53 protein-coding genes (2 of these 53 cut by a window edge) are annotated in these 56534 nt (G+C 61.4%); 27 read left to right on the forward strand and 26 right to left on the reverse strand.

Annotated elements, in window-relative coordinates; genetic code table 11:
- Positions 1-2430 carry the 5' portion of a DNA glycosylase AlkZ-like family protein gene (locus KGB20_RS02845; protein WP_154910615.1) on the reverse strand. It extends 1878 nt beyond the left edge of the window, so 2430 of the gene's 4308 nt are visible here — the first part of the coding sequence; it begins with the start codon at positions 2428-2430; its stop codon lies off the left edge, out of view.
- A gap of 355 nt (positions 2431-2785) precedes the next feature.
- Here KGB20_RS02845 and KGB20_RS02850 point away from each other — a divergent pair, with 355 nt between their 5' ends.
- The gene (locus KGB20_RS02850) at positions 2786-3670 is read left to right on the forward strand and encodes a sugar nucleotide-binding protein (protein ID WP_008053852.1); all 885 of its coding nucleotides are present in this window, start codon (positions 2786-2788) and stop codon (positions 3668-3670) included.
- A complete protein-coding gene (locus KGB20_RS02855) occupies positions 3663-4592 on the forward strand; it encodes an NAD-dependent epimerase/dehydratase family protein (RefSeq protein ID WP_154910616.1) in 930 nt (309 codons plus the stop codon). The genes KGB20_RS02850 and KGB20_RS02855 overlap by 8 nt, the downstream gene beginning before the upstream one ends.
- A 199-nt stretch (positions 4593-4791) precedes the next feature.
- Here KGB20_RS02855 and KGB20_RS02860 read toward each other — a convergent pair whose 3' ends face one another.
- From KGB20_RS02860 to KGB20_RS02880, 5 genes are all read right to left on the reverse strand, one after another.
- On the reverse strand, positions 4792-5490 hold the full coding sequence (locus tag KGB20_RS02860) for an OmpW/AlkL family protein (RefSeq protein WP_090451676.1): 699 nt from the start codon (positions 5488-5490) through the stop codon (positions 4792-4794).
- A gap of 221 nt (positions 5491-5711) precedes the next feature.
- Complete coding sequence (locus KGB20_RS02865; RefSeq protein WP_057713118.1) at positions 5712-6230, reverse strand: DUF3299 domain-containing protein; 519 nt, start codon at positions 6228-6230, stop codon at positions 5712-5714.
- Positions 6231-6241: 11 nt separating this feature from the next.
- Entirely contained in the window at positions 6242-7507 is a 1266-nt protein-coding gene (locus KGB20_RS02870; RefSeq protein WP_154910617.1) for an ABC transporter permease, read from the reverse strand.
- A 1-nt stretch (position 7508) separates the two neighbouring features.
- On the reverse strand, positions 7509-8219 hold the full coding sequence (locus KGB20_RS02875) for an ABC transporter ATP-binding protein (protein WP_057713120.1): 711 nt from the start codon (positions 8217-8219) through the stop codon (positions 7509-7511).
- Between the two features lie 135 nt (positions 8220-8354).
- Positions 8355-8945: a DUF2796 domain-containing protein gene (locus KGB20_RS02880; RefSeq protein WP_150813875.1), complete on the reverse strand. Its 591-nt coding sequence runs from the start codon at positions 8943-8945 to the stop codon at positions 8355-8357.
- Between the two features lie 135 nt (positions 8946-9080).
- Between KGB20_RS02880 and KGB20_RS02885 the strand changes: the two genes are divergently transcribed.
- Positions 9081-9422, forward strand: a complete 342-nt coding sequence (locus tag KGB20_RS02885; RefSeq protein ID WP_154862093.1) for a hypothetical protein — start codon at positions 9081-9083, stop codon at positions 9420-9422.
- A gap of 103 nt (positions 9423-9525) precedes the next feature.
- Here KGB20_RS02885 and trxA read toward each other — a convergent pair whose 3' ends face one another.
- The 3 genes from trxA to KGB20_RS02900 all read right to left on the reverse strand — a co-directional run bounded on the left by trxA (position 9526) and on the right by KGB20_RS02900 (position 11696).
- Entirely contained in the window at positions 9526-10398 is an 873-nt protein-coding gene (trxA, locus tag KGB20_RS02890) for a thioredoxin (protein ID WP_057713123.1), read from the reverse strand.
- A 183-nt stretch (positions 10399-10581) separates the two neighbouring features.
- Positions 10582-11235, reverse strand: coding sequence for a class I SAM-dependent methyltransferase (locus KGB20_RS02895; protein WP_057713124.1), 654 nt, complete (start codon positions 11233-11235; stop codon positions 10582-10584).
- The gene (locus KGB20_RS02900; protein ID WP_057713125.1) at positions 11232-11696 is read right to left on the reverse strand and encodes a YbaY family lipoprotein; all 465 of its coding nucleotides are present in this window, start codon (positions 11694-11696) and stop codon (positions 11232-11234) included. The genes KGB20_RS02895 and KGB20_RS02900 overlap by 4 nt, the downstream gene beginning before the upstream one ends.
- 127 nt (positions 11697-11823) lie before the next feature.
- Between KGB20_RS02900 and nrdR the strand changes: the two genes are divergently transcribed.
- The 12 genes from nrdR (at position 11824) to KGB20_RS02965 (ending at position 20867) form a co-directional block, all read left to right on the forward strand.
- On the forward strand, positions 11824-12288 hold the full coding sequence (gene nrdR, locus KGB20_RS02905; protein ID WP_003228656.1) for a transcriptional regulator NrdR: 465 nt from the start codon (positions 11824-11826) through the stop codon (positions 12286-12288).
- A complete protein-coding gene (ribD, locus tag KGB20_RS02910; protein WP_150813877.1) occupies positions 12285-13418 on the forward strand; it encodes a bifunctional diaminohydroxyphosphoribosylaminopyrimidine deaminase/5-amino-6-(5-phosphoribosylamino)uracil reductase RibD in 1134 nt (377 codons plus the stop codon). The genes nrdR and ribD overlap by 4 nt, the downstream gene beginning before the upstream one ends.
- Positions 13419-13465: 47 nt before the next feature.
- Positions 13466-14128: a riboflavin synthase gene (locus KGB20_RS02915; RefSeq protein WP_007906836.1), complete on the forward strand. Its 663-nt coding sequence runs from the start codon at positions 13466-13468 to the stop codon at positions 14126-14128.
- A 16-nt stretch (positions 14129-14144) separates the two neighbouring features.
- The gene (ribBA, locus tag KGB20_RS02920) at positions 14145-15236 is read left to right on the forward strand and encodes a bifunctional 3,4-dihydroxy-2-butanone-4-phosphate synthase/GTP cyclohydrolase II (RefSeq protein WP_007970163.1); all 1092 of its coding nucleotides are present in this window, start codon (positions 14145-14147) and stop codon (positions 15234-15236) included.
- 91 nt (positions 15237-15327) lie between these two features.
- Positions 15328-15804: a 6,7-dimethyl-8-ribityllumazine synthase gene (gene ribE, locus KGB20_RS02925; protein ID WP_003228649.1), complete on the forward strand. Its 477-nt coding sequence runs from the start codon at positions 15328-15330 to the stop codon at positions 15802-15804.
- Entirely contained in the window at positions 15801-16301 is a 501-nt protein-coding gene (gene nusB, locus KGB20_RS02930; protein WP_057713127.1) for a transcription antitermination factor NusB, read from the forward strand. The genes ribE and nusB overlap by 4 nt, the downstream gene beginning before the upstream one ends.
- 176 nt (positions 16302-16477) lie before the next feature.
- Positions 16478-17443 carry a thiamine-phosphate kinase gene (thiL, locus tag KGB20_RS02935; RefSeq protein ID WP_154910618.1) on the forward strand — a complete coding sequence of 322 codons (966 nt, stop codon included), beginning with the start codon at positions 16478-16480 and terminating at the stop codon, positions 17441-17443.
- The gene (locus tag KGB20_RS02940; protein ID WP_007970166.1) at positions 17440-17943 is read left to right on the forward strand and encodes a phosphatidylglycerophosphatase A; all 504 of its coding nucleotides are present in this window, start codon (positions 17440-17442) and stop codon (positions 17941-17943) included. The genes thiL and KGB20_RS02940 overlap by 4 nt, the downstream gene beginning before the upstream one ends.
- 53 nt (positions 17944-17996) lie before the next feature.
- Positions 17997-18737 (forward strand): substrate-binding periplasmic protein, encoded by a 741-nt coding sequence (locus KGB20_RS02945; RefSeq protein WP_154910619.1) that lies wholly within the window; start codon positions 17997-17999, stop codon positions 18735-18737.
- Positions 18738-18988: 251 nt separating this feature from the next.
- Entirely contained in the window at positions 18989-19606 is a 618-nt protein-coding gene (gene ribA, locus KGB20_RS02955; protein ID WP_008053837.1) for a GTP cyclohydrolase II, read from the forward strand.
- Complete coding sequence (locus KGB20_RS02960) at positions 19603-20022, forward strand: hypothetical protein (RefSeq protein WP_057713130.1); 420 nt, start codon at positions 19603-19605, stop codon at positions 20020-20022. Before ribA ends, KGB20_RS02960 begins: the two co-directional genes overlap by 4 nt.
- Positions 20022-20867, forward strand: coding sequence for a cobalamin-binding protein (locus KGB20_RS02965; protein ID WP_154910620.1), 846 nt, complete (start codon positions 20022-20024; stop codon positions 20865-20867). Before KGB20_RS02960 ends, KGB20_RS02965 begins: the two co-directional genes overlap by 1 nt.
- Before the next feature lie 95 nt (positions 20868-20962).
- On the opposite strand, the gene KGB20_RS02970 is transcribed toward KGB20_RS02965, so the two are convergent.
- From KGB20_RS02970 to KGB20_RS02990, 5 genes are all read right to left on the reverse strand, one after another.
- Positions 20963-22846: a TonB-dependent receptor domain-containing protein gene (locus KGB20_RS02970; protein WP_154910621.1), complete on the reverse strand. Its 1884-nt coding sequence runs from the start codon at positions 22844-22846 to the stop codon at positions 20963-20965.
- A gap of 152 nt (positions 22847-22998) precedes the next feature.
- Complete coding sequence (gene dxs, locus KGB20_RS02975; protein WP_154910622.1) at positions 22999-24900, reverse strand: 1-deoxy-D-xylulose-5-phosphate synthase; 1902 nt, start codon at positions 24898-24900, stop codon at positions 22999-23001.
- Positions 24901-24991: 91 nt separating this feature from the next.
- Complete coding sequence (gene ispA / locus KGB20_RS02980) at positions 24992-25879, reverse strand: (2E,6E)-farnesyl diphosphate synthase (RefSeq protein WP_154862102.1); 888 nt, start codon at positions 25877-25879, stop codon at positions 24992-24994.
- Positions 25876-26118, reverse strand: coding sequence for an exodeoxyribonuclease VII small subunit (locus tag KGB20_RS02985; protein WP_007970180.1), 243 nt, complete (start codon positions 26116-26118; stop codon positions 25876-25878). The genes ispA and KGB20_RS02985 overlap by 4 nt, the downstream gene beginning before the upstream one ends.
- Positions 26119-26208: 90 nt before the next feature.
- Entirely contained in the window at positions 26209-27360 is a 1152-nt protein-coding gene (locus KGB20_RS02990) for a Fic family protein (RefSeq protein ID WP_154910623.1), read from the reverse strand.
- A 278-nt stretch (positions 27361-27638) separates the two neighbouring features.
- Here KGB20_RS02990 and KGB20_RS02995 point away from each other — a divergent pair, with 278 nt between their 5' ends.
- From KGB20_RS02995 to KGB20_RS03020, 6 genes are read left to right on the forward strand one after another with little or no spacing between them, the layout of a single operon-like run.
- Positions 27639-28430: a YfaP family protein gene (locus KGB20_RS02995; RefSeq protein WP_154910624.1), complete on the forward strand. Its 792-nt coding sequence runs from the start codon at positions 27639-27641 to the stop codon at positions 28428-28430.
- A 39-nt stretch (positions 28431-28469) separates the two neighbouring features.
- Complete coding sequence (locus KGB20_RS03000) at positions 28470-30182, forward strand: DUF2138 domain-containing protein (RefSeq protein WP_154910625.1); 1713 nt, start codon at positions 28470-28472, stop codon at positions 30180-30182.
- Complete coding sequence (locus tag KGB20_RS03005) at positions 30179-30817, forward strand: DUF1175 domain-containing protein (protein ID WP_057713137.1); 639 nt, start codon at positions 30179-30181, stop codon at positions 30815-30817. Before KGB20_RS03000 ends, KGB20_RS03005 begins: the two co-directional genes overlap by 4 nt.
- Positions 30814-35373: an alpha-2-macroglobulin family protein gene (locus KGB20_RS03010; RefSeq protein WP_154910626.1), complete on the forward strand. Its 4560-nt coding sequence runs from the start codon at positions 30814-30816 to the stop codon at positions 35371-35373. Before KGB20_RS03005 ends, KGB20_RS03010 begins: the two co-directional genes overlap by 4 nt.
- A gap of 1 nt (position 35374) precedes the next feature.
- A complete protein-coding gene (locus KGB20_RS03015) occupies positions 35375-36994 on the forward strand; it encodes a DUF2300 domain-containing protein (protein WP_154910627.1) in 1620 nt (539 codons plus the stop codon).
- Positions 36995-36997: 3 nt separating this feature from the next.
- On the forward strand, positions 36998-37810 hold the full coding sequence (locus tag KGB20_RS03020) for a YfaP family protein (RefSeq protein WP_154910628.1): 813 nt from the start codon (positions 36998-37000) through the stop codon (positions 37808-37810).
- 336 nt (positions 37811-38146) lie between these two features.
- Here KGB20_RS03020 and KGB20_RS03025 read toward each other — a convergent pair whose 3' ends face one another.
- From KGB20_RS03025 to KGB20_RS03065, 9 genes are all read right to left on the reverse strand, one after another.
- Positions 38147-38893: a S24 family peptidase gene (locus KGB20_RS03025; RefSeq protein ID WP_057713140.1), complete on the reverse strand. Its 747-nt coding sequence runs from the start codon at positions 38891-38893 to the stop codon at positions 38147-38149.
- A gap of 229 nt (positions 38894-39122) precedes the next feature.
- Positions 39123-39650 carry an inorganic diphosphatase gene (ppa, locus tag KGB20_RS03030; protein ID WP_007990564.1) on the reverse strand — a complete coding sequence of 176 codons (528 nt, stop codon included), beginning with the start codon at positions 39648-39650 and terminating at the stop codon, positions 39123-39125.
- A 113-nt stretch (positions 39651-39763) separates the two neighbouring features.
- A complete protein-coding gene (locus KGB20_RS03035) occupies positions 39764-40576 on the reverse strand; it encodes a zinc-dependent peptidase (protein ID WP_057713141.1) in 813 nt (270 codons plus the stop codon).
- Positions 40577-40580: 4 nt separating this feature from the next.
- The gene (locus KGB20_RS03040) at positions 40581-41237 is read right to left on the reverse strand and encodes a DedA family protein (protein ID WP_102670761.1); all 657 of its coding nucleotides are present in this window, start codon (positions 41235-41237) and stop codon (positions 40581-40583) included.
- A gap of 270 nt (positions 41238-41507) precedes the next feature.
- Entirely contained in the window at positions 41508-41969 is a 462-nt protein-coding gene (locus KGB20_RS03045; protein ID WP_007990572.1) for a GNAT family N-acetyltransferase, read from the reverse strand.
- 114 nt (positions 41970-42083) lie between these two features.
- Positions 42084-42908, reverse strand: a complete 825-nt coding sequence (gene eutC, locus KGB20_RS03050) for an ethanolamine ammonia-lyase subunit EutC (RefSeq protein ID WP_154910629.1) — start codon at positions 42906-42908, stop codon at positions 42084-42086.
- Positions 42909-42916: 8 nt separating this feature from the next.
- Entirely contained in the window at positions 42917-44311 is a 1395-nt protein-coding gene (locus tag KGB20_RS03055) for an ethanolamine ammonia-lyase subunit EutB (RefSeq protein WP_154910630.1), read from the reverse strand.
- Between the two features lie 190 nt (positions 44312-44501).
- Positions 44502-45875: an ethanolamine permease gene (eat, locus tag KGB20_RS03060; protein ID WP_057713144.1), complete on the reverse strand. Its 1374-nt coding sequence runs from the start codon at positions 45873-45875 to the stop codon at positions 44502-44504.
- Between the two features lie 271 nt (positions 45876-46146).
- Positions 46147-47667, reverse strand: a complete 1521-nt coding sequence (locus tag KGB20_RS03065; RefSeq protein ID WP_034148108.1) for an aldehyde dehydrogenase family protein — start codon at positions 47665-47667, stop codon at positions 46147-46149.
- A 299-nt stretch (positions 47668-47966) separates the two neighbouring features.
- Between KGB20_RS03065 and KGB20_RS03070 the strand changes: the two genes are divergently transcribed.
- The 4 genes from KGB20_RS03070 (at position 47967) to KGB20_RS03085 (ending at position 52294) form a co-directional block, all read left to right on the forward strand.
- On the forward strand, positions 47967-49880 hold the full coding sequence (locus tag KGB20_RS03070) for a sigma-54-dependent Fis family transcriptional regulator (RefSeq protein ID WP_154910632.1): 1914 nt from the start codon (positions 47967-47969) through the stop codon (positions 49878-49880).
- Between the two features lie 158 nt (positions 49881-50038).
- Positions 50039-51388 carry a UDP-N-acetylmuramate:L-alanyl-gamma-D-glutamyl-meso-diaminopimelate ligase gene (gene mpl, locus KGB20_RS03075; protein WP_154910633.1) on the forward strand — a complete coding sequence of 450 codons (1350 nt, stop codon included), beginning with the start codon at positions 50039-50041 and terminating at the stop codon, positions 51386-51388.
- Positions 51385-52017, forward strand: coding sequence for a flavin prenyltransferase UbiX (gene ubiX / locus KGB20_RS03080; protein WP_057713147.1), 633 nt, complete (start codon positions 51385-51387; stop codon positions 52015-52017). The genes mpl and ubiX overlap by 4 nt, the downstream gene beginning before the upstream one ends.
- A complete protein-coding gene (locus KGB20_RS03085) occupies positions 52010-52294 on the forward strand; it encodes a YceK/YidQ family lipoprotein (protein WP_154910634.1) in 285 nt (94 codons plus the stop codon). The genes ubiX and KGB20_RS03085 overlap by 8 nt, the downstream gene beginning before the upstream one ends.
- 170 nt (positions 52295-52464) lie before the next feature.
- On the opposite strand, the gene KGB20_RS03090 is transcribed toward KGB20_RS03085, so the two are convergent.
- The 3 genes from KGB20_RS03090 to KGB20_RS03100 all read right to left on the reverse strand — a co-directional run bounded on the left by KGB20_RS03090 (position 52465) and on the right by KGB20_RS03100 (position 55423).
- Positions 52465-53106, reverse strand: coding sequence for an oxidoreductase (locus KGB20_RS03090; RefSeq protein WP_057713149.1), 642 nt, complete (start codon positions 53104-53106; stop codon positions 52465-52467).
- Positions 53107-53133: 27 nt separating this feature from the next.
- On the reverse strand, positions 53134-54852 hold the full coding sequence (locus KGB20_RS03095) for a C13 family peptidase (RefSeq protein ID WP_150813913.1): 1719 nt from the start codon (positions 54850-54852) through the stop codon (positions 53134-53136).
- A gap of 115 nt (positions 54853-54967) precedes the next feature.
- Entirely contained in the window at positions 54968-55423 is a 456-nt protein-coding gene (locus KGB20_RS03100; protein ID WP_046041672.1) for a MaoC family dehydratase, read from the reverse strand.
- Between the two features lie 193 nt (positions 55424-55616).
- On the opposite strand from KGB20_RS03100, the gene KGB20_RS03105 reads away from it, so the two are divergent.
- Together KGB20_RS03105 and KGB20_RS03110 are read left to right on the forward strand one after the other, a co-directional pair.
- On the forward strand, positions 55617-55979 hold the full coding sequence (locus KGB20_RS03105) for a CidA/LrgA family protein (protein WP_057713152.1): 363 nt from the start codon (positions 55617-55619) through the stop codon (positions 55977-55979).
- Positions 55976-56534 carry the 5' portion of an LrgB family protein gene (locus KGB20_RS03110; protein WP_057713153.1) on the forward strand. 158 nt of this gene lie beyond the right edge of the window, so only the first 559 of its 717 coding nucleotides appear in the window; the start codon lies at positions 55976-55978; its stop codon lies off the right edge, out of view. Before KGB20_RS03105 ends, KGB20_RS03110 begins: the two co-directional genes overlap by 4 nt.

Consider the following 56534-nt stretch of genomic DNA (forward strand, 5'->3'; position numbering starts at 1 on the left):
TTCGCTGTCCATGGCATCGTGCAGGCAGTCGTCGAGGGTTTGCTCTACCAGCGGATGGTCGGGAATCTCCCGTTCGCCGGCGAGGTTTTCCACGCAGGCGATCTGATCGGGAAACACGCTGGCGATCAGGTCTTCGCTTTTCATCCGCTGGATCTGCGGCGGGACTTTACGCCCGCCGCTGTAGCGCGGCAGCGCCAGGGCCACCCCGGCATTCCAGCGCCAGCGCACGCCGAACAGCGGCGCGTCGAGCACGGCCTGAATCAGCAGGTGCTCGGCGCTGTTGCTGTGCAGGTAGCGCCAGACATCGTCCAGTTCAAAACTGTGGCTGGTGGACAGCGACAGCACGATGGCGTCTTCGCTGGCGGCGGCCTGCAATTCGAAATTGAAGGTGCGACAGAAACGCTTGCGCAGGGCCAGGCCCCAGGCGCGGTTGATGCGGCTGCCGAACGGCGTGTGAATGACCAGTTGCGTGCCGCCGGACTCGTCGAAAAAGCGCTCCATCAGCAATGTGTCTTGGGATGGCAGGGCACCCAGCGTTTGCCGCGCACGGGCCAGGTAATCCACCAGTTGTTCGGCGCTGGCGATGTTCAAACCCAGAGTCTCGGTCAGCCAGTCGAGCGCTGGCTGCAAGTTACCTGGCGCAGCCCCCAGCAGGTCATCGAGTTGTGCCTGCAAGCGCGCCACCGCCGAGGACAATTCGGCACTGCGCCCCGGTGCTTCACCGAGCCAGAACGGAATGGTCGGCGGCTGGCCCTGGGCATCCTCGACCCGGACTTTGCCGGTTTCCACCCGCAGGATCCGATAGGACGTGTTGCCTAACTGGAAGATATCCCCGGCAATGCTTTCCACGGCGAAGTCTTCGTTGATGGTGCCGATGTTCAGCCCTTGAGGCTCCAGCAGCACGCTGTAGTCGGCGTTGTCCGGAATGGTCCCGCCACTGGTCACCGCCGTCAGTTTCGCGCCCCGGCGGCCGCGCAGGGTGCGGCTCACAGCGTCGCGATGCAGGTAGGCGCTACGGATGCCCTGACGACCGTTGTAACCCTCGGCGAGCATGTTCAGCAGCGCCTGATAGTGTTTGTCGTCGAGTCCGGCGTAGGGCGAGGCGCGGCGCAGCATCTCCAGTAGCGCTTGCTCCGGCCACTCCTGGCAACTGACCTCGGCGATGATCTGCTGCGCCAGCACGTCCAGCGGCGCTTGCGGGATCAGCAAGGTATCGAGTTCGCCCCGGCGCACGCAGTCGAGCAGCGCGGCGCATTCGATCAGGTCGTCCCGGGTGGTGGCGAACAAACGGCCCTTGGGCGTGCCGCCGACCTGGTGCCCGGAGCGGCCGACCCGTTGCAGAAACCCGGCAATCGAACGCGGCGAGGCGATCTGGCACACCAGGTCGACGTCGCCGATGTCGATCCCCAGTTCCAGCGACGCGGTGGCGATCAGCACTTGCAGGTCGCCGCGCTTGAGTCGCTGCTCGGCATCCAGGCGAAACTCCTTGGCCAGGCTGCCGTGGTGGGCGGCCACGGCATCCTTGCCCAGGCGCTCGCTCAGGTGCCGGCTCAGGCGTTCGGCCAGACGTCGGGTGTTGACGAAGATCAGCGTGGTCCGGTGTTCCCGGGCGAGGGCGGCGAGGCGGTCGTAGACCAACTCCCAGACATCGTTGGCCATCACGGCCGATAGCGGCACGGGCGGTACTTCGATGTCCAGGTCGCGGGGGCGGGCGTGGCCGATGTCGACGATCTCGCACGGGCGGTCGCGACCGACAAGGAAGCGCGAGACGGCTTCGATGGGCTTTTGCGTGGCCGACAGACCGATGCGCAGCAGTGGCTCCGGGCAGAGGGCTTGCAGGCGTTCAAGGCTCAGTGCCAGGTGGCTGCCGCGTTTGCTGGCAGCCATGGCGTGGATCTCGTCGACGATCACTGTTTGTGCGGTGCCGAGCATCTGCCGGCCAGAGTCGGAACCGAGCAGCACATACAGGGATTCCGGCGTGGTCACCAGAATGTGCGGCGCGGTCTTGCGCATTGCCGAACGATCTTTTTGCGGAGTATCGCCGGTGCGCACGGCCGTGGTGATCTGCAACTCGGGCAGGCCCATCATGCGCAATTGCTCGGTAATGCCGGCCAGCGGGTTTTGCAGGTTGATCTGGATGTCGTTGGACAGTGCCTTGAGGGGCGAGACGTAGACCACCAGGGTTGCGTCGGGCAAGCCTTCGGGGCTTTCCAGGCCGCGGTGCACCAGGTCATCGATGACGGCGAGAAAGGCGGTGAGGGTCTTGCCGGAACCGGTGGGCGCGGCGACCAGGGTTGAGCGACGCTGGCGGATCAACGGCCACGCCCGGGCCTGGGCGGCGGTGACCGCCGGGAACGTGTGGCTGAACCAGGCGCTGACGGCAGGGTGGAAGCCGCTCAGGGCACTGTCTGCGGGAATGGGCAGGTTCATGCAGCAAGTTATGCGGGTGGGTGGGCCAAGATGCAAGTACCGCTTGGGGATCTCTGTTGACTGACAGGACCCCATCGCGAGCAAGCTCGCTCCCACAGAGGGGCGGCTTACACAAAACCATTGTGGGAGCTAGCTTGCTCCCACAGGGGGGCGGTTTACACAAAACCATTGTGGGAGCGAGCTTGCTCGCGATGAGGCCAGTGACAGCACCACAAATCCCCCGGATCTACACTTTACGGGTGACGGTTGCGCACTAAACCCGCAAAATGCAACGATTCCGGCAATTATCAACGACATCGCCTGGGCGCGATGTCGATAAAGCCATCGTTTCAATCAGACTGGGCCTGCTGACTCTATGCGAATGCGCCTTATGTTACTGGGCGGCGGAAATGCCCTTGGGCAGGCGCTGATTCGCCTCGGTGCGGAGGAAGACATCGGTTTCCTCGCCCCCCGCCCGCCCGAAGACGGCTGGGATGCCGCGAGCCTGACACAACTGCTCGACGACACCCGTCCCGATGCATTGATCAACCTTGCCTACTACTTCGACTGGTTTCAGGCCGAGGCGGTGAGCGAATCGCGCCTGGCCGGCCAGGAGCGCGCGATCGAGCGTCTGGCGGAACTGTGCCAGCACCACAACATCGTCCTGCTGCAACCCTCCAGCTATCGCGTGTTCGACGGCTCCCGTGCCACCGCCTACAGCGAAAAAGACGAACCGGTGCCCCTGGGCCTGCGGGGTCAGGCGTTGTGGCGGATCGAGCAAAGCGTGCGCGCCACCTGCCCGCAACACGTGCTGCTGCGTTTCGGCTGGCTGCTGGACGACAGCCCGGACGGTGCCCTTGGCCGCTTCCTCGCCCGTGCCGAACAACCCGAAGAGCTGCTGATGGCCGACGACCGACGGGGCAATCCGACGCCGGTCGACGATGCCGCCCGTGTGATCATTTCAGTGCTCAAGCAACTCGATTGCGCGGCGCCGCTGTGGGGCACCTACCACTACGCCGGGCATGAGGCGACTACGCCGCTGGCGCTGGGGCAGGCGATTCTGACCGAAGCCCGCAGCCTGCATCCGCTGGCCATCGAAGCCCCGACCGCCCAGGCCCACGCCGCGCGTCCGGATGCCGCCGAAGAACCGCAACACGCGGTACTGGCCTGCAAAAAAATTCTGCACACCTTTGGAATCAAACCACGCGCCTGGCGTGCGGCGCTTCCCGGTCTACTGGACAGGTTCTATCGCCATGGCTGACAGCCCCGTTTTGATCACCGGTGGTGCCGGTTTCATTGGTTCACACCTGACTGACGCCCTGCTTGCCAGGGGCCATGCGGTGCGGATTCTCGATGACCTGTCCACCGGCAAGCACAGCAATCTGCCGCTGGACAATCCCAAGGTCGAACTGATCGTCGGCGACGTGGCCGATGCGGCTTTGGTTGCCCAGGCGATGGCCGGATGCAGCGCCGTGGCGCACCTGGCCGCCGTGGCTTCGGTGCAGGCCTCTGTGGACGATCCGGTGCGCACACACCAGAGCAACTTCATCGGCACGCTGAACGTCTGCGAAGCCATGCGCCAGACCGGGGTCAAACGCGTGCTGTTTGCCTCCAGTGCGGCGGTGTATGGCAACAATGGCGAAGGTGAGTCGATCGACGAAGACACGCCCAAGGCGCCGTTGACGCCTTATGCGGTGGACAAGCTGGCCAGCGAGCAATACTTCGACTTCTACCATCGCCAGCATGGGCTGGAACCGGTGATTTTCCGCTTCTTCAACATCTACGGCCCGCGCCAGGATCCGTCCTCGCCGTACTCCGGGGTGATCAGCATTTTCAGCGAGCGCGCGTTGAAGGGCTTGCCGATCACGGTGTTCGGCGATGGCGAGCAGACCCGGGATTTTGTCTACGTCGAAGACCTGGTCGACTTACTGGTGCAGGCCATCGAAATGCCCCAGGTCGAAGTCGGTGCGGTCAACGTTGGCTGGAACCAGGCGACGACCCTCAAGCAAATGCTCGAAGCGCTCGAAGCCGTGGTCGGCAATTTGCCACCGGTGAGCTACGGCCCGGCACGCTCCGGTGACATTCGTCATTCCCGGGCGAACAACCGGCGCCTGTTGGAACGCTTCACGACCTCGGAGCAGACACCGATGCGTGTGGGGCTGGCGCGGTTGCTGGGGCGATAGATCGCTTCCATGCGGACATGAAAAAGGCGCCTTTTTACAGGCGCCTTTTTCACGGCCGGAATTTACTTACAGCTTGTGTAATTCCTGTGGCGAGGGGGCTCGTCGGATCGCCGCATCGCCCCGTTCGACTGCGCAGCAGTCGCCGTCATTTTTAAGTCTGCTCACCACCAAGCCTCATTCACCACCACGTGAACGTTCTTTAGAACTTGTAACCCAGACCCACCATGTAGATGAACGGGTCTACATCGACGTCCACCCGTGCCCGGGTGCCTGGTGCGATCGAGTTGTTCTCGACGGTGGCGCGGGTATCGATGTCGATGTAGCGCACCTGGGCGTTGATCATGATGTTATCGGTCAGCATGTAGTCAGCACCGACCTGCCACGCCAGACCCCAGGAGTTTTCCGCCTTGAAGTTGCTGAAACCGGCGGACTGGGCCTGGCTGCCAACGTGTTCGTCGTAGATGTAGGTGTAGTTGATGCCGCCGCCGACGTACGGCTGGAAGGCCGACTTCGGATCCAGCGGGTAGTACACCAGGCTCAAGGTCGGTGGCAGGTGCTTGAGGGTGCCGAGTTTGCCGTTGGCCGCGCTCAGGGCCGTGCCCTTGAGTTTCACGTCATGCTCGAACGGTGTGGCCGCCAGCAGCTCGATACCCAGGTGGTTGGTGAGCATGTAGGCGAAGTTCAAGCCCAGTTGCGTGTCGCTGCTCATGGTCGCCTTGCCGCCCAGGTCGGCGCCCGCCAGCGGGCCTTGATCGACCTTGACGCTGGAGCTGTCGGCTTCCGGGTTGACGGTGATTGCACCGGCGCGAAGGAGGATGTCACCGGCTTCGAAGGCATTGGCGAGCGGGGCTGCGAGCGCAAGGGCAACCAGCGAAGCGCTGAGCATGGACTTGTTCATGGGGGCTCCAGAGGACGTTAAAAATTTTGATGTCCAATGGTAAGGCGGCTAACGATTTGGTCTTTTGATGTAGCTCAATGAAATTGGCAAGGACTGGAGTTTGTAGCGATTTCGAGGGCCCCTTCGCGAGCAAGCCCGCTCCCACAGGGGGGAACGCATTCCAGTGTGGGAGCGAGCTTGCTCGCGATGGCGGACTGACAGTCGACACAAAACGACCTGATTCACTCCGGCAGTTCATACAGATAAATCTTGTCCGCCTCCATCTGATACCCGGCATCCGCCAACTCGCTGGTGGACGCCTTGACCTGCAGCGCGCCTTCGATCCAGTAAGGCTGATACAGCTCGTCCAGCTTCACGCCGACTTCGCTCTTGACGTGCACGATCTGGTTCGACGGCGGTGGCGGCACATGGATGCAGGCGCCGAAATACGGCACCAGCAGAAACTCCGTGGTACGTCCTTCCTCGCTCACCTCCAGCGGCACGATGTAACCCGGCAGGCGAATATTCTGGCCGTCGAGGGTCTTGACCACCGGTGCGTTGGGCATGTCCTGCTTGGCTGCTGGCGCCGACTCTGCAGAGAGCGTGCTGCTCATCTGCGACAGATCATGCAACGGCGTCATGTTCGGCACTTCTTTCGGCGCGTCGGGCGGGATCATCTCCGACCAGGCCAGGTCTTTTGGCTGGGCCGCCCACAGGGGCAGGGCGACCAGCATCAACAGCGCAAGTACAGCGCGGGGCATTTTCAACGTCCTCATAAACGGATCGACAAGCCATCGGCCAGGGATTGGCGATAGGCGCGCCAGGCCGGCACGCAGCCCATCAACAACGCGGCGACCAGGATGCCACCGAGCAGCGTCCATTCATACTCGCTCGGCCAGGACAGCGGCAGGAACAGGCCGTAGTTGGCTTGCACATAACCTTGGGCCGCCGCGATGCACACATACAGCAACGCCACGCCGGCGATCACGCCCGACAGCGCCAGGGCAAAGGCTTCGAGTACCAACAGCGTCGCGATGTGCCAGGGGCGTGCGCCCACCGAGCGCAGGATCGCCATTTCCCGACGGCGCTCGTTGAGGCTGGTGAGAATCGCTGTGAGCATACCGATCAATCCGGTCAGCACCACAAACAGCGAGACCACGAACAAGGCTTTTTCCGCAGTGCCCATCAGACTCCACAGCTCTTGCAACGCCACGCCTGGCAGGATCGCCAGCATCGGCTCGCCACGGAATTCGTTGATTTCCCGTTGCAGGGCAAAGGTCGAAATCTTGTTGTTGAGGCCGAGCATGAACGCGGTGATCGCTTGCGGCGTGAGGTCCATGTTGCGCGCCTGATCAGCCGTGATGCGGCCCTCGCCCCGGGCCGGCACGCCGTTATGCCAGTCGATGTGAATCGCTTCCATGCCACCGAGGCTGATGTGCAGCGTGCGGTCCACCGGTGTGCCGGTGCGCTTTAGAATGCCGACCACAGTGAACGGTTTGTCGTCGTGCTTGACCAGGCTGATCGCCGCCACGCCGTGGGCCAGCACCAGTTTGTCACCGAGTTTGTAGTGCAGTGCATCGGCGACTTCGGCACCGAGCACCACTTCGAACGGGTCGGTTTCGAAGGCGCGGCCATCGCTCAGTTGCAGGTGTTGCTGGCGACCGTACTGGTAATGCTCGAAGTAGGCTTCGGTGGTGCCCATCACCCGGTAGCCGCGATGGGAGTCGCCGAGGGACATCGGGATCGCCCACTTCACTTTCGGGTTGTTGGCGAAGTGTTCGAAGCTGTCCCAGCGGATGTTGTTGGTGGCGTTGCCGATGCGGAACACCGAGTACAGCAGCAGGTTCACTGAGCCTGAGCGGGCGCCGACGATCAGGTCGGTGCCGCTTATTGTGCTGGCGAAACTGGCCTTGGCTTCGGTGCGCACGCGCTCCACTGCCAGCAACAGGCACACCGACAGGGCGATGGCGAACGCCGTGAGGATCGCGGTGAAACGACGGTTAGCCAGGCTGGCCATGGCTAGACGAAACAGATACATCTCAGACCTCGGACGGGGTAGCGGCGCGATTGAGTTCGGCCAGCGACAGGTTGTGGTCGAACAGCGGCGCCAGGCTCTGGTCGTGGCTGACGAACAACAGGCTCGAGCCGGCTTCGCGGCACTCGGCGAACAGCAGGCGAATGAAGTTCTCGCGGGCGTCGTAATCGAGGGCTGAGGTCGGTTCGTCGGCGATCACCAGTTCCGGTTGACCGATCAGTGCGCGGGCGGCGGCGACCCGTTGCTGCTGGCCGATGGACAACGAATCGGCGCGGCGACCGAGGATGTTTTCATCCTTCAAACCCAGATGGGCGAGCAGTGTGGCGGCGGCTTTGTCGACGCTGCCGTGACGTTGTTTCGCCCGTTCGGCGCGCAGTTTCGAGAAGTGGCAGGGCAGTTCGACGTTTTCACGCACCGACAGAAACGGCAGCAGGTTGAACTGCTGAAAGATGTAGCCGGTGTGATCGACGCGGAAGTGGTCGCGAGCGCCGGCCGAGAGTTGCGTCAGCTCCTGGCCGAGCAGGCGGATGCTGCCGCGATCAGGCTTTTGCACGCCGCCGAGCAGACCGAGCAGGGTGGTCTTGCCGCTGCCGCTGGGGCCTTTGAGGAACAGGGTTTCGCCGCGCTCCAGGCGAAACGCCGGGATGTCCAGCAGCGGCGGGTGACCGGGCCAGCTGAAGCCCAGGTCGGACAGTTCGATGAGTGCTTGAGTCATGTGAAACCGGTCAGGTTGGTGGTGAACCCTTGTAGGAGCGAGCCTGCTCGCGAAAAACCTGAGAGCACCGAGGTGAATCAGGTTGCCCGCGTTATCGTTGGCGTCCATCGCGAGCAAGCTCGCTCCTACAGTGGGTCAGAATTTCAGCGCGGCAGCCTTGGCCGTCACTTCAACGCCTTGCTGCCCGCTCGGGCCGATCAGTTGTACCTGAATTTTTTGGGTGGCCGGGAAGCGGGTGAAAATATTCGCCAGGTCCAGTGACTTCAGTGCCGCTGGCGTGGCGCAAGTGAACTGATAGTGAGCGTGGATTTCGCTGTGATCATGGTGATGTTCGTGGCCGTCTTCGTCCTTGGCGTCTTCATCGTGATCATCGTCGGCATCGGGCTTGTCACCGAACAATGGACTTTCCAGTTCCTGGTTTTCCACCACGCAACCAGCGGCTGTTGGAAGGTTGAACAGCGCCAGCGGTTTTTCGAGCTGAGCGCGGACAGCGGCGACTTTAGCCTTGTCGGCATCGCTGGTGGCGACGTGCTCGAAACCCACCAGGTTCATCGCCGGGCTTTCCAGTTCCAGCTCCAGGGTCTTGCCGTCCAGCGCCGCATTCAGGCGTCCCACGCCATGTTCGTGGGCACCCAGGCTGCCATGCTCGTGATCGTGTTCGTCGGCGGCATGGGCGACAGCCAGCGGCAACATGGCAAACGGCAGGGCGAGAAGCAGACGACGCATGACGAGTCTCCGAAAAGTAAAATGAATAAACTGTTATGTAATCTTATAACGTAATTGCGCAGAGTTTGACTGTCTGCTTGGCGTTGCACAAGTCCCATGGGAGCATGCCGGGAAGAAATGTGCGGGAGCAGACCTATGTTGCGAATTCGCGGAAGCATCGGCGACTGGCCGGTGGATTTGACCCTGGAGATGGACGACGCGGACTGGGCGCGACTAGGGGCGCAGTTGCAGGTGGAAAAAAACCCGGTCAGCGTGCCAGCGGCGAAACCGCTGAATCAGGATGATGCGCTGTGGCAGATCGCCAGGGATTTGCTGCGCAAGGCCGGGCAGCTCAGTGGCCCGGACCTGCTCGATCAACTGGAAGGACTGACTGGCAGCGCGGCGGCGGGCAAGCGTCTGTTGGTGCGCCTGCGCCACAGTTCGGATGTGAAGGTGGAAAGCGGCGGGGATACACCGCTGTATCGCTGGTTGGTGTAGGAGCGAGCTTGCTCGCGATGGGCGTCAACGATAACGCGGGAAACCTGATTCACCTCGGTGCTCTCAGGTTTTTCGCGAGCAAGCTCGCTCCTACAGGGTTGGCTTAGTACAGCGCGGCAAACAACTTGCGGCGGTACGTGCTGACCAACGGATGATCGTTGCCCAGCAATTCGAACACCTGCAACAAGGTCTTGTGCGGCAAGCCTTCGCTGTAGCTGCGGTTGCGGGTGAACAACTTCAGCAATGCATCCAGCGCGGCGTCGTACTGCTGACGGGCCAGTTGCTGGATCGCCAGTTGATAGACCGCCTCATCGTCCAGCGGGTCTTTCGCCAGTCGGGCCTTCAGGTCGGCGGCATCCGGCAAGTCCCTGGCCAGCCCGAGAAACTTGATCTGTGCCTTGGCGCCGGCCAGCGCGGCCTTGTGCTCATCGCTCTTGACCGCATCCAGCACGGTTTGCGCTTCGCCCAGTTCACCGCGCTCGGTCAGGCAGCGGGCGTACAGGATCAGTGCCTTGGCGTTGGTGTTGTCTTCACCCAGGATCACTTTGAGCTGCGCTTCGGCATCGGCAAAACGGCTGTCGTCGAACAGCGCCTGGGCCTGTTCGAACGGATCGGCGGCGGCCGGTGGCGGCATCTGCACATGGGGTTCGAGCAGGGCACGCACGGCCGACTCCGGCTGCGCACCGGCAAAGCCATCGACAGGCTGGCCGTCCTTGAACAGCACCACGGTCGGCAGGCTGCGGATACCGAAGCGGGCGACGATGTCTTGTTCGATGTCACAGTTGACCTTGGCCAGCAGCAACTCACCCTGATAGCTCTCGGCAATGCTCTGCAGCATCGGCATCAGCACTTTGCAGGGCGCGCACCATTCGGCCCAGAAATCCACCAGCACCGGCTTGTGGAAAGAGTTCTCGATCACCGACTGGTCGAAATCGGCAGTCGTGGCGTCGAAGATGTACGGCGTTTCCTGACTCATGGGGGATCTCGTAAAAGCGTGAATGGGGCAACTATACGACTTGGTGGGGGGCGGCCGGAAGCGGGGTGGCTGTGAGAGGTGCATTGCCTGGCCGGGCGCCTTCGCGAGCAAGCCCGCTCCCACAGTGGATTAATGAACGACATAGATCCAGTGTGGGAGCGGGCTTGCTCGCGAAGCTTTTAGCTAGCGCTGCGCGTGGTACAGGCTCACATGCCGAAACTCGTGGGGCTCGGCCAGATCCGGCAGGGTCATGGCTTCGAGCATTTCGATGCGCCGGTACAACGGATGACGGAAATCCCTGACGCGTGAATCCGCCACCAGCGCCTCTCGGCCGCGGCTGAGGAACTGGTCGAGCAGCGGCAGGTTGGCCCGGTCGTACAGCACATCCGCCACCAGGATCAGATCGAAGCGATCGGCCTCGGCGAAAAAGTCCGTCGAGTAATTGAGCTGTACGTTATTGAGCTCGGCATTGGCCCGACACGCGGCAATCGCCAGCGGGTCAAGGTCGCAGGCCAGTACTTCGAGCGCCCCGGCCTTCGCCGCCGCAATCCCCGCCACCCCGGAGCCGGCACCGAAATCCAGCACCCGCTTGCCTTCGACCCAATGGGGGTTTTCGGCCAGATAGCGGGCCACGGCCAGGCCGCTGGCCCAGCAGAAACTCCAGTACGGCGGTTCATGCAGGATGCGCCGGGTCTCTTCCGGGCTGAAGGCGCGGTCCATGTTGTCGCCGTCGATCAGCCACAACTTCAGGTCGGTCCCTGGTAACTCACAGGCGACCAATTGCGCATCACCGAGCAGTTCACCCAACGCCTTTTGCAGGTCGAACGGTGCACTCATGGGGCTTTGACGAATTGCAGTTGGCCCAGGGCCTGGGTGGTCGGCTGGGTAATCAGTTGCGACGGCAGGTGCAGGATCAACTGCCCGGACTGACTGGCGCGGCCTCGCAGTTCAACGCGGGCCCCGGCCGGAAAGGATTCCGGATTGAAGCGCAGGTGAAACGGCAGAACCTGGTTGTTGCCGATCAGGCTGGAGCTGGCGAGCAATTGTTGCGGGCGGTCCTTATCGTCGATCACCAGCAATGCCAGTTCGACTTCAGCGCCAGCTGGAACGCCTTGCAAGGTGCCGCTCAGTTCACGCTGATGGGCGGGCAGAGGGCCGAGTGCGGCGGCTTCCCGAGCTTTCTTCTGCGCTTGCTGCGGCACCGGGCCAGGCGTTGGCGGCTGGGGCTTGGGTGCATCGCTGCTGCAGGCCACCAGCAGGCTGAAAACACTGAGCAAAATGAGCGGACGTAACGACATTGGTGGCTCCATAACGCTGAATTCCATGGATCAAGTGATCATCCCGTCTGTATACCGCAAACCCTATGGCTTGTCTTGCCACGGGGATGCGCTACCATGGCCCTCCCTTTTTTTGTTGCCTGCCACCATGCACTGTCCCTTCTGCGGTGCCAACGACACCAAGGTCATCGACTCGCGTCTGGTCGCCGAGGGCGAACAGGTGCGCCGCCGGCGTGAATGCCTGGCCTGCGGCGAGCGTTTCACGACGTTCGAGACGGCTGAACTGGTGTTGCCGCGCCTGATCAAAACCGACGGCAGTCGCCAGCCGTTCGACGAAGAAAAACTCCGCGCCGGCATGCAGCGCGCGCTGGAAAAGCGCCCGGTGAGTGTCGAGCGCCTCGAGTCGTCGCTGGTGCACATCAAACACAAACTGCGCGCCACCGGCGAACGCGAGGTCAAATCCCTCGTGGTCGGCGAACTGGTGATGGCCGAGCTGCAGAAACTCGACGAAGTCGCCTACATCCGCTTCGCCTCGGTGTATCGCCGCTTCCAGGACCTCAACGAGTTCCGCGAAGAGATCGATCGCCTGGCCCGTGAACCGGTGAAAGAATGACCACTTGCGCCGAACAAGCCATCCTCGACGCCCATTTCATGGCCCGTGCCCTGGAACTGGCGCGCAAGGGGCATTACACGACGCACCCCAATCCGCGGGTCGGTTGCGTGATCGTGCAGGGCGGGCAGATTGTCGGCGAAGGCTGGCACGAGCGCGCCGGCGAGCCCCACGCTGAAGTCCACGCCCTGCGCGCGGCCGGTGAGCAGGCTCGTGGCGCCACCGCTTACGTGACACTTGAGCCTTGCAGCCATCACGGCCGTACACCGCCCTGTGCCGATGCACTGGTCAATGCCGGTGTGGCCCGCGTGGTCGCGGCAATGCAGGACCCGAACCCGGAAGTCGCCGGTCGCGGTCTTCAACGCCTGGCCCAAGCCGGTATCGCCACCGAAAGCGGCGTGCTGGAAGGCGAGGCGCGCAAGCTTAATCAAGGCTTTCTGAAACGCATGGAACACGGCTTGCCGTTCGTGCGGGTCAAGTTGGCCATGAGCCTCGACGGGCGAACCGCCATGGAAAGCGGCGAAAGCCAGTGGATCACCGGCCCGGCGGCGCGCTCGGCAGTGCAGCGTCTGCGCGCGCAAGCCAGTGTGGTACTGACCGGCGCCGATACGGTGCTGGCGGACAACGCACGGTTGACCGTGCGCGCCGATGAGTTGGGGCTGGATGCAGAGCAAACAGCCTTGGCCATGAGCCGTCCGCCGCTGCGGGTGTTGGTCGACGGCCGCCTGCGGGTGCCGCTGGATGCACCGTTCTTCAAGGCAGGCCCGGCGCTGGTCGCCACCTGCGTGGCGGTTGAAGAGCAATATGCCAACGGTCCGGAGTGCCTGATCGTGCCGGGCTACGACGGTCAGGTCGATCTGCGTCAGCTATTGGTTGAACTCGCAACCCGTGGCGTCAACGAAGTGCTGGTCGAGGCCGGCCCGCGCCTGGCAGGTGCCTTTGCCCAACTCGGTCTGGTGGACGAGTTCCAGATTTTCATTGCCGGCAAGTTCCTGGGTTCCTCGGCGCGGCCGCTGCTGGACTGGCCGCTCGTGCAAATGAAGGATGCGCCCGAGCTCAAAATCATCGAAATTCGTGCCGTTGGCGATGACTGGCGAGTCATTGCGATTCCTTCGCCAGCCGCGAGCGTATAATTTCTGGCCATCGCTATAGCGCTGGCTTTGTTCTCGAGGAGAACCTCATGTTTACCGGCATCATCGAATCCATCGGCAGTATTCGTGCATTGACCCCAAAGGGCGGTGATGTGCGGGTTCACGTCGAAACCGGCAAGCTCGACCTGAGCGACGTCAAATTGGGCGACAGCATCGCGGTCAACGGCGTGTGCCTGACTGCCGTTGAATTGCCGGGCAATGGCTTTGCGGCGGACGTCAGTCGCGAAACCCTCGACTGCACCGCCATGAACGACCTGAAAAGCGGCAGCCCGGTCAATCTGGAAAAAGCCCTGACTCCGACCACTCGCCTCGGCGGGCATCTGGTCAGCGGTCACGTCGACGGCGTGGGCGAAGTGGTTGCCCGTACCGAAAATGCGCGCGCCGTGGAGTTCCGCATCCGCGCGCCAAAGGACCTGGCCAAGTACATCGCCCATAAAGGCTCGATCACCGTCGACGGCACCAGCCTCACCGTGAACGCAGTCGATGGCGCCGAGTTCCTGTTGACCATCATTCCCCACACCCTGAGCGAAACCATCATGGCGTCGTACCAGCCAGGCCGCCGGGTGAACCTGGAAGTGGACTTGCTGGCCCGTTACCTGGAGCGTCTGCTGCTGGGCGACAAGGCCGCAGAGCCAACCTCCAGTAACATCACTGAAAGCTTTCTGGCCGCCAACGGCTACCTCAAATCCTGACCCAAGGGGGTGCCTTGTGGCGCTCAATAGCATCGAAGAACTGGTTGAAGACATCCGCCAAGGCAAGATGGTCATCCTCATGGATGACGAAGACCGCGAGAACGAAGGCGACCTGATCATGGCCGCCGAGTGCTGCAAGCCCGAGCACATCAACTTCATGGCCAAGCACGCCCGTGGCCTGATCTGCATGCCGATGAGCCGCGAGCGCTGCGAACTGCTCAAGCTGCCGTTGATGGCGCCGCGCAACGGGTCCGGTTTCGGCACCAAGTTCACCGTATCGATCGAAGCGGCCACCGGCGTGACCACCGGCATTTCCGCCGCCGACCGTGCGCGCACCGTGCAGGCCGCCGCCGCCCGTGATGCAAAGGCTGAAGACATCGTCAGCCCGGGCCACATCTTCCCGCTGATGGCCCAGGCCGGCGGCACCCTGGCCCGTGCCGGCCACACCGAAGCGGCGTGCGACCTGGCGCGCATGGCCGGTTTCGAGCCGAGCGGGGTGATCTGCGAAGTGATGAACGACGACGGCACCATGTCCCGTCGTGCCGAGCTGGAAGCCTTTGCCGCCGAACACGACATCAAGATCGGCACCATCGCCGACTTGATTCACTACCGGATGATCCACGAACGTACCGTTCAGCGGATTGCCGAGCAGCCACTGGACAGCGAACTGGGCCAATTCAACCTGGTGACCTATCGTGATTCCGTGGAAGGCGATGTGCACATGGCACTGACCTTGGGCAACGTGTGTGCCGAAGAGCCGACCCTGGTTCGCGTGCACAACATGGACCCGCTGCGTGACCTGCTGATGGTCAAGCAACCGGGCCGCTGGAGCCTGCGCGCCGCCATGTCCGCGGTTGCCGAGGCTGGTAGCGGCGTGGTGCTGTTGCTCGGTCACCCGCTCGATGGCGACGTGTTGCTGGCGCATATTCGCGAAACCGCCGATCACGCGGCCGTGAAAAAACCGACCACCTACAGCACTGTCGGTGCCGGTTCGCAGATCCTGCGCGACCTTGGCGTACGCAAAATGCGCCTGATGTCGGCACCGATGAAATTTAATGCGATATCCGGTTTCGATCTGGAAGTTGTAGAATACGTGCCCTCCGAATAATGACCGGTTGTTCCCGGCCTTGAATTCGCGGCAAATAAATCACTGAGGGGCGCGTAGAAGACGCGTCCCGGCTCTTTAAGAGATCTAACGAATGACCCTGAAGACCATCGAAGGTACCTTCATCGCCCCTAAAGGCCGCTACGCTCTGGTAGTGGGCCGTTTCAACAGCTTCGTCGTTGAAAGCCTGGTCAGCGGTGCAGTTGATGCCCTGGTTCGCCACGGCGTGAGCGAAAGCGACATCACCATCATCCGCGCACCTGGCGCCTTCGAAATTCCGCTGGTTGCGCAGAAAGTCGCCCAGAAAGGCGAGTTCGCGGCAATCATCGCCCTGGGCGCGGTCATTCGTGGCGGCACTCCGCACTTCGAATACGTGGCTGGCGAGTGCACCAAGGGCCTGGCCCAGGTGTCCATGGAGTTCGGCGTTCCGGTCGCTTTCGGCGTCCTGACCGTTGATTCCATCGAGCAAGCCATCGAACGTTCCGGCACCAAGGCCGGCAACAAAGGTGCTGAAGCTGCCCTGTCCGCTCTGGAAATGGTCAGCCTGCTGGCGCAGTTGGAGGCCAAGTGATTAGCGACGAAAGCGATCGTTTCAACCCGCGCGATCCAAAGCCTGCGGATGCCGGCAAGCCATCGAAAAGCGCCAAGCGCCGCGAAGCCCGTCAGCTCGCGACCCAGGCGCTGTACCAATGGCACATGGCCAAGCAGTCGCTGAACGAGATCGAAGCGCAGTTCCGGGTCGATAACGATTTCAGCGATGTCGACGGCGCGTACTTCCGCGAAATCCTGCACGGGGTTCCGCAGTTCAAGACCGAAATCGACACCGCGCTCACGCCATGCCTGGACTTGACCATCGAAGAGCTGGACCCGGTTGAACTGGCCGTTCTGCGCCTGTCGACCTGGGAACTGCTCAAGCGCGTCGACGTGCCGTACCGCGTTGTGATCAACGAGGGTATCGAACTGGCCAAGGTCTTCGGTTCCACCGACGGCCACAAGTTCGTCAACGGTGTGCTCGACAAGCTGGCCCCGCGCCTGCGTGAAGCTGAAGTGAAGGCGTTCAAGCGCTGATTGGCGTTTGGACAGTGTCCTGTCTCGCCGATACGTTCGTTTTTTAGCGAGTGGCTGGTGTTGCCAGACAAGGCGCCGCGACGAGTCATAGCGTGCTATGGCGAGGAGCGGCAACGCAGTATGGCGACACCAGACGCCGCTAAAAAATGAACAGTATTGGTGAGACAGGATACCTGATGGGCGAGTTTGAGCTGATCCGCAATTTCTTCGCCGCCGCGCCTTGTGCGCAGGGCGGCGAAGGCGTTGCCCTCGGGATTGGCGATGACTGCGCCTTGCTGGCTGTTCCCTCCGGGGAGCAGATGGCGATTTCTACCGATACGTTGGTGGCCGGCGTGCATTTCGCCGATCCCTGCGATCCGTTTCTGCTCGGTCAGCGCTCGCTGGCCGTGGCCGTCAGCGACCTGGCCGCCATGGGCGCCACCCCGATTGCCTTTACCCTTGCCCTGACCTTGCCGACGGTGACCGCCGATTGGCTGCAAGCCTATGCCCGTGGTTTGAACCAGATGGCGCAAAGCTGCGGCGTGGCGCTGGTGGGTGGTGACACGACCCGCGGGCCGCTGAGCCTGACCATGACCGTGTTCGGCCGCGTGCCGGCCGGTCAGGCGCTGACCCGCAGCGGTGCGCAACCGGGCGACCTGCTGTGTGTCGGCGGCAACCTGGGCAATGCCGCCGGTGCCTTGCCCTTGGTGCTCGGCCAGCGCACGGCCGAAGCGCGCATTGCCGAGCCGTTGCTGGCGCATTACTGGTCGCCGCAACCGCAGCTCGGTTTGGGGCAGGCGCTACGGGGCAAGGCGACTTCGGCGATGGATATCTCCGACGGCCTGCTCGCTGACTGCGGGCATATCGCGCTGGCGTCGAAGGTCGGTATCGAAGTCGAACGGGATCGTTTGCCACTGTCGCAGAGCCTGGTCGACTTTCTCGGCCAATCGGACGCACAGGTTGCGGCCCTGAGCGGCGGCGACGACTACGTCCTGGCCTTCACCTTACCGTCCGTCGAGTTGCCGCTATTGCTGGCCGATGGCTGGCCGATCCATGTGATTGGTCAAGTGGTGACGGGGCAGTGCGTGAAGCTGCTGGACGCCGATGGCAAAGACATCACCCCGCAAACCCGGGGTTATCAACATTTTCGGGAGTCACCGTGACAGATCATCCCAAACAGGTCCCGGCGGAATTCGTACCGCCGTCGGTCTGGCGTAATCCATGGCATTTCCTGGCGTTCGGCTTTGGCTCGGGCACCTTGCCAAAGGCGCCCGGCACTTGGGGGTCGTTGGTTGCGCTGCCCTTTATTCCGTTGTGGCAGATGCTGCCCGACTGGGGTTACTGGCTGATGCTGGGCATCACCATGCTGTTCGGCTTCTGGCTGTGCGGCAAAGTGGCCGACGATTTGCGGGTACACGACCATGAAGGCATCGTCTGGGATGAAATGGTCGGGATGTGGATCACCCTGTGGCTGGTGCCGGAAGGCTGGCAGTGGTTGCTGGCGGGTTTCCTGATGTTCCGCTTCTTCGACATTCTCAAGCCATGGCCGATTCGCTGGATTGACCGGCACGTACATGGCGGCGTCGGCATCATGCTCGATGATGTCCTGGCCGGGGTGTTCGCCTGGTTGGCGATGCAGGGACTGGTGTGGTTTTTCGCCTGACCGGGGATTTCCAGGCGTTGATCATGAGAGCTGTTTATCGGGGGAAGCGGGGGATGACTGTACGCGGATTGATGGTGATGGCGTTCGCGATGTTTTGCTCTTTTGTCCAGGCGGGAGGAGGGGGTGCTACGCCGCCGTCGGTGATTCATCTGGCCAGCGAAGAGTGGGAAGGCTACACCGCCGCTGACGGTCATGGACTGGGTTGGGACGTGCTACGACAAGTGTTCGAGCCGGCGGGCGTCAAGGTCGACATCCGCACCGAGCCCTACGTACGCTCGCTGGGCCTGGCCGAACGTGGCGAGGTCGATGCCTGCGTCGGTTCCTATCGTGACGATTCTGAGGGTGTGCTCTATCCCCATTGGAACTTCGACACCGATCACATCTATGCCCTGGGCCTGGCCAGCAGTCCGGTACCCACCCCGCAAACCCTGGGCAATTATCGACTGGCCTGGGTTCGTGGCTACGACTACCAGGATTACTTGCCAAATGTGCGCCACTTCGACGAAGTGCAGCGGCGTACCGGCATCGAGTCGATGCTGATTCACAATCGTGCCGACTTTTACATCGATGCCCTGACCGAAGTCGATGACGTCATCAAGCGCGCCAAGGATCCGTCCCAACTGCGGCGCACCCATATCGCCGAGTTGCCGCTGTACCTGTGCTTTGCCAAGACCCCGAAGGCACGCACGTTAATGGCCCTGTTCGACCAGCGCATGGAGCAATTGGTGAAAAGTGGTGAGCTGAAACCGATTTTTGAACGCTGGAAACAGCCTTATCCGTTTGATTCGAACTGACACGGTTCTTACGGCTGACGATGTACCCATTGTGGGAGCGGGCTTGCTCGCGAAAGCGGTGTGTCATGCAGCAATGATGTCGACTGACACGACGCCTTCGCGAGCAAGCCCGCTCCCACATTGATTGTGGTGCGGCGTATATCAAACATTTTGATAGTTATCGCCGATAATTCAGCCTAAGCGTCCTCCGGAACCTGCTGTTACAATGCCGGCTCTGCGAATCTTCAGACTTTTAGATCAGGAGCACACCGGTGCCTGTCGTTTTTGTCGCCGCTTCCAAGCTGCCAACGCCTTTTGCGCAATTCACCATGCATGGCTTTCTCGATGAAGCCACCGGCCGCGAGCACGTTGTGCTGAGCCTGGGTGAATTCGACGATGGTGCCCCGGTACTCGGCCGGCTGCACTCCGAATGCCTGACGGGCGATGCCCTGTTCAGCCAGCGTTGCGACTGCGGCTCGCAACTGGAGGCCGCCTTGCAGGCCATCGCCCGCGAAGGTCGTGGCGTATTGCTCTACCTGCGTCAGGAAGGCCGGGGCATTGGTCTGCTGAACAAGATCCGCGCCTATGAGCTGCAGGACGGTGGCGCCGACACCGTTGAAGCCAACGAGCGCCTGGGCTTTGCCGCCGACCAGCGTGACTACGCCATGTGCCTGCCGATGCTGGAGCACTTGGGCGTGAAGTCACTGCGCCTGATGACCAACAACCCGCGCAAGGTCAAAGCCTTGACCGACATGGGTATCGTGGTCGCCGAGCGCGTGCCGCTGCACACCGGCCACAACCCGCATAACCGACTCTACCTGGCGACCAAGGCCAGCAAGCTCGATCACATGATGGGCAATGAGCATCAGGGCGAGGTAGACCGGGCGTGACCCGCGGTCAGGTGCGGCGGCGACTGTCCGTCAACTGGTGGCAATACCTGGCACTGGCCTTGTTGCCGCTGTTTGTGATCAACGCGGTGTTCGGCCAGAGCGAAGCCATTCTGCCGGTGCTGGCGATGCCGTTGTTCATCGCCGGAGTTGCTTCGATGTTTGTCAGCCTGAAGTTTTTCGGCGCCTACAAACACGCACTGATCGCCACCCAGAAAGCCCTCGATACCCCTGAAGAACCTGCTGCCTGGATCAGTCTGGCGGCCAAGCGGCGCACGGCATTCCTGGCTGCCGGGCTGCCGGCCTGGATCGCTGCCCTGGCGGTGTTCGTCGGTCTCGAAGCCGTGCCGCTGATGCTGCTGGCACTGTCGACCGCCGTGTTGTTCTACCTCTACCGTATTCCGCGTCAACTCGGTTGATGCGCGCGCTTTGGCTGGCGGTGTTGCTGCTGGCCGCCAGTGGCTCGGCCGTCGCGGTCGAACGGGTTGTCAGCCTCGCACCGTCGCTCTCTGAAATCGTCGTTGAACTGGGCTCCGCCGACCTCCTGGTCGGTGTGCTGGACGCCGGTGAGCGACCTGCCGAACTCAAGGACCTGCCCTCCGTTGGCCGCTATGGCCAGCTGGATATGGAGCGCTTGCTCAGCCTCAAGCCCGATCTGGTGCTGCTATGGCCCGGTAGTGTCGGCCCGGCCCAACGTGACCAGCTCAAGCGCCTGAACATTCCCACCTACGTCGCAGAGCCCCATAGCCTGGACCAGCTCGCCGCGCAGATCGAGGCCATCGCTGCTGAGCTCGATCGGCCTGAACGCGGAATTTCATTGGCCAGCGATCTACGCCAGCGGCTGGATGAATTGCGCCAGCGCTATCGCCGGGACAAGCCGTTACGAGTGTTCTATCAGGTCTGGGATCGGCTGCTGTACACGGTTGGCGGCGAGCAGATCATCAGCGATGCGCTGGAGACCTGCGGTGCGCAAAACGTGTTTGCCGACCTGAAGCTGCCGGCACCGCAAGTCAGTGTGGAGGCGGTGTTGCAGCGTAATCCCGAGGTGATTCTGGCCAGCGATCAGGCGCAGCTTGATGCGTGGAAAGCCTGGCCGCAGGTGGCGGCGGTATCACAAGGACAATTGCGCCTGGTGACGGACAAGGGCCTGGAGCGGCCGAGTGGGCAGATGATCGAGGCAACGGCAAAGCTTTGTCATTTGATTGCGCCCTGTGGCGAGGGGGCTTGCCCCCGTTCGGGTGCGCAGCACCCGCAATCAGATTAATGCGATGTACCTGAGAAATAGGGGTATAGGATTTTGGGGCTGCTTCGCAGCCCAACGGGGGCAAGCCCCCTCGCCACAAATGATCGAGTCTGGCTTTAGATCTCTGGTGTCCACGTCACCCCAAACATCCACGCCCGACCTTCCTCGCGATACCCATACTGGCTACCTTGGTAGCTGTACAACGCCCGGCTGTAACCCTTGTCCAGCAAGTTGTCGACCTTCAGTTCCAGCTTGATTTCACGATTGAGCTCCCAGCTGCTGCGCAGTCCCAATAAGGCATAGCCGCCGAGGGGTTGTTGATTGTTCAAGTCGTCATAGCTGCTGCTGACCGCTTGCCAGCTGGCGCCGAGGCCCAGGCGATCGAACTGTCGGTCCAGGTCCAGGCTCAAGGTGCGCCGCGCACGACGGGCCAGGGTGTGGCCCGTATCACGGTCGCGTGGGTCGATGATCGCCACGCCAAGGTTGCTCTGCCAGCCGAACAGTTCCTGCTTCAGCGCTGCTTCGAAGCCGTTGATCCGTGCCGAGGCGACGTTTTCGGGGCGTGAGTTGCTGCCGAAAATAATCGCGTCTTCAAGGTCGGTGCGATACAGCGACGTCTCCAGGCGACTGCTCTCGGTCAATTGGCTGCGCCATTGCAGCTCATAGCTCTTGGATGTTTCGGGTTTCAAATCCGGGTTGCTGAAATCCGGGTAATACAGATCGTTGAACGTCGGCGCGCGGAAGCCTTCGCTATAGGTCAGCAGCACTTCGTTGTCCGGGGTCAGCGGCAGGGTGAAGGTGCCGCTCCAGGTGTTCTGGCTGCCGAACTGCTGGTTATCGTCGTGACGCAGACCCAACTCCGTAGAGAAACTGTCGGCCTGAAAGCGATGCTGGATAAACGCGGCGCGGTTCCAGCGGCTGTCTTCGTCGAACGCTGTGGTGCTGTTGATCCGGTCTTCGTACCAGTCGCCACCGAGCATCAGGCTGTTGCGCTCGTTAAGCGCCAGATCGTTCTGCCAGTTGACCGAGTCGCGGTAAGTATTGAAAACACTGCGCTCATCGCTGAGCTTGTCGAGAGTTGTCTCGCGGTTTTCGCTGTGACCGAGTTCGACGCGGGTTTTCCATACATCATTGATCTGTGCATCAATGTAGCTGCTGACGCTGCTCACATTGAAGTCGTTGTAGGGCTGCTGTTGATAGGACTTGTCCGTCACGTAATCGTAACGGCCGAACGGACTATCAAACTCGCTCTTGCCACGGTTATCCAGCACGTTGGCGCCGACTTCGATGTCTTCCGTCAGGGCGTGACTCAGGCTCAGGCTGAGGGATTTGTTGCGGTAGGCGTCGTGATCGCCATCACTGGGATACGACTCGTGGGTGCGATTGATCCCGGCGGTTTCGTCGAGGCTGGCGCCGAGGTTGAAGCGGGTTCGCTCATCACCACCGGACAGGCCAAGGCTGCGCTCCCAGGTCTGATTACTGCCAAAACCGGTGTGCATGCGCGGTTGCAGGCCTTGTTCACCGCCGCGGCGGGTGAAGATCTGGATCACCCCGCCAATCGCATCGCTGCCGTAAATCACCGAGCGGGAGCCGCGCAGCACCTCCACGCGCTCGACCTGTTCGATATTGATGTGTTGCAGGTTGCTGTCGCCGGAGGTCGAACTGCCGATGCGTTGGCCATCCACCAGCACCAGGCTCTGGGCCGACTGGGTGCCGCGGATGTAGACCCCCGGAATGCTGCCGCGCCCGCCGGACTGCGAGACTTGCACACCCGGTACCCGACGCAACAGGTCAGTGACGCTATCGGGTTGCAGGCGATCGATGTCGTCGCGGGTGAACACGGTGTTGGCGGCGCTGCTGTCATTGCGCGCTTCGACCTGGCGGTTGGCGCTGATCAACACGTCTGGCAGCTTAAGGGCCTGGTCGCGTTCGAAGGTGTCGGCAGAGGCGTTAGCGGTAGGCAGCAGAAGCAGGGGTAGGGCGAGGCGGGAGAACTTCATGGGTAGTCCGTTGGTGTTTCGTGGCGCACACAAATCAAATGTGGGAGGGGGCTTGCTCGCGAAGGCGGTGTGTCAGTCAACCTCTCAGTTGAATGATCCGACGCTTTCGCGAGCAAGCCCGCTCCCACAGGGTGTTGCATGTATCCAGGGATTTAGCTGTTCAGCAGTTGCAGGCGCTCGCGGATCGAAGCCTCGATCCCGGCTTCATCCAGCCCGCACTCAGCCAGCATTTGCGCAGGCTTGGCGTGTTCGACGTAAATGTCCGGCAAGCCCAGGTGCAGCATCGACTTGAGGATGTTTTCGCGGGCGAGGAATTCGCTGACCGCGCCACCGGCGCCGCCCATGATCGCGTTTTCTTCGACAGTGACCAGTAGTTCGTGGCTGCCAGCGATTTCGCGAACCAGCGCTTCATCCAGCGGCTTGACGAAACGCATGTCGACCACTGTTGCGTCCAGCGTCTCGGCGACTTTCAGGGCTTCGGCCAGTTGCACGCCGAACACCAGTAGGGCGACTTTGCTGCCCTGGCGGCGGACTACGCCCTTGCCGATCTCGATCGGTTCGAGGTCTTTCTCGATGGTCGCGTTCGGGCCGTTGCCGCGTGGGTAACGCACCGCTGCCGGGCCTTCGTACAGGTGGCCGGTGGTGAGCATCTTGCGCAGCTCGTTTTCATCGCTCGGGGTCATCACCAGCATGCCGGGGATGCAGCGCAGGAACGACAAATCGAAGCTGCCGGCGTGGGTTGGGCCGTCTTCGCCGACCAGGCCTGCGCGGTCGATGGCGAACAGCACGTCGAGGTTCTGCACAGCGACGTCATGCACCAACTGGTCGTAACCGCGTTGCAGGAAGGTCGAGTAGATGGCCACCACGGGTTTGGCGCCTTCGCAGGCCATGCCGGCCGCGAGAGTGACGGCGTGCTGCTCGGCAATGGCGACGTCGAAGTAGCGCAGCGGGAAGCGTTCGCTGAAAGCGACCAGGTCCGAGCCTTCCTTCATCGCCGGGGTAATCCCGACCAGACGCGGATCGGCCGCCGCCATGTCGCACAGCCACTCGCCGAACACACCGGAGTACTTGGGCCCGCTGCTGGCCTTTTTCGGCGCGGCGGCCGGGGCGTCCAGCGGTTCGAGTTTGGTGATGGCGTGGTAACCGATCGGGTCGACTTCCGCCGGGGCGAAGCCTTTGCCTTTCTTGGTGACGACGTGCAGGAACTGCGGGCCTTTCAGATCGCGCATGTTGCGCAGGGTAGCGATCAGGGTCGGCAGGTCGTGGCCATCGATGGGGCCGATGTAGTTCCAGCCCAGTTCTTCGAACAGCGTGCCGGGAACCAGCATGCCTTTGGCATATTCTTCGGTCCGACGGGCGATTTCCCAGGCACCGGGCAGGCGCGACAGCACTTTCTTGCTGCCTTCGCGCATGCTCGCGTAGGTGCGGCTGGAAAGGATCTTCGCCAGGTAGTTCGACAAGCCACCGACGTTGCGCGAGATCGACATGTCGTTGTCATTGAGGATCACCAGCATGTTGGCGTTCACTTCCGGCGCATGGTTCAGCGCCTCGAACGCCATGCCCGCGGTCAACGCGCCGTCGCCGATCACCGCGATCGCCTTGCGCTCGCTGTTTTGCAGGCGGGCGGCAATCGCCATGCCCAGCGCGGCACTGATCGAGGTGCTGGAGTGGCCGACGCCAAAGGTGTCGTACTCGCTCTCGGAACGACGCGGGAAGGCGGCGACGCCGTCTTTCTGGCGCAGGGTGCCCATGCGCTCGCGACGACCGGTGAGGATCTTGTGTGGATAAGCCTGATGACCTACGTCCCACACCAGCCGGTCGTCCGGGGTATCGAAGACGTAATGCAGCGCGATGGTCAGCTCGATCACGCCCAGGCCGGCACCGAAATGCCCACCGGTCTGGCCGACCGTGTAGAGCAATTCCAGGCGCAACTCATCGGCCAGGGTTTCCAGCTCGGCTTCGCCTAACCGGCGCAGGCCGTCCGGCGTGTTCGCGCGATCGAGCAGGGGCGTGGTCGGGCGCTTGCGGGGAATCTCATGAAACGTCGTGGGCATCAGGCGAATCGTTATAGGTATAAAAGATGCGGCAGTTTACCTGATGCATCGTCCCCTGCCCACGCGTTGGTCTTTTTTGACGGATTTGCCGTCAGCTGCGGCGATCGACGATATACCGGGCCAGATCACGCAACGGCTCGGCCGCCGCGTCAAACGGTCGCAGGGCGTGCAGGGCCTGGTCGCGCAGCTCCAGGGCATAGGCCTTGGCGGCGTCGAGGCCGAGCAGGGCGGGGTAGGTCGGTTTGTCCCGGGCAATGTCGGCGCCCTGGCGTTTGCCGAGGGTTTCGGTATCGCTTTCGACGTCGAGAATGTCGTCTTGCACCTGGAATGCCAGACCGATGGCCTGTGCATAAGTCTGCAGGGACTTGAGTTCGTCTTTCTCGGCACGGCCGCTGGCCAGGGCGCCGAGTTTGACGCTGGCCTCGATCAGCGCGCCGGTCTTGTGCCGGTGCATGTACTCCAGGGCTTTCTGGTCGAGCTTCAGACCGACCGAGCCGAGGTCGATGGCCTGACCGCCAACCATGCCCGCCGGGCCTGCCGCCAACGCCAGGGCACTGACCATTTGCAGGCGGATTTCGGCATCCGACGCGCTCAGGCGTGGATCGAGCAGGGCGCTGAAGGCCAGGCTCTGCAAGCCGTCGCCGGCGAGGATCGCGCAGGCTTCATCGAATTTCTTGTGGGTGGTTGGCTGGCCGCGGCGCAGATCGTCATCGTCCATCGCCGGCAAATCGTCATGCACCAGCGAGTAAGCGTGGATCAATTCCACCGCACAGGCCGCACCGTTGGCTTGCTCGGCCTTGCCGCCCAATGCTTCGCACGCGGCGTAGGCCAGCAGTGGACGCACGCGTTTGCCGCCATTCATAACGCTGTAGCGCATGGCTTCGTACAGCCGCGCCAGCTCGGGGCTCGGTGCGGTGAACAGGGTTTCCAGCGCTGTGTTGACGCGGGCCTGGCTGGAGGCCGAGTACGCTGCAATCATTCTGGCTGATCCGCGTCGAAGGGTTCCTCGGCCAACTCGCCATCACGCTCGAGCAGCACCTGAACCTTTTGCTCGGCCTGGGCCAGCGCCGCCTGGCAATCGCGTGTAAGACCGATGCCCTGCTCGAAAGCGGCCAGCGAGTCCTCCAGCGACAATTCGCCATTCTCCAGGCGCTCCACCAGCGTTTGCAGGTCGGCGAGGGATTGTTCGAAATCCAGTGCAGCTTTTTTGCGGGCCATGGCGGCGATTTCCGGTTGACGTTAAACCGGCGCGACACTAGCAGATAGGGGGTTTATGGGCAAATGAGCGAGGTGTTTGGTGCAAGGGTTTCAGCGCTCAGGAGGCGCCTGGTCGGGATATTTGATCTGGTAGCGAGTACTGCGCCCGCCACCCGGCAGGCGTTGCAGGCATTCCTTATCCAGCAGTTCGGCCAGATGCCGGGTCGCGGTCGCTTTGGAGACTTTCGCAACGGCTTGATACTGCGCCGCACTGATCCCGCCTTCGAATCCTCGTTCCCCTCCGTCCAGCAAACGATTCAGTACTTTGGTCTGCTCGGTCGACAGCTCGGACTCCCGGTGCGCCTGCCAGAAGCGCGCTTTGCCCAGCACGGATTCGATCCGTGCCATGGCCTGCTGCAGGCTGCGCAATAGAGTTTGCAGGAACCATTCGAGCCAAACCGTAATGTCCGTGTTGGATTTCTGGCAGGTTTCCAGCGCCCGGTAATAGCCAGAACGATCCTCGAGAATACTCGCCGACATGGCATAAAAACGGATCGCCTGAGCTTCGCCTTGAGCCAATGCAAGGTCGGTGATCGTCCTGGTCAGGCGACCGTTGCCGTCGTCAAACGGGTGGAGTGTGACAAACCAGAAGTGTGCGATGCCAGCTCGAAGCAAAGGGTCGAGCCCGGACAGATTTCGGCTGGTTTCAAACCATTCGAGGAAGGCATCGAGTTGGCGCTCAAGGCCCAAGCGAGGCGGTGCTTCGAAGTGCACCGTCGGTCTATCGAGACGACCGGAAACCACTTGCATTGGATCATCGCCGCGCAAAGCACCTACACGAATGCTTTGCGCGGCCAAGCCGATTTCCTGTTCTGGAAACAGCCACTCATGCCAATCCAGCAATCGTTCAAGTGTCAGCGGCTCGGCGAAATGCTGGGTAGCATCGAGTATTAATTGCGCGAGCCCTTCACTGCGCTTGCTGATGTTGTCGCCATCATTGAGCTCCAACCCCAATCGCCGCGCCAATGAAGAACGAACTGAACCGACATTCAGCTGTTCTCCTTCAATGGCCGATGAGGTGACGATGTTTTGCAACAGTGCATCCAGCTCACTTTGCGCGCTCAGCGAACTGCCCACGGAACTGGCCATGCCCATTAGCCGACCTTGTGCTTGAACGCACTCACGTAACATGGGCGCCAGTCGTTCGGCATTCCAGGTGAACCCCGGCCAATCAGGCTGCTGCCATATCCATTGAGGTGTCATGAACTTGATGCTCTAAGTAGGGGTGAGCCGATTAGATGGGCTATTCGGCTCACATAATGAGCCGAATATGGCGCGTATTCGGCTCACCGTCCACCCGTTACCGTGATTCCCGCCGCAATTTCGGTGCCATCCGATTGTTAAAAAACACCCGAATGGCTAACCTTCAAGCCCTATACGACCCGGTAGTCACGGGTCTTTCAGACGAAACGCAGTATCCACATCTGTAACGCGCTCAGGATCAGGCGCAAGGTTTCGTCATGCATGGCAGGAGGCGTCGCATGCGCTCATTTCTTTTGCTGCTGATCGGGTTGGCTATCGTGCCCGTGATTCTGGCTGCGCCGGATGCCGCGTTGTCGGAACCGGTGGGCGGCTGGCGTTACAACGGTCTGCTGGACCGTAGCGAAAACCCGCAAGTCGCCTATCCCGCGCCGCCGATCGACCGGGGTGTGCAGCGCAATCGCACGATGATCGAAGGCCAACTGAAGGCCCTGGGCACCCAGCGCGGGCCGCACACCTTGGCGGTCAACGGCAATCCGCTGAATCTCTATACCGACGAACAAGGGCGTTTCGCCCGACCCTATGCGTTTGGCGCCGGTTCCAACAGCGTCGAAGTGCGCAGCGCCGAAGGCCAGTCTCTCAAGCGTGTTCAATTCTATGAAGCCAACAACCTGCGCACCCCGGCGCGGATTCGCGTGGTGCTGGGTTGGGACGATCCGAAAGCCGAACTCGACCTGCATATTGTCACGCCTGATGGTCAGCATGCCTTCTGGGCGCATTCGGCCTTGACCAATGGCGGCGGCCTCGACCCCGACGGCGTCGATGGCCCGGGTCCGGAAATGTTCACCATGACCGCACCGCTGCGTGGCACCTATCTGGTTTACGTGAACTATTGGGGCAACTTCGGCAGCGGCGGCTATAACTTCGATGAGACCAGCAACCAGAACGAGGTGATTACCTCGCAGATCAACCTGGTGCTCAACGAAAACACCGTCGATGAAAAACGCGAGACGTTCATCGTGCCCCTGCGCGCAATCGGCGACCTGCTGCTGGTCAAGACTTTCAACTACTAAGCATCCCCGCTCCACGGATGAAATTCGGGTTTTGTGAACATGAGTGATAGCACTGTTACTCCGGCAGCTGGCGCACCCGCGGCCAAACCTCCCCTGCATTGGCCGACGCTGCTGATCGGGATATGCCTGGTCGTTGTCGTGGCCGGTGGGTTGGGGTGGTTCATGCACAAGCCCAAGGCCCCGGCCCCCGTGTTGGCCAGTGACATACTGGGCATGAGCCGCCCGGATGGCCTATTGGAAACCCACTCCCTGAGCCAGTTGCCCAAGGACTTGCTGGCGGTGCCGTTCCTCAAGGAAACCCTGACCGAAGATTTCGTCTTCTATTACGAAACCCATGCCGATCGCTTGGGCTTGATCGGCAGCTTGCGGCGGATCATCTACGAACACGACCTGAAACTGCAGGACACCTTGATCGAGCAGTTGTTCGATCAGCCTGCCGATGTAGCGTTGTGGCGCGGGGCGGATGGGCGGCTCAAGGATTTCCTGCTGGTGATGGATCGCGGCGGGCTGGCCAAGGTGCTGGAGCCGCTGGCCAAAGTGGCGCTGGGCGACTCGCAGCTGAGCAAGGTCGCTGACGTGAAGGTCGGTACCGACGACGTGGCGCTCTATCAACTCAACTACAACGCGAGCAAGGCGCTGCTGTTCGCGTCCCATGGCGACAAACTGGTGGTGTTGTCCAATCCGGCGAAACTCTACGATCCGCAAAGTGGCGCAACGGAAGAATCGGGCAGCGTGTCGACCACGGCCATTGCTGCGCTGCTCAATGGCGACAAACTGTTTCCCGAAGCCTTCGGCCTGGCACCTCGTGAGCCGCAAGTGAAACAACGCCTGTCGGTGAATGCCAGCGTGCTGGCCATGGGTTACCAGCGTTTCATCCCTACCTTCGCCGGCCTGCGTTTTGACATGGACGACAAGGGCTGGCACAGCTTCCTGGCCATGGATGAACTGGAGAATCAGCCAGACTTCGATTTCAAACCGATCTGGCAAGCCATGCCCATGGGCGCCAGCGCTTGCGTGGCGTTGCCGCTGGCGGCCGAACAACAGACACCGCTGCTGGTGAAGCTCGGTGCGCAGGAGAAGGTGGCCCAGGCATTGACCGAACACATGGCCGGCGCGGCAGGCCTGTGCTGGTATGCCGATTCGCGGTTGTACACGCCCTTGCTGGTGGCCAGTCTCAACGATGATGACAGCGGCAAACTCGATGGAGATCTGGGCAGCCTGTTTGGCTCGATGGTCGGTGCCTACGAGAGCAAAGTCGAAGACGGTGCCTTCCCGGTGATGGAGAAACAGGCAGGCCAGAGCCACCAGTGGCAACGCCAGGTCAGCTCCAGTTTCGGTCCCTATGCGGCCAAGGAGGCCGAAAACCCCGACGCGATCACCGGCAAGACGTTCATGAAAGTCAGCCTGGCGAGGCATGGCTCGACGTTGCTTTTCTCCCTCGACGACAAGCTGGTGGACAAGGCTCTCGGCACCCTCGACAAACGCTTCCCGCCGATGGCCGACGTGGTACCGAAAGACCTGCTGATGCCGGTCTATTTCGGCCCGGACTCCATGGCCCAACTGATGCAGCAGGAAACCCTCGACAGCCTGCCCCAGGATATGGAACCGGTGTTCTATAACGCCGCGCAAACCTGGCTGATCCCGAAACTGCGCAAGCTCGGCGGCTACGGCAAATACGCCCTGACCTTGCCCGAAGGCAGCGAGCCAGACGGCCACTGGCAGTGGCTGCCGCTGGAGTGGAAAGCCCTGTGACGGCATTGATCCGAAGTCTCGGCCTGCTGGCGTTGTTGCTGAGCGCGGGTGCCCGCGCTGTCGAGGCGCCGTCGCTCGACCCACAGCAATCCCAGGTGTTTCGTGCCTGGTTCGTGCGCATTGCCCAGGAGCAACTGAGCCAGGGCCCGAGCCCGCGCTGGTATCAACAAGACTGTGCCGGGCTGGTGCGCTTCGCCGCTAACGAAGCGCTGAAAGTCCATGACGACAAATGGCTGCGCAGCAATGGCCTGTCCAATCGTTACCTGCCGCCGGAACTGCAATTGAGCGACGCCCAGCGCGGTCTTGCCCAGCAATGGCAGCAGGGCGGCGGCAAGGTCGGGCCATACGTCAATGCGATCAAATTGATCCAGTTCAACAGCCATCTGGTCAGCCGCGATGTGTCTCAAGCGCGCCCTGGCGACCTGATGTTTTTCGACCAGGGCGACGACCAGCACCTGATGATCTGGATGGGCCGTTACATCGCCTATCACACCGGCACCAGCACACCCACCGACAACGGCATGCGTTCGGCAAGCCTGCAGCAACTCATGACATGGAAGGACACCCGATGGATACCCGACGCAGCCAACCCCAACTTCATCGGCGTCTATCGACTGAATTTTCTTTCCCAATGACCGGTGCCCGCATGCTGCGTTTTCTGTCTCTGCTGTTGGTATTGGTGCTGCCGTTCTCGGCGGTAAACGCCGAAGACTCGGTCCCGGCCAGCGGCTATGCGCCAGTGGCCGGCGAGAGTTTTTTCCTGCTGGCCGACAGCAGCTTTGCCAGCGATGAACAGGCGATGGTGCGCCTTGAAGCGCCGGGTCGCGACTATCGCCGGTTTCGCATGGAGCCCTACGGCGGCGCCGATATTCGGGTGTATCGCATCGACAAGCCGCTGGACTTCCTCAAGCGCCAGAAGAACCTGCATCGGGTGGTCAGCGATGGCCAGTTCAAGGGTGAAGGCCTGTCCAACACCCTCGCGTACCTGTGGGACAACTGGTATCGAAAATCCCGTCGGGTGATGCAGCGGGCGTTTTCCTACGAGTCGCGTAAACAAGTCACCGAGGAAGTGCCGGAACTGAAGATGGGCAACGCGATGGCCGCGCCAACGCCCTACGATGCGCAGCCGCAATTTGCATTGATACCGGGTTTGCCGGTGGTCAGCCAGTTCCGTTATCCGTTGTGGCAGGCCAAGCCGATCCAGCCACCTGCGGGGGTGAACCTGGCCGGTTCTTCCAGCGAGTTCGTCAGCGTCGCGCCGGGCAACGTGTACATCCCGTTGGGCAATCTCAAGCCGGGTCTTTATCTGGTGGAAGCGCTGATCGGCAAGTACCGCGCCACCACCATGGTGTTCGTCTCCAACACCGTGGCGGTGAGCAAGATCGCCGGTGACGAATTGCTGGTGTGGGCCGCGCGCAAACACGAAGGCAGTTCGGTGCCGAAGGTCAATGTGCTGTGGACCGATGGCCTGGGCGTAATGAGTAGCGGCGCCACCGATACCGATGGCTTGCTGCGCTTGAAACACGTCAGCCCTGAGCGTTCGTTCGTGATCGGCGAAGACGAAGAGGGCGGGGTGTTCGTCTCCGAGAATTTCTACTACGACAGCGAAATCTACGACACCAAACTCTATGCCTTCACCGACCGGCCGCTGTATCGACCGGGGGATTGGGTGTCGCTGAAAATCGTCGGGCGGGAGTTCAAGAACGCGCGGGACTCGGTGCAGCCAAGCGCGGCCGACGTCAATGTGACCGTGCTGGATGCGACCGGCACGGCGCTGCAATCCCTCGATCTGAAGCTCGATTCCAAGGCTGGCACCCAGGGCCGATTCCAGTTGCCCGATAACGCTGTGGCCGGTGGCTATGAACTGCGTTTCAACTACAAGGATCAGGCTTACAGCAGCGCCTTCCGCGTCGCTGAATACATCAAGCCGCACTTCGAGATTTCGCTCAATCTGGCCAAGCAGGATTACCGCACAGGCGAACCGGTCAAGGGCAGCCTGGTGCTGCTGTACCCGGATGGAAAACCGGTGGCCAATGCGAAACTGAGCCTGAGCCTGCGCGCCCAACAGCTGTCGATGGTCGACAACGAACTGCAATACCTCGGGCAATTTCCGGTTGAACTGACCAGCACCGAATTGACCACCGACGCCAAGGGCAGCGCGTCCCTCGACTTGCCGGCAGCGGACAAGCCCAGTCGCTACATGCTCACGGTATTTGCCAGCGACGGTGCGGCGTATCGGGTCAAGACCACCAAGGAAATCCTCATCGACCGTGGCGCGGCGAATTTCCGCTTGAGCGCGCCTCAACGCTTCAGCGCGGTGGGTGACAAGGTTGCCTTCAGCTATGCCCGCGAAGGTGAGCAGGCCGATGCCGTTACGCCAGGCAGCTATGGCTGGGTGCGTTTGGAGGACCAGAGCACCGGCGAAGGCAAGCTCGCGGCAACCGACAAAGGTTTCACCCTGGCCTTTGACCGGCCGGGCACCTACAACCTGACGCTCAAGGATGATCATGGCCGGGCGGTCGGCGCCACCGGCCATTCGGTGACCGGCGAAGGTGTCAAAGCTGTACCCGGCACCGTGGAAATCGTCCTCGACAAGCCCGAGTACATCGCCGGCGATGAAGCGCTGGCGCTGATCACTTTCCCCGAGCCATTGAGCGATGCGCTGTTATCTCTGGAACGCGACAAGGTCGAAGCCACTGCGCTACTTTCCAAGGGCGGCGACTGGCTGACGATGGAAAAACTCAGCGATACCCAATACCGCGCGCGCATCCCGGTGAAAGGCGGTTTCGCGCCGAACCTGACCTTCTCGGTGTTGTACACCAAGGGTGGCCAATACAGTTTCCAGAACGCCGGCATCAAGGTGGTAACGCCACAGATCGACGTGGCAATCGCCACCGACAAAGAAACCTACCTGCCGGGTGAAACCGTCTCGGTGGACCTGACCACCCGGTTCGCCGGCAAAGCGATCCCCGCGCACCTGACGGTCAGCGTGGTCGATGAAATGGTCTACGCCCTGCAACCGGAAGTCGCGCCGAGCATCGACCAGTTCTTCTATCACCCACGGCGCAACAACGTGCGCACCAGCGCCAGTTTGTCGTTCATCAGTTATGACGTCGCCTTGCCGGGCAGCCCCGGTGCACCGGGCAAGGCCAATCGCAGTGAGCGCGGCGTGAAAGTGCTGGAACGGCCGCGTCGCGAAGACGTTGACACGGCGGCGTGGCAACCTGAATTGCTGACCGATGCCAACGGCAAAACCCGCTTCACCTTCAAGATGCCCGACTCCCTGACCCGCTGGCGCATCACCGCCAGGGCCATCGCCGATGGCGGTCAGGTCGGGCAGAAGAAGCAGTTCGTACGCTCGGAAAAACCGCTGTACCTGAAGTGGAGCGGGCCGACCCGATTCCGCGCCGGTGACAAACCGGACCTCGGTGTGTTCGCCTTCAGTCAGGCCGAGAAACCGGTCAAGGCCGAACTGGTGACCCGTTACGCCGGCAACGAACAGCGCGTGCCTGTAACTCTGAACAGTGGCATCAACTACATCCCGTTGCCGACCTTTGAACTGGTCAATGGCGAGTGGAGCGCCGCACTGATGCAGGATGGCAAAACCGCTGATGCCCTGGCGGTGCGCCTGAGTGCGACCGGTGAAGGCTGGCAGGTGACTCAAACCCAGAGCCTTGATGTGAGTGAGGGCGATACGCCGCTGACGTTGCCGACAGACGCCAGTGATATCCGCCTGCGTCTGGACGACAGTCCGCAAGCGTTGTTCCGTTCTGCACTCGACGATCTGTTGAGCTACCCCTACGGTGGCGTCGAGCAGACCGCCAGCGGCCTGCTGCCATTGAGCATTGCCTACCCGACGCTGGCGGCGAATCCGCAGATCCGTGATCGCCTGCGTCTGATCATGCAAAACAGTCGCTTGCGTCTGGTACAAATGGCCGGCCCTTCGGCGAGCTTCACCTGGTGGGGCATGGATGGCGAGCCGGATGCATTCCTCACCGCCTACGCCTATTACGCCGACTGGCACGCCAGCCAGGTGCTGGAGCTGAGCCTGCCGCCGGAGCATTGGCAGCGGGTGCTGGAGGTCTACGCCAAACAGGCGAAGAACACGCCGTTGTTGCAGCGGGCGCTGATCCTGTCGTTCGCCAAACAGATGCAGTTGCCGGTCAACACCTTGCTCAGTGGCTTGATGGACGACCTGGCGAAAGCGGGCGAGGGCACCGCCGCGAACCTGATGGAGAACGGCGAAGACAGCCTCGTCATGAGCGATCCGGATTCAGCCTTGGGGCTGGCGGCTGCACGCGTGCTGACGGCATCGTTGGCCAGGCAAGCGAAGGTCGCTTTACCGGACGCGTTCAATCGGCAACTGGCCGACGCGCAGCAACGTCTGGCGGTCAGTTCCCAGCCGTTTGCCGAAGCGCTGAACCTGTCGCTGCAACCCTTCGATCAGGCTCACGCCCAGGCCTTGCTGCAACGTTTGCTGCCTCAGCAATCGACCCTGGAACGTGCGTTGGCATTGACCTGGCTGCAACGCAGCATCGAGCAGGCATCGCCCACCATTGCATTGGCGCCGGGTGAAGGCTGGAAGAAACAGTACGGGGTTTCTGGTGAGATGTACTGGACGTGGCAGGGGTCTGCGCCAGTGCCGACGGTATTGACGCTGACCGGCGCGCAAGAGCGTCCGCTACGCGCTGCATTGAGTTACCGTAGCCAACAGCCGGTGGTCGATCCGATGGCCGTGACCATCACCCGTCGCCTGTCGCGATTGGTGCCGGGGGATGCGGCTTTCACCTTCAAACTTGAAGCGGTCGGCAACGCGCCACTGTCCAGCGACAACCTCTATCTCGATGAGGTGATCGTCACCAGCCAAGCCGCCAGATCGTTGCGTTACGGGATGCTGGAAGTGCCGCTGCCACCGGGCGCCGATGTCGAGCGCACGACCTGGGGCATCAAACTCATGGGCATGGCCGGCACCGAGCCGACGTCGCTGGAGAAGGCGCGTTTCGAACCGGGGCAAATGGCTTACGCCATTCCGGTCGATGCCTTGAGTGGTGAATTGCGCCTGCGGCATTTGGTGCGTTTCTCGCAGAAAGGGCAGTTCAACTTGCCGCCGGTGCGTTTCACTCAGGTTTATGCGCCGCAGCATCAGGCGATGGAACAAAAGGCAGCCCTTGGCCAGGTCACGGTTCACTGACGTGCACAGGCGGCTGACAGCTTGGTTGTTGTGTTTGATCCCTGTGCTGGCAACGGCGCAGGACGAACCTTTGCGCCTGGCCTTCAAGGGCGATTTGTTGTCGCTGAGTCGAACGCAGGTGATCACCCGCGAGCCGTTGCCGCAGACGTTGCAGTCGCCACTGGGCAGTGTGTGGAAGTTGTTCGTCTACGCCTGGCTGGTGGACACCGGCGCGCGTGAGCCGGCTTATGAATGCCGGGGCCAGTCGAAGGAAGAGGTTTATTGCTGCACGGCGGGCGGCAGGATCGAGCGTGATCAGGCGTTGGTGAAGTCATGCGGTCTGTATTTCGAACCCGCACGGTTGGGCATCGGCGATGCCGACTGGCGAGCCTATTGGCAGACGCGGCAGGCGCCGCAATGGTTGCTGGATTTGCCTTCGTTGCAACCGGCTACCCGGGTTTCGGTGGCGGAACTGTTGAAGGTGCTGTCGGTACTGCCGGCACAGGAACAAGCCCGGCGTGTGTTGCTCGATGTGGTGCTCAACGCCGCCGATGGCCAGGTCGTCGGCGAACTGGGAAGCCGCCTGCGGGTGAAGACCTGGAGCTGGCTGGCGGATCAGGATGCAACATCGCGACAGGGCGGATTTGCCGGTTGGACGGCGGACGGTACACCGGTCTGGGCCGGCGGGCGTGGTACCAGTCAACGGGTTCTTCGAGATTACGCGCAGGCACTGTCTACGGTGATTCCTGTTGCATGGCCTGTGGATGCAGGGCAGTGCGTAGAGGTCGACCTGTTCTCTCGCTATCCACTTCGGCGCGTGCTGTCAGGGGGCACCGCAGTGACTTCCGGGGCATTGCAGGGTGACTACCGCGTCGAATTCGCCAACGGTAATGCGCTGGATATCCACAGCGACGGTGAACTGTTTCTGCTGAGCGACAAGCTCGTGGCTCGTCTGAATCGCGAAGAGTACGTTGCCCGTGTGCTCCAGCGCGAAGCCAGTACAGAACCGGTCGAAGCCGCCAAAGCCCTGGCCGTGGCCATCCGCACTTACCTGCTGCAAAACGCCACGCGCAGCGGTGACTGCCTGAGCATCGACGACAGCAGCAGTCGTCAGCGGGTCGCACCGCGTCCGGCGTCGTCCGAGTCTCGCGACATCGCCGCCTGGACCAGCGACCTGGTGCTGGCCGGCAGCACCATCACCTACCATTCCGATCAGCCTGGCCCGGACAAACTGTCCTGGCAGCAAGCCGTCGAACAGGCCCGTGCCGGCCAGCGCTACGACGCCATCCTGCTGCACGCCTACCCACGCGCCAGTCTCAGTCGCTGGGACAACCCGGTCGCGTCCTGCGAAGCGTTGCCCGCCGCACAAGAATGGCTGCAGAAACAACGGCGCGGCTGGCGCCAAAAACTTGAAAGCGAAACCGGCTACAACGAAGTCAGCACCTTCGCCGTATGCCGCCTGGCATTCGGCCGCCCCTATGTCGACCGCGAACGTCAGCGTATCTACGTGCGTGGCGCGCGGACACTGCAAGACCGCCTCGACCTGACCCACGAATACCTGCACCTGGCCTTCGAAGCACACCCCAATGGCCAGGATGAAACCTACATCGAAGGGCTCGCCCGCCACCTCTTGCTGGAATAGACCATGAAACTCCGTTATCCACAGGTCTTGCTGTTGCTCTGTTCGCTGGTGGCGTTGCCATCGGTGATGGCGGCTGACAGCGTCAAACTCGACACCCCCGCAGGCGGCTGGCGCACCGGCGCGCCTGAGGGCGAAGGGGAAAACTTCCGGCAGACCGTCAACTACCCGGCCTCATCGGTGAATACCCCGACAGGGCAGGCCAACACGGCTCGCATCAGCGGGCAGATCAAAGCTACAGCCAAGTCCACAGAGCCCGGCCGTCTGATCGTCAACGGGGTCAGCATGCCGCTGAAAATCGACCCGGCGGGGCGCTTCGATCGCCCGTTCTCATTCCCCAACGGCAGCAACAGCGTCGAGGTTCGCAGCCCTGATGGCCAACAACGTCAGCGCACGCAATTTCTCAACAGCAGCGGCGGCGCGACCCCGGCCAAATTGCGCGTTTTGCTGTCCTGGGACAGCGACGGCACCGACCTTGACCTGCACCTGATCACCCCCGACGGCGCGCACATCTGGTACGGTGACCGCGTCGTCCCCAACGGCGCAGCGCTCGACGTCGACGTCACCACCGGCTATGGCCCGGAAATCTTCGCCATGCCTGCGCCGATCAAGGGGCAATATCTGGTGTATGTGAACTACTTCGGTGGCGGCTACAGCAGTGATGAAGAGGGGCAGGAAGACGCGGTGCAAGCGCTGACCACGGCCCAGGTGACGGTGATTACCGAGGAGGGGACGCCGAGCGAGAAGTTGGAGACGTTCCTGGTGCCGATGCGCGCGGTGGGGGAGTTGACGTTGGTGAAGGCGTTCAGCTATCCGTGAGGGGGAAGTGACAGCGCTGCTGAGACAAATGCAGGTTCTGGGCAGTTAACTTTTTTCAGGCATTAAAAAGCCGGCTTGTGGCCGGCTTCTCGGGGACTGGCTTGGATCATTTTTGGTAAACCGCGCCAGCCTTCAAAACGTACACCCGGATCTTGCGTCCGGCTGTGGGACCTGGTGAGAAAGTCATCTGCCAGGCCAGTGCATCTGAGCCGCAGGGCGGGTCGATGCACAAATGTGGGGCGCAGCATACGCAGGTTTGACGGAAATTCCCAGCGGGAAGTGCCGGGCAGAGCCTTTGGCCACCGGGGTGGGTGGCCGATGGGCGTTCTGGAGCGCTTAAAGAAAGGGCACCGTCGGCCGTCGTTTGTTCAGGGTCGACCACCAGAACACCCAGCCCAGCACCCTGATGTTCTGCTCTTCGATCTGTGCGGCCCTGAAGATTTCATCCGGATATTCGGCGCGGTTGTGGCTGCGCAGTCGCAGGGAGTTGCCCGGGAGTCGGTGCAGGTACTTGATGCGCAGCATGCCGTCGTGTTCGATGGCGTAGATCTCGCCATCGACAATTTGGGTCAGGCCACGGTCAATCGCCAGGGTCGAACCGTCTTCAATTTTCTCACCCATGCTATTGCCGCTCATCAGGGTGCAGATGGCGTCGGCGTGGTTGATTTCCAGGGAGTCGAGATGGCTGCGGGGCAGGCGGATGGATTTCTCGGGGTCTTCTATGACATGGGTTTTGTTGGATCCCGGGGCGGTGACAGCTTCTTTGAGGAATGGCAGTTCGACGTCGACAGGCTCTATGACCGTGTAGACACCGCGGATGGTCTGGGCATCGAAGGTGTTGCCGGACTCGTCGAGCAGGCGCAGGTGTTGGGCGTCTTTCGAGCCTTCGCCGGTTTTCAGCCAGTCGCTGCTGACGGAGAGTTTTCTGGCGACTTCTTCCATGCAATGGGCAGGCACACCGCGGGTGTACCAGTTATGTACATTTTGCGGAGCCGTATCCAGGAATTCGGCAAATCCGGTGGTCGTGATGTTCGCTGCTTCGAGGAGCGCTTTGAAGCGTGGGCCGCTAGTGTTCTTTTTCATGAACGCGAGTCTACTGGCGGCTAACAAGGGTTTGAATAAACGCCTCGTTCAAATTTTGCGGGAAATTTACGACCGGATGTAAGACGCTCCAGGGGAATTTTAAACAAGCAAAAACCATGGGAAGGTGTGTTTAAACGTAGTGTTTGGTGTGCTTTTCAGGCACCCACAAAAAACCCCGGATCATCCGGGGTTTTTCTTGCCGCTTGCAGCTAAAAGCCTGCAGCCGGGCTTAGCCTTTGTAGGCAGCAACCGACTTGGTGATCGCTTCGCGGGCGGCGTCTGCGCCGGCCCAGCCTTCGATCTTCACCCATTTGCCTTTTTCGAGATCTTTGTAGTTCGCGAAGAAGTGCTCGATCTGCTGGATCAGCAGCGCTGGCAGGTCGGTGTATTCCTTCACGTCGACGTACAGCTGGGACAGCTTGTCGTGTGGGACTGCGATGACTTTGGCATCGCCGCCGCCGTCGTCGGTCATGTTCAGGATGCCGACCGGACGGGCGCGGATCACCGAACCTGGAGCAACCGGGTAAGGGGTTACGACCAGCACGTCGAGGGGATCACCGTCGTCAGCCAGGGTGTTCGGGATGTAACCGTAGTTGGCCGGGTAGAACATTGGGGTGGCCATGAAACGGTCAACGAACAGGCAATCGCTGTCTTTGTCGATTTCGTATTTGATCGGCGCGTGGTTGGCCGGGATCTCGATCGCGACGTAGATGTCGTTCGGCAGGTCTTTGCCAGCCGGAATCTTGCTGTAGCTCATTGGGCGTTGCCCCCGTTAGTTGACCAAAAACACTTGGCCGGATTGACCAAAAAGTGGCGGCGATTATAGGCATATTCCTGTGTCGACGCCATGGACCAGAAGTCGTATGGCGCTCACTGGTGTGCCTGATAGACAGGGTCATGCGCCTGAAGTTGCTTCAACCTCGCCAGCGGATCCTGGCGATAGAACAGCTTCAACTGCTGGTACACCTGTGGATAAGCCTCGTGCAGCAAATCCGGGGCGCTGAAGAAGTATTCGCTGGTGACGGCGAAGAACTCGGCAGGATTTTCGGCGGCATACGGATCGATGGCGGTTTCGGCATCGGGATTGCGTTCCAGTTGCCGGTCGAGGTCGTCGTAGGCCTCTTGCATGACGTTGGCCCAGTCGCTGACGCGCATGTCGGCATGCAGCGGTGGCAGGCCGTTGGCGACGCCGTTGAGCATGTCGAGCTTGTGCGCCAGTTCGTGGATCACCAGGTTGTAGCCTTCCCAGCCTCCACTGGCCATTACGCCGGGCCAGGCGAGGATGATCGGGCCTTGCTGCCAGGCTTCACCACTGTGCTCACCGTCCCATTCGTGTTCGACACCGCTGGCATCGCGATGGCGCTGGGGGCTGAGGAAGTCGTCTGGGTAGAGGATGATTTCGTGGAAGCCCTGATACCAGTTCAGGTCGCCGAGGTGCAGCAGCGGCAATTGCGCCTGTGCGGCGAGCAGTAGGCGTTGTTCCTGATGCAGTTCGACGCCGGGCAGGGCGCTCAGGTGCTTGTCTTCGAGGAACAGCACGCAGGCTTCGCGCAGCCATTGGTCTTCGGCGGCGCTGATGCCATCGAGAAAACTCAGGTGATGGCGCACCCGTTGCCACATGTCGTCGGCAATCGGGTGCTTTGCCAGGGTGCGCTGGCGACGCCAGGCGCTCAGGGACCACATCGTGTCAGCGCGATTCGGCTTTGGAGTTCGAACCGGCAAGGCGGTTACGCACCATGCCAATGATCATCGGCACCAGCGAGAGCAGGATGATGCCGACTACCAGTAGCGACAGGTTCTTCTTGATGAACGGCACGTTGCCGAAGAAGTAACCGAGCGTCACCAGGCCGCCGACCCATAGGATGGTGCCCAGCACACTGAAAGCAAAGAAGCGCGGATAAGGCATTTTCCCTACGCCGGCGACGAACGGTGCAAAAGTACGGATGATTGGCAGGAAACGCGCCAGGGTCACGGTTTTGCCGCCGTGCTTGTCATAGAAGTCGTGGGTTTGTTGCAGGTAGTCACGACGGAAGATCTTCGAGTCCGGATTGCTGAACAGCTTTTCACCTGCCGTTCGTCCGATGATGTAGTTGGTGCTGTCGCCCAGGATCGCCGCCAGCATCAGCAGGCCGGCGAGCAGTACCGGATCCATGCCGCCACCGGCCGCCACGGCGCCAGCGATGAACAGCAGGGAGTCGCCCGGCAGGAAGGGCATGACCACAAGGCCGGTTTCACAAAAGATCACCATGAACAGAATGGCGTAGATCCATGCCCCGTAGTTGGTTACAAGCATGTCGAGGTAGACGTCGAGATGCAGGACAATGTCGATCGGGTTGAAATCCATGGAAAGCACCTGTGGTGACGGTCCGACTCAGCAGACCTGTGCGGATGACTTCGCGTAAGACTACAGATAGGGGTAGTTTTTCTTACAAGCCGGGAATATCGGGATTATACGAGGCGAGTGGTGAAAATCGCGTCGAGATTGTAGCGGGGAATGTCATGACAGGGCTGATGTTTGATAACGAACAGGCGGGAGCGAGCCTGCTCACGATGCCGTTACTTCGTTGGACCATTGTAATCCAGTCGATGCCATCGCGAGCAGTATGCAGGTGATTCAGAGTTCGTCGCTGATCGGCAGCACGTAGTTCTTGAATTCGGTGTCTTCCTTGAATCCGATGGACTCGTAGGTTTTCTGCGCGACTTCGTTGTTGCTGCTGGTGGAAACACGCATGCGCACGGCATTGGTTTCCTTGGCCATTTTTTTTGCGGTGCGGATCAGGTTGTCGGCCACCAACTGGCGGCGGGCGTCCTCGGCGACATAAATATCGTTGAGGATCCATACACGCTTGAGCGAAAGCGAAGAGAAGCTCGGGTACAACTGGCAGAAACCCATCAGTTTGTTGCTGTCATCATCGGACAGCGCCAGGTAGATCACCGACTCCTTGCGACGCAGGCGTTTCTCGAGGAACGCCCGGGACGAGTCCGGATACGGCAGGGAACCATAAAACTCGCGATATTTGACGAACAAGGGGGTCAGCAGGTCCAGGTGTTCGAGGGTCGCTTGAATAATCCGCATGGTAGGTCTCGTCTTCAAGTGGCTGTCTTACGTCTCTGACGGCGATGGGAAACCCTTGGCGGCCGCGCAACGATCCTGCCTGAAACTGGTACGAATGTGCAATGCGCAAGCGATTCAGGCATTCGGCGGTCCGAGCAGGAAATTTCCTTTCATGTCGCCTCCCGTGTCCGAGTCCAGTGTCTGAACCTGCGCTTCGTCCTTCAGATTGACCCCTGACAACTGCCGCCGGCAGGCTTCGCGCATCAAATACAGCAAACGGTGTGCCGCCATGCCGTAGCTCAGGCCTTCGAGCCGGACATTGGAGATGCAATTACGGTAGGCATCGGTAAGGCCGATCTTGGGATTGTAGGTGAAATATAATCCCAGGCTGTCCGGGGAGCTGAGACCAGGGCGCTCGCCGATGAGGATCACGGTCATTTTTGCGCCAAGCAATTCACCGATCTCATCGGCGACGGCCACCCGGCCCTGTTCTACGAGTACGACTGGCGCAACAGTCCAGCTGTCGCCGTTCATTTGCTCTTCGAAGCGCGCCAGAAACGGCAGGGTATGGCGATGAACGGCCAATGCCGACAGGCCGTCGGCGACCACGATCACCAGGTCCACGCCTCCCGGATGAGCCGCCGCGTAATCACGCAGGGCCTGCGCCGAGGTATCACTGAGTTTTCGCCCCAGGTCGGGGCGTTGCAGGTACGTGTTGCGATCCGTCGCCGCACTGTGCAGCAAAAGGCACTCGCGATCACGTTCGGCCAATTGCGCGCTGAGGGAGGCATGGTCAAACGGCAAGTGCACCGCATCCCGCGCTTGAGCGTGGGCGTATTGGAAGTCCAGTTGTGCGCGGGTGGGAATGCTGGTGCCGGTGCGGCCCAGGGCAATTCGCGCCGGCGTCAGGCGTCGTAGCTCCAGCCAAGGGTTGTGTGGATCGAAGGGTAATTTATCCATGTCAATGCTCATCCCAGTTGCGCCAAGGCCTGCCGGAAGGCTGGCGGCAGGCTGTCGCCGAAGAGAACCCTGCCATCGGCTTGAGTGAAGATGCCCATTCTCGCCAGCCACTGTTCGAATTCCGGTGCGGGCTTCAACCCCAGGGTCTGCCGGGCGTAAAGCGCATCGTGGAACGAAGTGGTCTGGTAGTTGAGCATGATGTCGTCGGAGCCGGGGATGCCCATGATGAAGTTGATCCCGGCGACGCCCAGCAGGGTCAGCAGGGTGTCCATGTCGTCCTGGTCGGCTTCGGCGTGGTTGGTGTAGCAGATGTCGCAACCCATGGGCACACCGAGCAATTTGCCGCAGAAGTGGTCTTCGAGCCCGGCGCGGATGATCTGTTTGCCGTTGTACAGGTATTCCGGGCCGATGAAGCCGACGACGGTGTTCACCAGAAACGGTTTGAAATGCCGCGCCACGGCGTAGGCGCGGGTTTCGCAGGTTTGCTGATCGACGCCGTGATGGGCGTTGGCCGACAGGGCACTGCCCTGGCCGGTTTCGAAGTACATCAGGTTCTGGCCCAGCGTGCCGCGATTGAGGCTCAAACCTGCGTCGTAACCTTCCTGCAATATATTGAGGTTGATGCCGAAACTGGCGTTGGCCGCTTCGGTGCCGGCGATCGACTGGAACACCAGGTCCAATGGGACGCCGCGATTGATCGCTTCGATCGACGTGGTGACATGGGTCAGCACGCACGCCTGGGTCGGGATTTCGTAGCGCTGGATGATCGCGTCGAGCATTTCCAGCATGGCGCAAATCGAGGCGATGCTGTCGGTGGCCGGGTTGATGCCGATCATGGCATCGCCGTTGCCGTGCAGCAGGCCGTCGAGAATGCTTGCGGCGATACCGGCCGGTTCGTCGGTGGGGTGGTTCGGTTGCAGGCGCGTGGACAGTCGCCCACGCAGGCCGAGGGTGCCGCGGAATTTCGTGACCACACGGATTTTCTGCGCCACCAGCACCAGATCCTGCACGCGCATGATCTTCGACACGGCGGCAACCATTTCCGGGGTCAGGCCGGGGGCGAGGGCGCGCAGAACCTGCTCGTCGGCGGCATCGCTGAGCAGCCAATCGCGAAAGCCGCCGACGGTAAGGTGGCTGATGACCGCGAAGGCTTGTTTGTCGTGGGTGTCGATGATCAGGCGGGTGACTTCATCGGACTCATAGGGAATCAAAACATCTTGCAGGAAGTGGGATAGCGGAATGTCGGCCAAAGTCATCTGTGCCGCGACGCGCTCGCCGTCATTGAGGGCCGCGACGCCGGCCAGAAAATCCCCGGAGCGCGCCGGGCTGGCCTTGGCCATCACATCCTTGAGGCTGTCGAAGCGATAGGTCTGGGCGCCGACGGAATGGGCGAATGCGGCCATGGGGCGGAGTCCTCCAATAATTACTGCGATCTGCTTTTCCTGTGGGAGCGGGCTTGCTCGCGAATGCGGTGTGTCATTCAAAATAAATGTCGACTGACACGATGCCTTCGCGAGCAAGCCCGCTCCCACATGGGAACTGCGTGCACTTCAATATGGCCGGCACCGGGCAGTGAGCCCGGTGCCGGTGCATTCAGATACCTTCGAGCATAGCGTCTGCCGGTGCCTCGGAACGTTGCTTGGCAGTCAACTGGAAGTACAGGTACCCGGCAACCATAAAGCCGAGGAAAACCAGGCCGATCAAGGTGTTGAACCAGGCCATCGCCACCAGGCACACCACCGCCAGGAACAGCGCGATCCCCGGCACGATCGGATAGCCCGGCGCGCGGAAGGTGCGCTCCAGGTTCGGTTCGGTCTTACGCAGCTTGAACAGGCTCAGCATACTGATGATGTACATCACGATGGCGCCGAATACCGACATGGTGATCATCGCAGCCGTCAGGCTCATGCCTTGCAGGTTGACCAGACCGTCGCTGTAGATCGCCGCGATGCCTATCACGCCGCCGGCCAGAATCGCCCGATGTGGTGTCTGGAAGCGCGAGAGTTTGGCCAGTCCCTTGGGCAGGTAACCGGCGCGAGCCAGGGCGAAAAACTGCCGGGAATAGCCAAGAATGATCCCGTGGAAACTTGCCACCAGACCGAACAGACCGATCCATACCAGCATGTGCATCCAGGTCGAATTATCGCCGACCACGGCTTTCATCGCCTGGGGCAGCGGATCGTTGATGTTCGACAGTTGACGCCAGTCGCCGACGCCGCCGGCCATCACCATCACGCCGATGGCCAGGAACACCAGGGTCAGAATGCCGCTGACATAGGCTCTGGGGATCGTGCGTTTCGGGTCCTTGGCTTCCTCGGCGGCCATGGCCGCGCCTTCGATGGCGAGGAAGAACCAGATCGCAAAGGGGATCGCCGCAAAAATCCCGGGAATCGAGCCCATCGTGAACTCGTTCGAACCCGACCAGCCATTGAGCACGAAGTTGCTGAAGCTGAAGCCCGGGGCGACCACGCCCATGAATACCAGCAACTCAGCGACCGCCAGCACGGTGACCACCAACTCGAAGGTGGCCGCGATGCTGACACCGAGGATGTTCAGGCCCATGAACACGAAATAGGCGCCAACGGCGGCGATCTTCGGGTCCAGTTCCGGGTATTGCACGTTGAGGTAGGCGCCGATGGCCATGGCGATGGCCGGTGGCGCAAAGACGAACTCGATCAGGGTGGCGATGCCGGCGATCAACCCGCCTTTCTCACCAAAGGCCCGGCGGCTGTAGGCAAACGGCCCGCCAGCGTGGGGAATCGCCGTCGTCAGTTCGGTGAAGCTGAAGATGAAGCAGGTGTACATCGTCGCCACCATCAACGCGGTGACGAGAAAACCCAGTGTGCCTGCGGTGCCCCAGCCGTAACTCCAGCCGAAGTACTCGCCGGAAATCACCAGGCCGACGGCAATGCCCCATAAATGCAGGGTGCCGAGTGTGGGTTTGAGCTGTGTGGAAGAAATAGTCATAAGTCCTCTCTAATTTTTATTGTTCGATCTTTTGGACTTTCGGGTGCGACGGGTTGGGTGCAATTCCTGAATGACGGGTACGCAAGGCCCGTGCCAGAGCGGCCAGCCTTTTGTGTTGTGTCATTTAAGTCGCTATCGCGAGCAAGCTCGCTCCCACAGGGTTCTGTGTCAGGTCTCAACAGCTGGATTCACCACAAAAACCTGTGGGAGCGGGCTTGCTCGCGAAGGCGGTAGAAAGGGCGACACAGAGTTACCTGTGTCGCCCCCGGTTTTAGAAGAAGCCCAGCGGATTGATGTCGTAGCTCACCAGCAGGTTTTTGGTCTGCTGATAGTGGTCGAGCATCATCTTGTGGGTTTCACGACCGACGCCGGACTTCTTGTACCCGCCGAACGCGGCGTGCGCCGGGTACAGGTGGTAGCAGTTGGTCCACACCCGACCGGCCTTGATGGCGCGGCCCATGCGGTAGGCGCGGTTGATGTCGCGGGTCCAGAGGCCGGCGCCCAGGCCGAACTCGGTGTCGTTGGCGATGGCCAGGGCTTCGGCTTCGTCTTTGAAGGTGGTGATGCTCACCACCGGGCCGAAGATTTCTTCCTGGAACACGCGCATTTTGTTGGTGCCCTTGAGCAGCGTCGGCTGGATGTAGTATCCGCTCGCCAGGTTGCCCTCGAGTTTTTCCACCTTGCCGCCGGTCAGCAACTCGGCGCCTTCGCCCTTGGCGATTTCCAGGTACGAAAGGATTTTGTCGAATTGCTGTTCGGACGCCTGGGCGCCGACCATGGTGTCGGTGTCCAGCGGGTCGCCACGTTTGATTTGCAGGACTTTTTTCATCACGACGGCCATGAACTCGTCGTAGATCGACTCTTGCACCAGCGCCCGGGAAGGGCAGGTGCAGACTTCGCCCTGGTTGAAGAATGCCAGCACCAGGCCTTCGGCGGCCTTCTCGATGAAGGATGGTTCGGCTTTCATGATGTCTTCGAAGAAGATGTTCGGCGACTTGCCACCCAGCTCCACGGTGGACGGAATGATGTTTTCGGCCGCGCATTTCATGATGTGCGAGCCGACCGGGGTCGAGCCGGTGAAGGCAATCTTGGCGATGCGTTTGCTGGTGGCCAGGGCTTCGCCGGCTTCTTTGCCGAAGCCTTGCACGATGTTCAGCACGCCCGGCGGCAGCAGGTCGCCGATCAGTTCGACCAGCACGGTGATGCCCAGCGGGGTTTGCTCGGCGGGTTTGAGCACCACGCAGTTGCCGGCAGCCAGCGCCGGGGCGAGTTTCCAGGCGGCCATCAGGATCGGGAAGTTCCACGGAATGATCTGCCCGACCACGCCAAGCGGTTCATGAATGTGATAGGCCACGGTGTTGCCATCGATTTCGGCGGCGCTGCCTTCCTGGGCGCGGATGCAACCGGCGAAGTAGCGGAAGTGGTCGGCGGCCAGAGGGATGTCGGCGTTGAGGGTTTCGCGAACGGCTTTGCCGTTGTCCCAGGATTCGGTGATCGCCAGCAGTTCGAGGTTCTGTTCGATGCGGTCGGCGATTTTCAGCAGCACCAGCGAACGTGCCTGGGCGGACGTGGCGCCCCAGGCATCGGCCGCCGCGTGGGCAGCGTCCAGGGCCTTGTCGATGTCTTCGGCCGTGGAGCGGGGGAATTCGGCAATCGGTTGGCCATTCACTGGCGAGGTATTGGTGAAGTACTGACCTTTGACAGGCGCGACGAACTCGCCGCCGATGTAGTTACCGTATTTGGCTTTGAACGAAACGATAGCGCCTTCAGTACCGGGGTGAGCGTAACGCATGGTGGTCTCTCCTTGCTTTTGTGCTTATAGGGAGTCGCGCATGTGCGCTTGCTTTAAGCGTAGAGCAAGGGGCGGGCCAGTGCCTTGCATGTCAGGTAAATCAAGGCCTTGCGAGGTTTTTGTCGGACGGGCGGGTACCGCCTGTGACGCTTTCGGTACAGCCTGGGTGACACTTTGTACCCTTTGTGGCACAGCTTGTGACCAGCCGGTCTTGCAGGCATTGCAATGCGGGCCGGGCTGGAGGATGCTCGGCATCACCTCATGCACGGGTCGCCGAGCCCCGGGGAGAATAATAAGAAATGCAAGACAACCATTTGAGTCGCCATGCCCAGCAAGTATTGACGGTGACCCAGGGCAAGACCCACCTGCACGGTCCGGGTAGCGATCCGTCCATCGCCCGTTCCTGGCTGCGCTGCCTTGAGGACTATCACCTCGATCCGGCCCTGAGCATCGCGCCGACGGTGCTGGAACATGGTCGTGTCCTGGAAAGCCGCGAGCGCTTGCAGCAAGTGCTGCACATCGCCGGCAATGAAATGACCAGCCTGCATCAACAGCTCTCCGGCGCCGGCCATGCAGTGCTGCTGACCGACGCCCGCGGCGTGATCCTCAACTGCGTCACCGCGCCCGCCGAACGCCAGATCTTCGAGCGCGCCGGCCTTTGGCTCGGGGCCGACTGGAGCGAGGCCTGCGAAGGCACTAACGGTATCGGCACCTGTCTGGTGGAGCGTCAGTCGCTGACCATCCATCAGGACGAACACTTTCGCGGCCGCCACACCGGCCTGACCTGCTCGGCGAGCCCGGTGTTCGATCCCCATGGCGAATTGCTGGCGGTGCTCGACGTGTCGTCGGCGCGGCGCGATGTGTCGCGGCAAAGCCAGTTCCACACCATGGCACTGGTCAACCTGTCGGCGAAGATGATCGAGAGCTGCTACTTCCTGCGCTGCTTCGACAACCAATGGTTGTTGCGTTTTCACTTGCAAGCCGAGTCCGTCGGTCTGTTCAGCGAAGGGCTGCTGGCGTTCGACGGGGAAGGGCGCATTTGCGCGGTCAACCAGAGTGCGCTGAACCTGCTGGGACATATTCGCGGCGGCTTGCTGGGTAAGCCGGTGGAGGCGTTTTTCGATTGCTCGCTCGATGAGTTGCTCGGTTGCGCGAGCACCAATGCCGCCGCCAGTTGGCCGTTGCGCACCCGTGATGGTCGCAAGCTGTTTGCGGTATTGCGCGGTGAGGCACGGCGGCCGCTGCCAACTCCGTTGGTGCCAGCGGCCAAGGTTGCACAAGCACCGCGCCTGTCGGGCATTTGCCTGGATGACGCAACGTTGCAGGCGGACTTCCGCAAAGCCTTGCGCGTCTACGAGCGCGACGTACCGCTGCTGATCAACGGTGAAACCGGGTCCGGCAAGGAGGCCTTTGCCAAAGCGGTGCACCACGCCAGCCAGCGGGCGGAGAAAGCCTTTGTCGCCCTCAATTGCGCAGCCATTCCCGAAAGCCTGATCGAAAGCGAGTTGTTCGGATATCGCGGCGGCAGCTTTACCGGTGCACGCAAGGAGGGTATGCGCGGCAAGTTGCAACAGGCCGATGGCGGGACCTTGTTCCTCGATGAAATCGGTGACATGCCACTGGCCTTGCAGACGCGTTTGCTGAGGGTGCTCGAAGACCGACAAGTGGTACCGATCGGCGGCGAGCCGGAATCGGTGAATGTGCGGATCATCAGTGCCACTCACCGTAAGTTGCTGGATCGTGTGCAGGACGGCAGCTTCCGTGAGGATTTGTATTACCGGCTCAACGGGCTGGAAGTCGCGTTGCCGGCCTTGCGTGATCGTAGCGACAAATCCCGGTTGCTCGACTTTTTGCTGGCCGAGGAGGCGGGCGGAGAAACCGTATTGATCGACGGGCCGGCGCGGGAGGCCTTATTGGGGTTCGCCTGGCCGGGTAACGTGCGGCAGTTGCGTAATGTGCTGCGTACGTTGGCAGCACTGTGTGAGGACGGGCGGATCGGCCTGGAGGATTTGCCGGCGATGATTCGCCAGGCGCGGCCGGTAGTGTCGACGATTGAAGAAGCTTCGGAGCATCCGCTGGAAGATGCCGAGCGGCTGGCGCTACTCACGGCGCTGGAGCAGACGCGCTGGCATATGACGCACACAGCGGAGCAGCTGGGGGTCAGTCGCAATACCCTCTATCGGAAGCTGCGTAAACACGGTATCGCCCGGTAATCCGTGTCGCGGCCACTCGCGAGCAAGCCCGCTCCCACAGGGTACACGCGGTCCCTGTGGGAGAGGGCTTGCTCGCGAAGGCGCCCTCAACTCTGAAACATCAGGTGCGATTTTCCCCTCCCTAAGCTAACCTGCGGCCATGTTTTACGAGGTCGACTATGCACATTCATATTCTTGGTGTCTGCGGCACTTTCATGGGGTCAATGGCGGTTCTGGCCAAAGAGCTGGGCCATCACGTGACGGGCTCCGATGCCAACGTCTATCCGCCGATGAGCACTCAACTGGAAGCCCAGGGTATTGAATTGACCCAAGGCTACGACCCGGCGCAACTCGATCCGGCCCCTGATCTGGTGGTGATCGGCAACGCCATGTCCCGGGGCAACCCGGCTGTGGAGTATGTGCTGAACAAAGGCCTGCCCTACGTCTCCGGCCCACAATGGCTGGCCGATCACGTGCTGCAAGGTCGCTGGGTACTGGCGGTTGCCGGTACGCACGGCAAGACCACCACCAGCAGCATGCTGGCCTGGGTGCTGGAACACGCGGGCATGAGTCCGGGCTTCCTGATCGGTGGCGTGCCGCAGAATTTCTCGGTGTCGGCGCGCCTGGGTGGCACGCCGTTCTTCGTCATCGAAGCCGACGAATACGACAGCGCCTTTTTCGACAAACGCTCCAAGTTCGTGCACTACCGCCCGCGCACGGCAATCCTGAACAATCTCGAATTCGATCACGCGGACATCTTCCCGGACCTGCCGGCCATCGAGCGGCAGTTCCATCACTTGGTGCGGACCATTCCGAGCGAAGGCCTGGTGATTCATCCGACCACTGAGCCGGCGCTGCAGCGTGTCATCGAGATGGGCTGCTGGACTCCGGTGCAGACCACGGGTGCCGGCGGCCAGTGGCAGGTCAAGTTGCTCAGCGAAGACGGCTCGGTCTTCGAAGTGATGTTTGAAGGTGTTTCCCAAGGCGTGGTCGAGTGGGACATGACCGGTCAGCACAACGTCGCCAACGCACTGGCTACCCTGGCCGCGGCGCGCCACGTCGGCGTCGTGCCGTCCATGGGTATCGCCGCGTTGAGCGCCTTCAAAAGCGTGAAGCGCCGGATGGAAAAAGTCGCGGAAGTGGGTGGCGTCACCATTTATGACGACTTCGCTCACCACCCGACCGCCATTGCCACCACGCTGGATGGCCTGCGCAAACGCATCGGCGATGCGCCGTTGATCGCGATCATCGAGCCGCGTTCCAACTCCATGAAGCTTGGCGCGCACCGCGACGGATTGCCGGAAAGCGTGGTCGATGCCGATCAGGTGATCTGGTACGCCCCGGCCAACCTCGGCTGGGACCTGGCGGCCACGGCGGCGCTGTGCACCGTGCCGTCGATTGTCAGCGACTCCCTGGAAGGCATCATCGAACGCGTGAAGAGTCAGGCGCAACCAGGCACTCACGTGGTGATCATGAGCAACGGCGGCTTCGGCGGCCTGCACGGTAAACTCGCCGAGGCGCTAAAATGAACAACGGCCCGGACCGCATCACCCTGGCGATGACCGGCGCTTCCGGTGCTCAGTACGGTTTGCGCCTGCTCGACTGCCTGGTGCGGGAAGATCGTGAAGTGCACTTCCTGATTTCCAAGGCAGCGCAATTGGTGATGGCCACCGAAACCGACGTCACGCTGCCGGCCAAGCCGCAGATGATGCAGGCGTTCCTCACCGAATACACGGGGGCTGCCGCCGGGCAGATTCGCGTGTATGGCAAGGAAGACTGGATGTCGCCGGTGGCTTCGGGCTCCGGTTCGCCGGCGGCGATGGTGGTGGTGCCGTGTTCCACCGGCACTCTGTCGGCTATTGCCACCGGTGCCTGCAACAACCTGATCGAGCGTGCCGCCGACGTGACGCTTAAAGAACGTCGGCAGTTGATCCTGGTACCCCGTGAAGCGCCGTATTCAAGCATCCATCTGGAGAACATGCTCAAGTTGTCGAACATGGGCGTGACGATTCTGCCGGCATCGCCGGGCTTCTATCATCAACCGCAAACCATCGATGACCTGATCGACTTTGTCGTGGCGCGGATCCTTAACGTGCTCAATATTCCTCAGGACATGTTGCCGCGCTGGGGCGAGCATCATCTGACCAGCGATGAATAAGCTACTGGTGATGTTGCTGGCGCTGCAATTGGCCGGGTGCGCCACGGCGCGCACCCTCGATGCGGCCAAGCCGGGGGCGCCGGTGGTGTACGCCGGGACTCGCCTGGATTTGTACGCAATGAACGGTGGGTGCTGTGCGATGGACCGATTCGGCGCCGAAGCACCGAGCTATCCGGGCGTTGATCTGCCGGCCAGTGCGTTGCTCGACACGCTGCTGTTGCCGCTGTCGTTGCTGACGGTGATGGGGGTGAGTTTTCAGGCGACGGGTGGATTGTAGGTATAGCGCTTTTGTGGCGAGGGGGCTTGCCCCCGTTGGGCTGCGAAGCAGCCCCAAAACCGGCCATCTCAATTTTTCTGATACATCGCGAGTTCCATATTTACGACTGCTACGCAGCCGAACGGGGCGGTGCGGTGTTTCGACAAGCCCCCTCGCCACAGGTTCGCGGTTTACTTGCCCAACTTCCTCAGCTCATCCGACTCGACAATTCTGATCCCGTCCTGCTCTTCCAGTGCCAGGCGCCACATCGCACGAGCCAGTTGGCAGGCTTCGATACCATGGTATTTACCAGGGATCAGCCGAGATAACGGGCCGGCGACTTTCTCGCCCAGTCGCGGCTCGGTGCGATCACCCAGCAACAGCGAAGGGCGGCAGATGGTCAGCTGCGGCCAGTCCTGCGCGCGCAGTGCGTACTCCATCTCGCCTTTGACCCGGTTGTAGAGAATCGAGGATCTGCGATCGGCTCCCAGAGCACTGATCACGATCAGGTGCCGTGCGCCCATCTCCCGTGCGCGTTTGGCAAAGGCCACGACCATGTCCAGGTCCACCGCGCGGAACGCCTGTTCCGAGCCTGCCTGTTTGATGGTGGTGCCCAGGCAACAGTAGGCGATGTCGACACGGCCGTTCAGCTGCGGCAGAAACTCCGCCGGGTCGCCGACGGGGTTTTCAAGGTGCGGGTGCTCGGCCAATGGCCTGCGTGAGGGGGCCAATACCCGTGTAATCGTCGGCTCGTTAAGCAGGCGATCAAGCAGATGTTCACCGGTCAGGCCGGTGGCTCCGGCAAGCAATACGTGCTGAGGCGTCAAGTACATAGTGTTTCTCCCTTGATACTATTCAGCTTAGTTGCTGTTTGCATCCTTGCTTTCGATGGACGCACTTTGCAGCGCTTTTCGTGCCTGCTGTTTGCGCAGGAGTTGCCAATGCGAGAGGACGGTTTTCGGTGCCCAGATCTGTGGTTCGGACGCTTCGAAACCGTCCGCCAGCTCACGTTCGGCGACAGTGGCCTTGGCCAGTTTGAAGGCTTGTTCCAGGTCATCGGTCTGGTTCAGGGCCCGGGCGAACAGGGCATCTCCGAAATAAGTGAAGTTGGCTTCCTCCGAACAACCGAAGGACACTCGGTCGGCCCGCGAGGCCGTCATGATCAGGGTCCGCTCATCCTTGAGGGCGGGAATGAAACCGCCGGAGTAGCAGGACGAAATCACGATGATCTTGTCGCGGTTTTTCAGGGGGGCGAGAACAGCGGCCAATTCGTCGGCTGGCAGATCGGCCAATTCCATGCGTGGCTGGTCAAGCACCAGTTCGTGTTCGCTGGTGCCGTGGCTGGTCAGGTAGATGAAAATCAGGTCCTCCGGACCGCTGCGTTCGGCCAGCGTCAGGGCAGCCCGGCGCAGGTTTTCCCGGGTAGCCATCGGGCGGTCGGCGAGGTGGTCACGATGGTTCACCAGGCGGATCTGGCCAAGGGTGCCAAAACGGGTGGTGAGCATGTTGGCGACGTAGTCGGATTCGCGCAGAAACACGCTTTGCTTGCCATCACCCCCCAGGCTCAACGAATACAGCTCCACCGCCGGCGTCGAGTGTGGAACGTTGGCCAGCGCTGCGTCGAGCAGGCGGCCCTGGGCCAGCAGGCCGAGCTCCAGGGTGTCGGGCAATAATTTGCCCTCGGTGTCGCGTACGCGCTGGCCGTTGATCCAGGTGCCGCTGAGCACGGTGCCATCGGTCAACACCAATGTGCCGCGCCCTTGGTAACTGTCGTTGTCGAACTGGCCGGTGTAAAAGCTGCCGTCGGACAGGTTCAGGCGGCCCTGGCCGGAAAAACGCCAGTCATTGAACTGGCCGATGTAGTGGCTGCCGTCAGTGCCGATCAACTCGCCCTTGCCGTTCAGCGAGCCTTCCTTGAACTGTCCCAGCCAGACATCGCCGTCGGCGTTTTCGTAGCGGCCTTTGCCGTGCAGTTGATTGTTCTTGAAGCTGCCGACATAGATGTCGCCGTCGGCGCTGTTGAAAGTCCCGTTGCCTTCCAGCTGACCGTCGACGAAGTGCCCGGTGAACTGATTGCCGTTGCCGTCGCCGCGCTGGCCTTCGCCATTGGGTTTGCCGTGGGCGAACTGGCCCTGATAGGAGCTGCCGTCTTCGAGTTCGAGGCGACCCAGGCCGGCGTATTGATCGGCCTTGAACTCTCCACGATAGCTCATGCCGTTTTCTTTGAGGGTGCCTTCGCCGTTGCGCCGGCCGGCCTTGAAGCCGCCGCTGTAGCTGCTGGCGTTGGTGGTCAATGCCCCCTGGCCGTCGAACAGTCCCTGATTGAACTGACCGCGATAGACTTCGCCATTGCTGCCATGCCATTCGCCCTGGCCCTGCCACTGGCCCTTGTCGAATTCGCCGGCGTACCAGCTGCCGTTCGGGTAGTCGATACGCCCCTTGCCTTGCAGCAAGCCATTGACCAGGTCACCGCGATAGCGTCCGCCGTCCGGCAGGCGGGCGTCAGGAGGAAATGGCGATTCGCCGTCGCCGCAAGCGGTGAGCATCAAGGTCAAGGCAAGGAGTGCAAGTGGGCGCATAGCGGATTCCGGGCAATTAGGCGAGGGAGTATGCCGCAGCTATGTGTCCTTAATATAGGGTGAGGTTCCGCGTGAGGGCGCGAAACAGCATGAGCTGCTTCGCATCCGGCAAGGTTTATACGAAGCACAGAGACAGGGGTTCGGCGATGTACGCCGGTTTGTCCGAACCTTCGATTTCCAGGGTGGTGGTGGCCTTGAGCAGCCATTGGCCGGGTTTCTTCTCGATGACTTCGGTCAGGTCGACTTTCAGGCGCACTTTCGAATTGACCTTGACCGGCTGGATGAAACGCACGCTGTCGAGTCCGTAGTTGACCACCATCTTCAAGCCTTCGGGCATGACGAGGATGTCTTCCATCAGTTTCGGGATCAGCGACAACGACAGGAAGCCGTGAGCGATGGTGCTGCCAAATGGCGTTTGCGCGGCCTTGACCGGGTCGACGTGGATGAACTGAAAATCCCCTGTGGCTTCGGCGAACAGGTTGATGCGGTCCTGATCGATAGTGAGCCATTCGGAACGTCCAAGTTCCTTGCCGACATAATCTTTGAGCTCCGCAACTGGAACATAGGGCATTGAGACTCTCCTTGGGTTCATCGGTTTTATAGTTTTGGCTTGCGGGGATCTGACCTCCCGGCTTACTACTTTAGATCAACATGGCCAAACGCAGCGGTCAACTGACAATGCTTTTGGCGAATGCCGGTCTATAGCGCGAGCATGCTTATAATGCCCGGCCAATGCGGGTGACGGATTTTGCGGGAGAACTTTGATGTTGTTACGGGGCCTGACGTGGCTGGTGCTGTTCCAATTGCTCGGCACTGCGCTCAATCATTTGTTCTTGCCGGTGCTGCCGGGGCCGATTGTGGGGTTGCTGCTGTTGCTGGTGTACCTCATCTGTCGCGGGCAGGTTGGCGAGCCGCTGAACCTGGCGGCCAGTAGCCTGTTGCGTTACCTGCCCCTGTTGCTGGTGCCGCCGGCTGTGGGCGTGATGGTCTACGCCGCTGACATCGCGGCGGATTTCTGGGCCATTGTCGGTGCGCTGGTATTGTCGCTGCTGCTTTCCATGGCCTTCGCCGGGGTGCTGATGCATCGTATGGTCAAGGGGCACGCTCACTCCGAGGACAGCCAATGATCTTCGACTGGCACGGCGCCTGGACGTCGGTGATTCATCATCCCCTGTTTGGTATCGGCATTACTCTTGGCGCCTATCAACTCGTCCTGGCGGCATTCGAGAAAACCCGCTGGATCTTTTTGCAGCCGGTGTTGGTTTCCATGTTGTTGGTGATCGGCGTGCTGGTGGGCTGCGGCCTGACCTATGCCGAGTACCGCAAGAGCACCGAGATTCTCAGCATCCTGCTCGGCCCGGCCACTGTCGCGCTGGCGGTGCCGCTTTATCTCAACCTGCGACGGATTCGGCAGTTGTTCTGGCCGATATTTACTACGCTGGTGATAGGCGGGGTGGTGGCCACGGGGATGGGCGTGTTGCTGGGCTGGTCGTTCGGTGCCGAGCACATGATCCTGATGACCATGGCGCCGAAATCGGTGACTTCGCCTATCGCTATGTTGGTGGCCGAGCAGATCGGTGGTGTCGCGGCGCTGGCAGCAGTGTTCGTCTTGATTACGGGTGTGATCGGCGCGATTTTCGGCCCGGCGTTGTTGACCCGGCTGGGTGTGCATAGCCCGGAAG

Origin of the sequence: Pseudomonas sp. BF-R-30, assembly GCF_019956175.1 — a bacterium.
Lineage (GTDB): Bacteria > Pseudomonadota > Gammaproteobacteria > Pseudomonadales > Pseudomonadaceae > Aquipseudomonas > Aquipseudomonas jessenii.

Excerpts from the sequence above, each read along its gene's own strand:
- KGB20_RS02850 (WP_008053852.1), top strand. The coding sequence starts at position 2,786 with ATGCGAATGCGCCTTATGTTACTGGGCGGCGGAAATGCCCTTGGGCAG.
- KGB20_RS02855 (WP_154910616.1), top strand. The coding sequence starts at position 3,663 with ATGGCTGACAGCCCCGTTTTGATCACCGGTGGTGCCGGTTTCATTGGT.
- KGB20_RS02860 (WP_090451676.1), bottom strand. The coding sequence starts at position 5,490 with ATGAACAAGTCCATGCTCAGCGCTTCGCTGGTTGCCCTTGCGCTCGCA.
- KGB20_RS02865 (WP_057713118.1), bottom strand. The coding sequence starts at position 6,230 with ATGCCCCGCGCTGTACTTGCGCTGTTGATGCTGGTCGCCCTGCCCCTG.
- KGB20_RS02870 (WP_154910617.1), bottom strand. The coding sequence starts at position 7,507 with ATGTATCTGTTTCGTCTAGCCATGGCCAGCCTGGCTAACCGTCGTTTC.
- KGB20_RS02875 (WP_057713120.1), bottom strand. The coding sequence starts at position 8,219 with ATGACTCAAGCACTCATCGAACTGTCCGACCTGGGCTTCAGCTGGCCC.
- KGB20_RS02880 (WP_150813875.1), bottom strand. The coding sequence starts at position 8,945 with ATGCGTCGTCTGCTTCTCGCCCTGCCGTTTGCCATGTTGCCGCTGGCT.
- KGB20_RS02885 (WP_154862093.1), top strand. The coding sequence starts at position 9,081 with ATGTTGCGAATTCGCGGAAGCATCGGCGACTGGCCGGTGGATTTGACC.
- trxA (WP_057713123.1), bottom strand. The coding sequence starts at position 10,398 with ATGAGTCAGGAAACGCCGTACATCTTCGACGCCACGACTGCCGATTTC.
- KGB20_RS02895 (WP_057713124.1), bottom strand. The coding sequence starts at position 11,235 with ATGAGTGCACCGTTCGACCTGCAAAAGGCGTTGGGTGAACTGCTCGGT.
- KGB20_RS02900 (WP_057713125.1), bottom strand. The coding sequence starts at position 11,696 with ATGTCGTTACGTCCGCTCATTTTGCTCAGTGTTTTCAGCCTGCTGGTG.
- nrdR (WP_003228656.1), top strand. The coding sequence starts at position 11,824 with ATGCACTGTCCCTTCTGCGGTGCCAACGACACCAAGGTCATCGACTCG.
- ribD (WP_150813877.1), top strand. The coding sequence starts at position 12,285 with ATGACCACTTGCGCCGAACAAGCCATCCTCGACGCCCATTTCATGGCC.
- KGB20_RS02915 (WP_007906836.1), top strand. The coding sequence starts at position 13,466 with ATGTTTACCGGCATCATCGAATCCATCGGCAGTATTCGTGCATTGACC.
- ribE (WP_003228649.1), top strand. The coding sequence starts at position 15,328 with ATGACCCTGAAGACCATCGAAGGTACCTTCATCGCCCCTAAAGGCCGC.
- thiL (WP_154910618.1), top strand. The coding sequence starts at position 16,478 with ATGGGCGAGTTTGAGCTGATCCGCAATTTCTTCGCCGCCGCGCCTTGT.
- KGB20_RS02945 (WP_154910619.1), top strand. The coding sequence starts at position 17,997 with ATGACTGTACGCGGATTGATGGTGATGGCGTTCGCGATGTTTTGCTCT.
- KGB20_RS02965 (WP_154910620.1), top strand. The coding sequence starts at position 20,022 with ATGCGCGCGCTTTGGCTGGCGGTGTTGCTGCTGGCCGCCAGTGGCTCG.
- KGB20_RS02970 (WP_154910621.1), bottom strand. The coding sequence starts at position 22,846 with ATGAAGTTCTCCCGCCTCGCCCTACCCCTGCTTCTGCTGCCTACCGCT.
- dxs (WP_154910622.1), bottom strand. The coding sequence starts at position 24,900 with ATGCCCACGACGTTTCATGAGATTCCCCGCAAGCGCCCGACCACGCCC.
- ispA (WP_154862102.1), bottom strand. The coding sequence starts at position 25,879 with ATGATTGCAGCGTACTCGGCCTCCAGCCAGGCCCGCGTCAACACAGCG.
- KGB20_RS02985 (WP_007970180.1), bottom strand. The coding sequence starts at position 26,118 with ATGGCCCGCAAAAAAGCTGCACTGGATTTCGAACAATCCCTCGCCGAC.
- KGB20_RS02990 (WP_154910623.1), bottom strand. The coding sequence starts at position 27,360 with ATGACACCTCAATGGATATGGCAGCAGCCTGATTGGCCGGGGTTCACC.
- KGB20_RS02995 (WP_154910624.1), top strand. The coding sequence starts at position 27,639 with ATGCGCTCATTTCTTTTGCTGCTGATCGGGTTGGCTATCGTGCCCGTG.
- KGB20_RS03000 (WP_154910625.1), top strand. The coding sequence starts at position 28,470 with ATGAGTGATAGCACTGTTACTCCGGCAGCTGGCGCACCCGCGGCCAAA.
- KGB20_RS03010 (WP_154910626.1), top strand. The coding sequence starts at position 30,814 with ATGACCGGTGCCCGCATGCTGCGTTTTCTGTCTCTGCTGTTGGTATTG.
- KGB20_RS03020 (WP_154910628.1), top strand. The coding sequence starts at position 36,998 with ATGAAACTCCGTTATCCACAGGTCTTGCTGTTGCTCTGTTCGCTGGTG.
- KGB20_RS03025 (WP_057713140.1), bottom strand. The coding sequence starts at position 38,893 with ATGAAAAAGAACACTAGCGGCCCACGCTTCAAAGCGCTCCTCGAAGCA.
- ppa (WP_007990564.1), bottom strand. The coding sequence starts at position 39,650 with ATGAGCTACAGCAAGATTCCGGCTGGCAAAGACCTGCCGAACGACATC.
- KGB20_RS03035 (WP_057713141.1), bottom strand. The coding sequence starts at position 40,576 with ATGTGGTCCCTGAGCGCCTGGCGTCGCCAGCGCACCCTGGCAAAGCAC.
- KGB20_RS03040 (WP_102670761.1), bottom strand. The coding sequence starts at position 41,237 with ATGGATTTCAACCCGATCGACATTGTCCTGCATCTCGACGTCTACCTC.
- KGB20_RS03045 (WP_007990572.1), bottom strand. The coding sequence starts at position 41,969 with ATGCGGATTATTCAAGCGACCCTCGAACACCTGGACCTGCTGACCCCC.
- eutC (WP_154910629.1), bottom strand. The coding sequence starts at position 42,908 with ATGGATAAATTACCCTTCGATCCACACAACCCTTGGCTGGAGCTACGA.
- KGB20_RS03055 (WP_154910630.1), bottom strand. The coding sequence starts at position 44,311 with ATGGCCGCATTCGCCCATTCCGTCGGCGCCCAGACCTATCGCTTCGAC.
- eat (WP_057713144.1), bottom strand. The coding sequence starts at position 45,875 with ATGACTATTTCTTCCACACAGCTCAAACCCACACTCGGCACCCTGCAT.
- KGB20_RS03065 (WP_034148108.1), bottom strand. The coding sequence starts at position 47,667 with ATGCGTTACGCTCACCCCGGTACTGAAGGCGCTATCGTTTCGTTCAAA.
- KGB20_RS03070 (WP_154910632.1), top strand. The coding sequence starts at position 47,967 with ATGCAAGACAACCATTTGAGTCGCCATGCCCAGCAAGTATTGACGGTG.
- mpl (WP_154910633.1), top strand. The coding sequence starts at position 50,039 with ATGCACATTCATATTCTTGGTGTCTGCGGCACTTTCATGGGGTCAATG.
- ubiX (WP_057713147.1), top strand. The coding sequence starts at position 51,385 with ATGAACAACGGCCCGGACCGCATCACCCTGGCGATGACCGGCGCTTCC.
- KGB20_RS03085 (WP_154910634.1), top strand. The coding sequence starts at position 52,010 with ATGAATAAGCTACTGGTGATGTTGCTGGCGCTGCAATTGGCCGGGTGC.
- KGB20_RS03090 (WP_057713149.1), bottom strand. The coding sequence starts at position 53,106 with ATGTACTTGACGCCTCAGCACGTATTGCTTGCCGGAGCCACCGGCCTG.
- KGB20_RS03095 (WP_150813913.1), bottom strand. The coding sequence starts at position 54,852 with ATGCGCCCACTTGCACTCCTTGCCTTGACCTTGATGCTCACCGCTTGC.
- KGB20_RS03100 (WP_046041672.1), bottom strand. The coding sequence starts at position 55,423 with ATGCCCTATGTTCCAGTTGCGGAGCTCAAAGATTATGTCGGCAAGGAA.
- KGB20_RS03105 (WP_057713152.1), top strand. The coding sequence starts at position 55,617 with ATGTTGTTACGGGGCCTGACGTGGCTGGTGCTGTTCCAATTGCTCGGC.